At 69.3% G+C, this 49,535-nt stretch carries 45 protein-coding genes; 29 read left to right on the top strand and 16 right to left on the bottom strand.

Annotated features, from left to right (window positions below):
* Positions 1-272 precede the first annotated feature (272 nt).
* Positions 273-473 (top strand): hypothetical protein, encoded by a 201-nt coding sequence (locus M9979_RS12055; RefSeq protein ID WP_254289602.1) that lies wholly within the window; start codon positions 273-275, stop codon positions 471-473.
* Here M9979_RS12055 and M9979_RS12050 read toward each other — a convergent pair.
* The 3 genes from M9979_RS12050 to M9979_RS12040 are packed head-to-tail and all read right to left on the bottom strand — an operon-like array spanning position 470 to position 2,072.
* Entirely contained in the window at positions 470-1,111 is a 642-nt protein-coding gene (locus M9979_RS12050; RefSeq protein ID WP_254289601.1) for a heme exporter protein CcmB, read from the bottom strand. The two genes, M9979_RS12055 and M9979_RS12050, sit on opposite strands and share 4 nt — an antisense overlap.
* The gene (gene ccmA, locus M9979_RS12045; RefSeq protein ID WP_254289600.1) at positions 1,111-1,665 is read right to left on the bottom strand and encodes a heme ABC exporter ATP-binding protein CcmA; all 555 of its coding nucleotides are present in this window, start codon (positions 1,663-1,665) and stop codon (positions 1,111-1,113) included. Before ccmA ends, M9979_RS12050 begins: the two co-directional genes overlap by 1 nt.
* Positions 1,662-2,072, bottom strand: a complete 411-nt coding sequence (locus M9979_RS12040) for a metallopeptidase family protein (RefSeq protein ID WP_254289599.1) — start codon at positions 2,070-2,072, stop codon at positions 1,662-1,664. The genes ccmA and M9979_RS12040 overlap by 4 nt, the downstream gene beginning before the upstream one ends.
* A 44-nt stretch (positions 2,073-2,116) precedes the next feature.
* Here M9979_RS12040 and M9979_RS12035 point away from each other — a divergent pair, with 44 nt between their 5' ends.
* Positions 2,117-2,413: a 4a-hydroxytetrahydrobiopterin dehydratase gene (locus tag M9979_RS12035; RefSeq protein WP_254289598.1), complete on the top strand. Its 297-nt coding sequence runs from the start codon at positions 2,117-2,119 to the stop codon at positions 2,411-2,413.
* Positions 2,414-2,522: 109 nt separating this feature from the next.
* On the opposite strand, the gene M9979_RS12030 is transcribed toward M9979_RS12035, so the two are convergent.
* Positions 2,523-3,311 (bottom strand): SDR family oxidoreductase, encoded by a 789-nt coding sequence (locus M9979_RS12030; RefSeq protein ID WP_254289597.1) that lies wholly within the window; start codon positions 3,309-3,311, stop codon positions 2,523-2,525.
* Positions 3,312-3,371: 60 nt separating this feature from the next.
* Here M9979_RS12030 and M9979_RS12025 point away from each other — a divergent pair, with 60 nt between their 5' ends.
* Positions 3,372-4,136, top strand: a complete 765-nt coding sequence (locus M9979_RS12025; protein WP_254289596.1) for an ATP-binding cassette domain-containing protein — start codon at positions 3,372-3,374, stop codon at positions 4,134-4,136.
* Positions 4,133-5,671: an ABC transporter permease/substrate-binding protein gene (locus M9979_RS12020; protein WP_254289595.1), complete on the top strand. Its 1,539-nt coding sequence runs from the start codon at positions 4,133-4,135 to the stop codon at positions 5,669-5,671. The genes M9979_RS12025 and M9979_RS12020 overlap by 4 nt, the downstream gene beginning before the upstream one ends.
* A gap of 201 nt (positions 5,672-5,872) precedes the next feature.
* On the opposite strand, the gene M9979_RS12015 is transcribed toward M9979_RS12020, so the two are convergent.
* Both M9979_RS12015 and M9979_RS12010 read right to left on the bottom strand, forming a co-directional pair.
* Positions 5,873-8,515, bottom strand: coding sequence for a TonB-dependent receptor (locus M9979_RS12015; RefSeq protein WP_254289594.1), 2,643 nt, complete (start codon positions 8,513-8,515; stop codon positions 5,873-5,875).
* A gap of 109 nt (positions 8,516-8,624) precedes the next feature.
* Positions 8,625-9,074, bottom strand: a complete 450-nt coding sequence (locus M9979_RS12010) for a MarR family winged helix-turn-helix transcriptional regulator (protein ID WP_254289593.1) — start codon at positions 9,072-9,074, stop codon at positions 8,625-8,627.
* A gap of 83 nt (positions 9,075-9,157) precedes the next feature.
* Between M9979_RS12010 and hppD the strand changes: the two genes are divergently transcribed.
* From hppD to M9979_RS11985, 5 genes are all read left to right on the top strand, one after another.
* Positions 9,158-10,225, top strand: coding sequence for a 4-hydroxyphenylpyruvate dioxygenase (gene hppD, locus M9979_RS12005; protein WP_254289592.1), 1,068 nt, complete (start codon positions 9,158-9,160; stop codon positions 10,223-10,225).
* Between the two features lie 153 nt (positions 10,226-10,378).
* Positions 10,379-11,656: a homogentisate 1,2-dioxygenase gene (gene hmgA / locus M9979_RS12000; RefSeq protein WP_254289591.1), complete on the top strand. Its 1,278-nt coding sequence runs from the start codon at positions 10,379-10,381 to the stop codon at positions 11,654-11,656.
* Entirely contained in the window at positions 11,653-12,282 is a 630-nt protein-coding gene (gene maiA, locus M9979_RS11995) for a maleylacetoacetate isomerase (RefSeq protein ID WP_254289590.1), read from the top strand. Before hmgA ends, maiA begins: the two co-directional genes overlap by 4 nt.
* On the top strand, positions 12,279-12,635 hold the full coding sequence (locus M9979_RS11990) for a Rieske (2Fe-2S) protein (protein ID WP_254289589.1): 357 nt from the start codon (positions 12,279-12,281) through the stop codon (positions 12,633-12,635). Before maiA ends, M9979_RS11990 begins: the two co-directional genes overlap by 4 nt.
* A gap of 45 nt (positions 12,636-12,680) precedes the next feature.
* On the top strand, positions 12,681-13,646 hold the full coding sequence (locus M9979_RS11985) for an alpha/beta fold hydrolase (protein WP_254289588.1): 966 nt from the start codon (positions 12,681-12,683) through the stop codon (positions 13,644-13,646).
* On the opposite strand, the gene M9979_RS11980 is transcribed toward M9979_RS11985, so the two are convergent.
* On the bottom strand, positions 13,643-14,164 hold the full coding sequence (locus M9979_RS11980) for a gamma carbonic anhydrase family protein (RefSeq protein ID WP_254289587.1): 522 nt from the start codon (positions 14,162-14,164) through the stop codon (positions 13,643-13,645). The genes M9979_RS11985 and M9979_RS11980 overlap by 4 nt on opposite strands.
* Positions 14,165-14,343: 179 nt before the next feature.
* On the opposite strand from M9979_RS11980, the gene M9979_RS11975 reads away from it, so the two are divergent.
* From M9979_RS11975 to M9979_RS11910, 14 genes are all read left to right on the top strand, one after another.
* Positions 14,344-15,777 carry a methyl-accepting chemotaxis protein gene (locus M9979_RS11975; protein ID WP_254289586.1) on the top strand — a complete coding sequence of 478 codons (1,434 nt, stop codon included), beginning with the start codon at positions 14,344-14,346 and terminating at the stop codon, positions 15,775-15,777.
* Between the two features lie 310 nt (positions 15,778-16,087).
* The gene (locus M9979_RS11970; RefSeq protein WP_254289585.1) at positions 16,088-17,530 is read left to right on the top strand and encodes a methyl-accepting chemotaxis protein; all 1,443 of its coding nucleotides are present in this window, start codon (positions 16,088-16,090) and stop codon (positions 17,528-17,530) included.
* A gap of 34 nt (positions 17,531-17,564) precedes the next feature.
* Positions 17,565-17,846: an STAS domain-containing protein gene (locus M9979_RS11965; protein WP_254289584.1), complete on the top strand. Its 282-nt coding sequence runs from the start codon at positions 17,565-17,567 to the stop codon at positions 17,844-17,846.
* 11 nt (positions 17,847-17,857) lie between these two features.
* Complete coding sequence (locus tag M9979_RS11960; protein ID WP_254289605.1) at positions 17,858-20,029, top strand: chemotaxis protein CheA; 2,172 nt, start codon at positions 17,858-17,860, stop codon at positions 20,027-20,029.
* Positions 20,026-20,892 carry a CheR family methyltransferase gene (locus M9979_RS11955; RefSeq protein WP_254289583.1) on the top strand — a complete coding sequence of 289 codons (867 nt, stop codon included), beginning with the start codon at positions 20,026-20,028 and terminating at the stop codon, positions 20,890-20,892. Before M9979_RS11960 ends, M9979_RS11955 begins: the two co-directional genes overlap by 4 nt.
* Complete coding sequence (locus M9979_RS11950; RefSeq protein WP_254289582.1) at positions 20,889-21,905, top strand: protein-glutamate methylesterase/protein-glutamine glutaminase; 1,017 nt, start codon at positions 20,889-20,891, stop codon at positions 21,903-21,905. The genes M9979_RS11955 and M9979_RS11950 overlap by 4 nt, the downstream gene beginning before the upstream one ends.
* A gap of 5 nt (positions 21,906-21,910) precedes the next feature.
* Positions 21,911-22,480: a chemotaxis protein CheD gene (locus M9979_RS11945; RefSeq protein ID WP_422922024.1), complete on the top strand. Its 570-nt coding sequence runs from the start codon at positions 21,911-21,913 to the stop codon at positions 22,478-22,480.
* A gap of 47 nt (positions 22,481-22,527) precedes the next feature.
* A complete protein-coding gene (locus M9979_RS11940; protein ID WP_254289580.1) occupies positions 22,528-22,908 on the top strand; it encodes a response regulator in 381 nt (126 codons plus the stop codon).
* A 24-nt stretch (positions 22,909-22,932) separates the two neighbouring features.
* Positions 22,933-23,376 carry a chemotaxis protein CheW gene (locus M9979_RS11935; RefSeq protein ID WP_254289579.1) on the top strand — a complete coding sequence of 148 codons (444 nt, stop codon included), beginning with the start codon at positions 22,933-22,935 and terminating at the stop codon, positions 23,374-23,376.
* Between the two features lie 37 nt (positions 23,377-23,413).
* Positions 23,414-24,424: a chemotaxis protein CheB gene (locus M9979_RS11930; RefSeq protein WP_254289578.1), complete on the top strand. Its 1,011-nt coding sequence runs from the start codon at positions 23,414-23,416 to the stop codon at positions 24,422-24,424.
* Positions 24,421-24,780: a hypothetical protein gene (locus M9979_RS11925; RefSeq protein ID WP_254289577.1), complete on the top strand. Its 360-nt coding sequence runs from the start codon at positions 24,421-24,423 to the stop codon at positions 24,778-24,780. Before M9979_RS11930 ends, M9979_RS11925 begins: the two co-directional genes overlap by 4 nt.
* Before the next feature lie 53 nt (positions 24,781-24,833).
* A complete protein-coding gene (locus M9979_RS11920) occupies positions 24,834-25,307 on the top strand; it encodes a helix-turn-helix domain-containing protein (protein ID WP_254289576.1) in 474 nt (157 codons plus the stop codon).
* Between the two features lie 306 nt (positions 25,308-25,613).
* Positions 25,614-26,117 carry a hypothetical protein gene (locus M9979_RS11915; RefSeq protein WP_254289575.1) on the top strand — a complete coding sequence of 168 codons (504 nt, stop codon included), beginning with the start codon at positions 25,614-25,616 and terminating at the stop codon, positions 26,115-26,117.
* Positions 26,117-27,412, top strand: coding sequence for a M20/M25/M40 family metallo-hydrolase (locus tag M9979_RS11910; protein WP_254289574.1), 1,296 nt, complete (start codon positions 26,117-26,119; stop codon positions 27,410-27,412). The genes M9979_RS11915 and M9979_RS11910 overlap by 1 nt, the downstream gene beginning before the upstream one ends.
* A gap of 4 nt (positions 27,413-27,416) precedes the next feature.
* Here the strand turns inward: M9979_RS11910 and M9979_RS11905 are convergent, their stop codons facing one another.
* Genes M9979_RS11905 through M9979_RS11895 form a run of 3 tightly spaced genes read right to left on the bottom strand, consistent with a single transcriptional unit; the run spans position 27,417 to position 31,671 of the window.
* Positions 27,417-27,647 (bottom strand): hypothetical protein, encoded by a 231-nt coding sequence (locus M9979_RS11905; RefSeq protein ID WP_254289573.1) that lies wholly within the window; start codon positions 27,645-27,647, stop codon positions 27,417-27,419.
* Positions 27,648-27,685: 38 nt separating this feature from the next.
* The gene (locus M9979_RS11900) at positions 27,686-28,675 is read right to left on the bottom strand and encodes an alpha/beta hydrolase (RefSeq protein ID WP_254289572.1); all 990 of its coding nucleotides are present in this window, start codon (positions 28,673-28,675) and stop codon (positions 27,686-27,688) included.
* 8 nt (positions 28,676-28,683) lie between these two features.
* Positions 28,684-31,671 (bottom strand): TonB-dependent receptor, encoded by a 2,988-nt coding sequence (locus tag M9979_RS11895; RefSeq protein WP_254289604.1) that lies wholly within the window; start codon positions 31,669-31,671, stop codon positions 28,684-28,686.
* Positions 31,672-32,039: 368 nt separating this feature from the next.
* On the opposite strand from M9979_RS11895, the gene rarD reads away from it, so the two are divergent.
* Positions 32,040-32,924 (top strand): EamA family transporter RarD, encoded by an 885-nt coding sequence (gene rarD, locus M9979_RS11890; RefSeq protein WP_254289571.1) that lies wholly within the window; start codon positions 32,040-32,042, stop codon positions 32,922-32,924.
* Between the two features lie 104 nt (positions 32,925-33,028).
* On the opposite strand, the gene M9979_RS11885 is transcribed toward rarD, so the two are convergent.
* The 6 genes from M9979_RS11885 to M9979_RS11860 all read right to left on the bottom strand — a co-directional run bounded on the left by M9979_RS11885 (position 33,029) and on the right by M9979_RS11860 (position 40,181).
* Positions 33,029-34,555, bottom strand: a complete 1,527-nt coding sequence (locus tag M9979_RS11885; protein ID WP_254289570.1) for a carboxylesterase/lipase family protein — start codon at positions 34,553-34,555, stop codon at positions 33,029-33,031.
* Positions 34,542-35,552, bottom strand: coding sequence for a sugar kinase (locus M9979_RS11880; protein WP_254289569.1), 1,011 nt, complete (start codon positions 35,550-35,552; stop codon positions 34,542-34,544). Before M9979_RS11880 ends, M9979_RS11885 begins: the two co-directional genes overlap by 14 nt.
* Before the next feature lie 131 nt (positions 35,553-35,683).
* Positions 35,684-36,436 (bottom strand): 2-dehydro-3-deoxy-D-gluconate 5-dehydrogenase KduD, encoded by a 753-nt coding sequence (gene kduD / locus M9979_RS11875; protein WP_254289568.1) that lies wholly within the window; start codon positions 36,434-36,436, stop codon positions 35,684-35,686.
* Between the two features lie 148 nt (positions 36,437-36,584).
* Positions 36,585-37,424, bottom strand: coding sequence for a 5-dehydro-4-deoxy-D-glucuronate isomerase (kduI, locus tag M9979_RS11870; RefSeq protein WP_254289567.1), 840 nt, complete (start codon positions 37,422-37,424; stop codon positions 36,585-36,587).
* Between the two features lie 8 nt (positions 37,425-37,432).
* Positions 37,433-38,905 (bottom strand): glucuronate isomerase, encoded by a 1,473-nt coding sequence (gene uxaC / locus M9979_RS11865; protein WP_254289566.1) that lies wholly within the window; start codon positions 38,903-38,905, stop codon positions 37,433-37,435.
* A gap of 247 nt (positions 38,906-39,152) precedes the next feature.
* On the bottom strand, positions 39,153-40,181 hold the full coding sequence (locus M9979_RS11860; RefSeq protein ID WP_254289565.1) for a LacI family DNA-binding transcriptional regulator: 1,029 nt from the start codon (positions 40,179-40,181) through the stop codon (positions 39,153-39,155).
* A 111-nt stretch (positions 40,182-40,292) separates the two neighbouring features.
* Here M9979_RS11860 and M9979_RS11855 point away from each other — a divergent pair, with 111 nt between their 5' ends.
* The 5 genes from M9979_RS11855 to M9979_RS11835 all read left to right on the top strand — a co-directional run bounded on the left by M9979_RS11855 (position 40,293) and on the right by M9979_RS11835 (position 49,281).
* Positions 40,293-41,762, top strand: a complete 1,470-nt coding sequence (locus tag M9979_RS11855) for a UxaA family hydrolase (protein ID WP_254289564.1) — start codon at positions 40,293-40,295, stop codon at positions 41,760-41,762.
* Positions 41,759-43,195 carry a mannitol dehydrogenase family protein gene (locus tag M9979_RS11850; RefSeq protein WP_254289563.1) on the top strand — a complete coding sequence of 479 codons (1,437 nt, stop codon included), beginning with the start codon at positions 41,759-41,761 and terminating at the stop codon, positions 43,193-43,195. Before M9979_RS11855 ends, M9979_RS11850 begins: the two co-directional genes overlap by 4 nt.
* Positions 43,196-43,276: 81 nt before the next feature.
* Positions 43,277-44,068, top strand: coding sequence for a 2-keto-4-pentenoate hydratase (locus M9979_RS11845; protein ID WP_254289562.1), 792 nt, complete (start codon positions 43,277-43,279; stop codon positions 44,066-44,068).
* Positions 44,069-44,096: 28 nt separating this feature from the next.
* Positions 44,097-45,404, top strand: a complete 1,308-nt coding sequence (locus M9979_RS11840) for an MFS transporter (protein ID WP_254289561.1) — start codon at positions 44,097-44,099, stop codon at positions 45,402-45,404.
* A gap of 112 nt (positions 45,405-45,516) precedes the next feature.
* Entirely contained in the window at positions 45,517-49,281 is a 3,765-nt protein-coding gene (locus M9979_RS11835) for a LamG-like jellyroll fold domain-containing protein (RefSeq protein WP_254289560.1), read from the top strand.
* Positions 49,282-49,535: the final 254 nt, after the last annotated feature.

The following is a 49,535-nucleotide window of genomic DNA, read 5'->3' as shown; positions in this document are numbered from 1 at the left end:
GGAACCGGACGAACCCGATCCGACAGCCGGCCGCCGGGGTGGGGGTGGCCACCCCCACCCCGGCTCCGCATCCTACGCGGCAAACCAACTCTACGTCATTCCACTAAGACGAGGGCGAACGGACGGGTTGAGGCGAAACAAACACCTCACCGCGCCCCACAACCACCCCACCGCCCATGACGCACCGCAGCAAGAAAACGTTACGGAACGCTCGTCGTGCAGAAGACTTATCGTGGCTACATGCTGGCGACCAGCGCACAGGAGGCACAGCGATGCAGCGAAACGACGATCTCGCCAAGACCAATACCGACGATACCCAGCCCAATCCCCTGTGGGGAAGACTAGCGCTGCTGATGTTCGGCCTGACGGTGCTCGCGTTCCTGACCGCGATCGATCGTCCCGAATGGTTTCGCCTGAAACCGGCGACGGGAACTGCCGCGGCGATGGTCTATGCTTCGGATCACCGCTCCTAATCCATCCCGACCCGGATCGCCGCCGCGGCGATCCATGGCGCACCCGCGGTCAGCAACAGGCTGACCGCGGCGAGCAGCTTCACCGCCCCCGCCCCTCCGTCGAGCGATCCCGCGCCGAAGATGAGCAGCGGGATCGCCAGCGGCAGCATCACCAGTCCTGCCACCGCCCCGCCACCGCGCAAGCCGGCGACCAGCGCAGCGGTCGCGACGGCCAGCGCGGCGAGTCCCGGCGTCCCGATCAGCAGGCCCCATTCGACCCGCGCCAGCGTCGCCGCCGACAGGTCGAACAGGCCGCCCGCGACCACCGCCGCCAGCATCAGCGGCGGCGCGAACCCCAGCCAGTGCGCGACGATCTTGGCGAAGGCGACCAGCGCCAGCGGCGTGCCCCGCACGGCATATTGATCGATCACCCCCGCCTCGACATCCGGCCCGACCAGCCGCTCGACCGGCAGCAGCGCCGCGAGCAGCGCCGCCGCCCAGATCACCCCGCCGCCGATCCGCGCCAGCAGCGCCGCATCCGGCCCGGCCGCGAACGGGAACAGGCAGGCGACGAGCAGGAAGAAGGCGACCGGCCACCACGCCCCGCCCCCCGACCACGCCCGACGCAGGTCGCGCGCGACGATCGCCCCGAACCGCATCACCCGAGCCTCACGGGCTGCGCACCCGGCAGCGCGACCGTCGTATGCGTCGCCACGACCGCGATCCCACCCGCGCCCCGATGCGCGGCGATCAGCCTTTCGAGCAGCGCCACGCCATCGTCGTCGAGCCCGTTCGCCGGCTCGTCGAGCAGCCAGATCGCCGCGTTACTGCCGACGACACGCGCCAGCCCGGCGCGGCGCCGCTGCCCGGTCGACAGCACCCGCACCGGCACCTCGGCCAGATGCGCCAGCCCCAGCGCCGCGAGTGCCGTCGCCGTCCGATCGCCGATCCAGTAACCGAGCGCATGGCGGAGCGACCATTCCGGGTCGAGCGCATGCGCCTCCCCCAGCAACGCCACCGCGCCCTCGCGCGTCACCTCACCCGCCGCCGGCCGCAGGAGCCCCGCGGCGATCCGCACCAGGCTCGACTTGCCGACGCCGTTGGGGCCGGTGACCAGCGCCGCCTCGCCCGGCGCCAGCGCAAAGCCCAGTCCCTCGAACAACACCCGCCCGCCCCGCAGGCAGGCGACGTCGTCGAACGCGAGCCGCGTCAATCGACCACCGCGTCTTCCAGCGCGTGCATGTCGTCGTCGGACAGGCCGAAATGATGGCCGATCTCATGGATGGTGACGTGGCGGACGAGGTCGTCGAGCCGCACCCCCGTCTCGACCCATTCGGCGAGGATCGCCTGCCGGTACAGATGGATGCGGTCGGGCAGCGCCCCCGATTCCATCGACGATTTCTCGCCCAACGGACGGCCATGGTACAGCCCGGTCAGGTCGAGCGGATGCTCCAGCCCCAGCGCGGCGAGCGTCTCGTCGTCCGCCTCCTCCTCGACCAGCAGCAGCACGTCGCCCAGATGCGCCGCGAACGCCGCGGGCAGCCGCGCGATCGTGTCGCGCGCGATTCCCTCGATCGCGTCGGCGTCGGGCGCCGGTCCGAAAGCATCTTGCCCGCTCATCGTCCCCGCCATACGCCGTCCTCCCGCCATCGGACAAGGAACCCATGATGATCGAGGCCCTCAGCGAAGCCGAACGCGCCGATGCGCTCGATGGCCTGCCCGAATGGGATTACGACGAGGCGCGCGACGCGATCACCCGCAGCCTCGCCTTCGCCGACTTCGTCGAGGCGTTCGGCTTCATGACGCAGGTCGCGCTGATGGCGGAACGGGCCAACCACCACCCCGAATGGAAGAACGTCTACAACCGCGTCGAAATCCTGCTGACCACGCACGACGCCGGCGGCCTGTCGCACCGCGACATCGAGATGGCCGAGGCGATCGACGCGATCGTGGATGAGTAGGGGCCAGGTCGCCCTCACCCTTCGCCGCCTTCGGCGTCTTTTCCCTCTCCCGATGGGAGAGGGAGGGAGCAGCGAAGGCGCGGAAGGGTGAGGGTGAGAGTAGGCCCGGTTACCGCAACGACCGCCGCATCCGCTTGCGCAGCGCCCCCGGCATCCAGCGCGCGGCGAAGCGCAGCCTTTCGGCGGTCTTGCCGACATAGGTATGCACCGCATCGCCGTGCACCGCCTTCCACGCTGCCTCGGCGACCTTGTCGACCGGCGTCAGCTCCAGCCCCGCACCGGTCACCGATTCGCGGATCGTGCGATTGGTGCCCCCCGCGACGCCGTCGAGCAGCGGCGTCTCGATGAAGCTCGGCAGCAGGCAGCGCACCTTGATCCCCTGCGCATGCCACTCGCCATCGAGCGCCTCGCTCAGGCCCCGCACCGCGAACTTGGTCGCCGAATAGGTGGCGAGGCCGGACGAGCCATAGATGCCCGAAGCCGAAGACGTGTTGAGCAGCACCGACCCCGGCGTCTTCGCCAGATAGGCATGGCCGATCCGCGCGCCGTTGAGCACGCCGGTGAAGTTGATCGCCACCGTCCGGTCGATCGCGTCGAAATCCGCCTCGGCGATCGGCCCGCCGGTGCCGATCCCGGCATTGTTGAACAGGACGTCCAGCCGCCCGCCGCTGGCGCGGGTGAAGGCGTCGAGGTTCGCGGTCCACGCCTCACGGTCGCGCACGTCCATTACATAGGTTTCGGCCATCCCGGCGGGGAGCAGCGCGGCCGTCTCCGCCAGCCCCGCGGCATTGACGTCGGCGATCCCGACCCGCCAGCCGCGGCTGCCGAACAGTTTGGCCACTGCGCGGCCGATGCCCGACCCGCCGCCGGTGATGAAGATCGCACGCGTCTCGGTCATACACTCTCCTCTCGTCCTTCGCATGGACTTTGCATCGGGCATCCCGCATCGTCGCCGCCGATGCCAGCAGAATCGCTCCGCTTCGATGCCGTCACCAAGCGGTTCGGCGACACGCTGGCGGTCGATACCGTCAGCCTCGCCATCGCGAAGGGCAGCTTCGTCGCGCTGGTCGGCGCATCGGGATCGGGCAAGTCGACGCTCCTCCAGACGATCAACCGCCTGATCGAGCCCAGCGAAGGCCGCGTGCTGCTCGACGGCGCAGACGTCGCCACCGGCCCCGCGCCTGCGCTCAGGCGGCGGATCGGCTATGTCTTCCAGGGCATCGGCCTGTTCCCGCACATGACCGTCGCCGAGAACATCGCCATCGGCCCGCGCATCGCCGGCGCGCCCGTGGCAGACGTCGACGCACTACTCGACCTCGTCGCGCTGCCCCGCGACGTCGCGACGCGGATGCCCGACGCACTGTCGGGCGGGCAGCGCCAGCGCGTCGCGATCGCCCGCGCGCTGGCGCCGGGCGCGAAGCTGCTGCTGCTCGACGAGGCGTTCGGCGCGCTCGATCCGGTGACGCGCGATACGCTCGGCGGCGAGATCCGCGCGCTGCACGACCGGCTCGGCCTCACCACGATCCTCGTCACCCACGACATGGCGGAGGCGCTGCTGCTCGCCGACCGCGTGCTGGTGATGCAGGCGGGGCGGATCGTCGCCGATGCGACCCCCGGCGAGCTGCTGAACGGCGGCGGCGGCGAGGCGGCACAGGCGCTGGTCGCGGTCCCACGGCATCAGGCCGAGCGGCTGCGCGAGATCGCCCGGGAACGAGCGGCGTGAACGCCTTCCTCGACGCGCTCGGTCGGGTGCCGCCGTTGCTCGCGCAGCACGTCCTGCTGTCGGCGGCGGCGCTGGCGCTCGGCATCGCGATCAGCCTGCCGCTGGCGATCCTCGCCGCACGCCGACGCCGCGCCGGCAGCGTCGTGCTCGGCTTCGCCAGCCTCGTCCAGACCATCCCCAGCCTCGCGCTGCTCGCGCTTTTCTACCCGCTGTTGCTGTGGCTGTCGGCGCTGGTCGGCGGCGGTATCCCGGCGCTGGGCTTCCTGCCCTCGCTGATCGCGCTGACGCTCTACGCGCTGCTGCCGATCATCCGCAACGGCGTCGCCGGCCTCACCGGCATCGACCCCGCGGTGCGGCAGGCGGCGAAGGCGGTCGGCATGACGCCCGCACAGACGCTGCGGCTGGTCGAGGCGCCGCTCGTCGCGCCGGTGCTGATCGCCGGCATCCGCACCGCCGCGGTGTGGACGATCGGCGCGGCGACGCTGTCGACCACGGTCGGCCAGCCGAGCCTCGGCGACATGATCTTCGCTGGGCTCCAGACGCAGAACTGGACGCTGGTGCTCGCAGGCTGCTTCGCCGCGGCGGGCCTCGCGCTGGCGACCGACGCGCTGATCGGCCTCGTCGAACGCGGCATCGCGCACCGCCGCCGGCCGCTGTGGCTCGGCGCCTGCATCGCCCTCGCCGCCGGCCTGCTGCTCGCCACCGCACCGCTCTGGCATCGCGGCGGCGGCGCCAGGGTGGTGACGATCGGCGCCAAGAACTTTTCCGAACAGTACATCCTCGCCCGGTTGATCGGCGACCGGCTGAGCCACGCCGGCTATACCGTCCGCTATCGCGACGGGCTGGGTTCGGCGGTGATCTACGGCGCGCTGTCGGGCGGCGACGTCGACGTCTATGTCGAATATGCCGGCACGCTGTGGACCGGCCCGATGCGGCGCAAGGACGTCCCCGATCCCAAGGCGATGGTCGCCGCGATCGGCCGCTGGACGCGCGACACCAGCGGCGTCCGCCTGATCGGCCCGCTCGGCTTCGAGAACGCCTATGCCTTCGCGATGCGCGGGGACGATGCGCAGCGGCGCGGCATCGCCAGCCTGTCCGACCTCGTCGGCGCGGCGCCGGGGCTGAAGCTCGGCAGCGACCTCGAATTCCTCGAACGCCCCGAATGGGCGGCGGTGCGGCGCGCCTATCCGCTGCGCTTCGCCGCGACGACACCCTACGCCCCCACCTTCATGTACCGCGCGCTGGCGAGCGGCGAGGCGGACGTCATCTCCGCTTTCTCCTCCGATGGCCGCATCGCCGCGGATCGGCTGACGGTGCTGACCGACCCCAGGCATGCCATCCCGAGCTACGACGCGCTGCTGCTCGTCGCCCCGGCGCGCGCGAAGGACGCCACCTTCGCCGCCGCCCTCACGCCGCTCGTCGGCCGCATCCCGGTCGCGGCGATGCGCGAGGCGAATTATCAGGTCGATCGCGATTCGGGGAAGCGAACGCCCGAACAGGCGGCCGACTGGCTCGCACGGCGGCTGGGACTTTAGGATCCACGCGAAGGCGCGACGAGAAGAAGATTGGTTCACGCGGAGACGCGGAGGTGTCGCGCCCTGCGCGAAGCGCCCGCTCTACCAATGAGACGAGGAAGAAGGCCGCTGACGCGGCAAATCTTCTTCTTTTTCTCCGCGCCTCCGCGCCTCCGCGCGAACCAATCTTCTTCTTTCTTCTCTCCGCGCCTTCGCGTGATCCTAAAAGAACAGCTTCCGCACGCTCAGCCGCACCGTCCGGCCCAGCGGATCGTTGTAATCCGGCTGATAGCTGATCGGCGTCACCCCCGCCCCGTCGGTGACGCGCTGGCGGCCGTTGAAGAGGTTGTCGATCGAGAAGGTCACGCGCATGCCGCGCACCCAGGGGTGCGCCTTCAGCAAGCCCAGCTGCTGCCCCAGATCGCCGAACAGCCGCAGATTGGCGGTCGCAAGGCCGGAGAAGCGCAGCGTCTGCGGGTTGGCCGCAGTACCGCCGTTGACCCGCGTCCCGGTCGCATATTCGCCCGACAGCCGCACGCCGATGCCGTTGTTCGAATAGCCCGCCTGCGCCTCGAACTCGTGTCGCGGCTGGCCGCCGGTCGCCCCGATCGCATCGCCGCGTAGCAGGTCGAGCAGCGGCCCGCCATCGGCCACCGTCACCCGCTCGGTCAGATGCCAGGTGTGGTAGAGCGCGAACTGGATGCGCCCGCCACCCGCACCGCCGCGGCCACCACCGCCGCCGAACCCGCCGCCGCCGAAGCCACGCCCGCCGCCCGGGCCACCGCCCGGCCCACCGAAGCCACGACCGCCACCATCGCCGCCACCCGGCGGCGGCGGAGCGGCGCCATCGGCGGGCGGCGGCGGTGCGCCGTCACCTGCTGGCCGCTCGCCCCCAGGACGGCCCTCACCAGCCGGCCGCCGCTCGCCGCCCGGCCGGCCGTTTGCCCCCGGAAAGCGCAGCCCCGCGAACGGATTGGGCCCGGTGCCGGCGCGGAACGCCTCGATCTGCTTCTGGATCTTGGACTTGATCGGACGCGAGAAATTGATCCCCCAGCGAATCTCCTCGCTCTCGCGGCGCGCGAAATTGATCGACCGCGTATCGAGCCGGGTCAGGTTGCCCGCCGCATCGCGGGTGAAGCGCGTCGGGAACGCCGCCTCGATCGCCGCGGTCGGCGACGGAAAGCCCTGGATCGGGTTGCGCGTATCCTGCTTGGTATAATTGACCTGCAGCGTCAGGTCCCTGGCGCTCCACGGCTTGAGGTTCAGCCCCAGCCGCGTCACCCGCCGGTCGCTCGATCGCAGCGCAGGGTTGCCGCCACTGACCGTGGTCACCGTCACCGTCTGGCCCTGCACGTAGTCGAACACGCGCACGTTGGGCGTCACCAATGTCGGATTGCCGAGCTGCGCCGCGGTCGGCGCGACGTCCTGCTGGTTGATCGACCCGATCACGCGCACGCCATCGACCGGTCCCCAGTTGAGGCCATAGCCATAAGCGGTCAGCGTGCCGAAATCCGACAGCTGGTTGAGCGCGAAATTGCCGTTGACCGACAGCTGGCCGAGGAACGGCAGCACGCCGCGGCTGCGGCTGGCGATCGGCAGGTCGATATTGGCCCGCCCGCTCGCCGAATCGCGCGACACGTCGCCGCGGGTGACGAGGCCGCCGCGCAGCGATTCGCTCGAGAAGTCGCTGGTCGAGGCGCCGACGCGGATCGCGGTGGTGACGTCGCCCGCGGGCAGCGCGAACAGCGGCCCGTTGGCCAGCGCCTCCAGCTCGCCGGTGTCGGAGACCGAATGGCCGCGGTTGCTGCCGCGTCCCGCCACGGTATCGCCGATCGTGCGCGTATCGGCGCGATCGTAATTGCCGGTGACCGTCCACAGCCAGCGCGGGCTCAACCGGCCGTTGAGGCTGGTGCCGAGGTGCCCGGTGACGCCGTTGCTGCGCTGGGTCAGCGGATCGAGCGACAGTGGCACGTTCGCCGCATCGAGCGGCAGGCCGAAGCGCCCGACGCTCTGCGTCGCGGTCAGCTCGCCGTTGATCGTCGTGCTGACGTCGCCGAGTGGACGCGCATAGATGACGTTGGTGCCGAAACTGCGCGAGAACGGCTGCTGCGGCAGCGTGCGATAGGGCCGCTGGTCGAACCCGGTCGCCCCGCCTTCGGTCGTGGCGAGCGCGATGTCGCGCTCCGATTCGGTCAGCGCCGAACTTTGCTGGTATTTGCTGTGGATGTTGAGCCGCGATCCGTTGCGGATGGTGAGCAGGTCGAGATCGCCCTGCGGCGTGTTGCGCCCGCCCTCGGTCGCGGCGCGATCGGCCAGCTCCACCGTCGTCGCGCGAAAACGGCGGCGCAGCACGAAATTCACCACCTTCTGGTCGGCGGTATAGCCGTATTTCAGCGCGACCTCTTCGGGCAGGATATCGACGCGCAGGATTGCCTCGGTCGGGATGTCGCGGATTTCCTGGAACCCTGCGATCCGCTTGCCGTCGAGCAGCACCACCGGCGCGCCGCCGGCACCGCTGCGTGTCTGGGGGGCGAGCTCGGTGAGCAGGTCCGACACGCTGCTGACGCCATAGCTGCGCACGTCGGCGGGGCCGAGCACCTGTTCGGCGGGAATGTCGCCGACCACCGATCCGGGCGGGCGACGGCCCTGCACGACGATGTCGCCTTCCTCGCCGCCCTCTTCGGCATCCTGCGCCGCCGGTGCCGCCGGGGTCTGTTTCACCTGTTGCGCAACCGCCACGGATGGTGTGACCACCGGTGCCGCCGCGACCGGCGCCGTTGTCGGCGCCACCGGCGCGGGCGCCTGCTGCGCCACCGCCATCGCCGGCCAGCTCGCCGCCATCATCATCGCCACCGCAGCACGCATACCCGAATCTTTCCCGTGAACCTGTGCCGCCGCGCTTAGGCGGCAAATGTCGCATAAATGTGCCGGGGTGTGGCTTTCGGACGGCTGTGGCCTTTCGGCCACGCGCGGCTCAGCGTGCTAGGTCGAGCGTCACGGCTTCGATCCGGCGCAGCATGGCGGTGAAGCGCGCCACCTCGTCGGGTTCGAAATGCGAGAAGATGCGCGCCTCGAGGTCGAGCGCCTTGGGCGCCACCGCGGCGTAAAGGTCCTGCCCCGCGTCGGTCAGTTCGAGCAGGTGCGAGCGCTTGTCCCCGGGATTGCCGCGCCGCGCCAGCAGCCCGCGATCGACCAGCGCGATCGCCGCGCGGCTGACCGTCACCTTGTCCATCAGCGTCCGCGCGCCGATCGCCTGCTGGCTGATCGTGCCGGCTTCCGCGATCACCGCGATCAGCCGCCATTCGGGGATGGTGAGACCGAACAGCGCCTCATACGCCCGCGCGATCGAATCGCTGACCAGGTTCGACGTCACCGACAGCCGGTAGGGCAGGAAATCATCGAGAACGAGAGCACGCGCAGTCATCGCATTGTGGTATCAGTTGACACCGGTTTGGCAATGACGCAGGAATTTTGGTAACGAATGATACCATCGCGGAGCCGCCACGCATGACCGACCATATCGACGTCAACCCGATGGGCCTCGACGGGTTCGAATTCTGCGAATTCACCTCGCCCGATCCGGACGCGCTCGCCGCGCAGTTCGAGGCGCTGGGCTTCGTCCCCGCCGCGACGCACCCGACGAAGAAGCTGACGCGCTACAAGCAGGGTCGCATCAACCTGCTGCTCAACCGCGAGGCTACCGGCCACGCCGCCGACTTCCGTGAGCTCCACGGCCCCTCGGCCAGTGCGATGGCGTTCCGGGTGCAGGACGCGACGGCCGCCTATGACGCGGCGATCGCACGCGGCGCCAAGCCGGCGCCCGCCGGTGCGGCGCTCGACGGCGTGCCTGCGCTGGAGGGGATCGGCGGCTCGATCCTCTATCTGGTCGATCGCCACGGATCGGCGGGCAGCCTCTACGACGACTGGGACCAGGTCCCCGGTGCGGCGCAAGCGGAGGCCGCCAACAGCGTGGGGCTCGACCTGCTCGACCACCTCACGCACAACGTCCGCCGCGGCCAGATGCGCACCTGGTCGGCCTTCTACGGCCAGATCTTCGGCTTCGAGGAGCAGAAGTATTTCGACATCAAGGGCAAGGCGACCGGCCTGTTCAGCCAGGCGATGATCGCCCCCGACCGCGCGATCCGCATCCCGCTGAACGAGAGCCAGGATGACAAGAGCCAGATCGAGGAATTCATCCGCGACTATAACGGCGAAGGCATCCAGCACCTCGCGCTGACCACCGACGACATCTACACCACCGTCGAGAAACTCCGTACCCGCGGCGTCAAGCTGCAGGACACGATCGAGACATACTACGAACTCGTCGACAAACGCGTGCCGGGCCATGGCGAGGACCTCGAACGGCTGCGCCGGAACCGCATCCTGATCGACGGCAACGTCGGCGAAGAGGGCCTGCTGCTCCAGATCTTCACCGAGACGATGGTCGGTCCGATCTTCTTCGAGATCATCCAGCGCAAGGGCAACGAAGGCTTCGGCAACGGCAATTTCCAGGCGCTGTATGAATCGATCGAACTCGATCAAATCCGTCGCGGTGTGATTACCGTCGACGCGTAAATTCCCTCTCCCTTTGGGAGAGGGAGGGAGCGGCGTAGCCGCGGAAGGGTGAGGGCGACCAACGCCAGCGTTCCGCACTCACCCTCACCCCGCGCTCGCTACGCGAGCTTGCCCCTCTCCCGATGGGAGAGGGGGTAAGGAGAGGACGCAACCATGACCGCCTACATCCCCGGCTTCGGCAACCACGTCTCGACCGAGGCGGTCCCCGGCGCGCTCCCCATCGGCCGCAATTCGCCGCAGCGTCCGCCGTTCGGCCTCTACGCCGAACAGCTCAGCGGCACCGCCTTCACCGCGCCGCGCCACGAGAACCGCCGCTCGTGGCTCTACCGCATGCGCCCGACCGCCGAGCATCCGCCCTATACCCGCTACGACGGCGCGCGACGCTTTGCCCCCGGCACCAGCGACGCGCCGCTCGCGCCCAACCGCCTGCGCTGGGACCCGATCCCCGACGCACCGGCCGGCACCGACCTGATCGACGGCATGACGACGATGCTCGCCAACCGCGATCCCGCCGACCTCGAAGGCGTCGCGCTCCACGTCTATGCCGCCAGCGCCGACATGACGAACCGCGTCTTCACCGACGCCGACGGTGAACTGCTGTTCGTGCCGCAGGCGGGACGGCTGGAGCTGCTGACCGAACTCGGCCGCATCGAGGTCGCCCCCGGCCAGATCGCGCTGATCCCGCGCGGCGTGCGCTTCCGCGCGCTGCTCCCCGACGGCGCCGCCAGGGGCTATGTCTGCGAGAACCACGGCAGCCTGTTCCGCCTTCCTGACCTGGGCCCGATCGGCGCCAACGGCCTCGCCAACCCGCGCGATTTCGAGACGCCCGTCGCGTGGTTCGAGGACCGCGACGACAAGACCGAAGTGATCCAGAAGTTCATGGGGTCGCTGTGGACGACGACGCTCGACCACAGCCCGCTCGACGTCGTCGCGTGGCACGGCAACCTCGCGCCGTGGCGCTACGACCTCGCGCGCTTCAACACGATCAACACGGTCAGCTTCGACCATCCCGATCCGTCGATCTTCACGCTGCTGACCAGCCCCAGCGATGTGCCCGGCCGCGCCAATGCCGATTTCGTCATCTTCCCACCGCGCTGGATGGTGGCGGAGGGCACGTTCCGCCCGCCCTGGTTCCATCGCAACATCATGTCGGAGGCGATGGGCCTCATCACCGGCGCCTATGACGCCAAGGCGGAAGGGTTCGCGCCGGGTGGCATCTCGCTGCACAATCTGATGGCCGGCCACGGCCCCGACCTCGCCAGCTGGCAGGGCGCGTCGGCCGCCGACCTCAAGCCGCACAAGATCGAAGGCACGATGGCGTTCATGCTGGAAAGCTGCTGGCCCTACAAGCCGACGTCCTATGCGCTGGAGCATAGCCAGCTCGACTACGACGCGGTCTGGGCCGATTTCCCCAAGGCGCGCCTCCTGTGATCCTGCACGGCTATTGGCGCTCGGGCGCCGCCTATCGCGTCCGCATCGCGCTGGCGCTGAAGGGGCTGGCGTACGAGCAGGTCAACCACGACCTGCGCACCGGTGCGCATACCGACCCCGCTTATGCGACGCTCAACCCGCAGCGGCTGGTGCCCGCGCTGGAGGTCGACGGGCTGATCCTGACGCAGAGCGCCGCGATCCTCGAATGGCTCGACGAGCGCTTCCCCGATCCGCCGCTGCTCCCCGTCGATGCCGACGGCCGCGCGATCGTGCGCGGCATGGTCGCGACGATCGCCACCGACGTCCACCCGCTCCACAATTTGCGCACGCTGAAGGCGCTGCGCCGGGATTTCGGCGCGTCGGAGGATCAGGTGAACGCCTGGATGACGCACTGGATGACCGAAGGCTTCGCCGCGCTGGAAACGCTGATCGCGCGCCACGGCGACGGCTTCGCCTATGGCGCGACGCCGACGCTCGCCGATTGCATCACCGTCCCCGCGCTCTATTCGGCCGAGCGGTTCGGGGTGGACGTCGCTCCCTACCCCCACCTCGTGGCCAGCGCAGCCCGCACCGCCGCGCTGGCCGAGGCCGCGCATCCCAGCCGCCAGCCCGACGCAGACGCGTGAGCGACCGTGTTACCGCCACCCCCGCCGGTGTCGCGCTGGCGCCGCTGACCGACATCCCCGACGGCACCGCGCGCAATTTCGTCCTGCAACTGCGTGCCGGCCGTTTCCACGGCTTCGTCGTCCGCCGCGGCGAGGCGGTGTTCGGCTATGTCGATCGCTGTCCGCATGCCGGCGTGCCGCTCGCGCAGAAACTGGACGATTACCTCACCCCGGCGGGCGACCTGATCGTCTGCGACTGGCACGGCGCGCTGTTCACGATCGACAAGGGGCTGTGCGTCGGCGGCCCCTGCGTCGGCCAGCGGCTGGGGGCATGGCCGGTCACCGTCCGGAACGGCATCGTCACGACCGCCTGATCCATGCTATGCACGGGCCTTTCGCGAACGGAAGGATCCGATCCCATGCAGAGCGGCACACGCTGGACCTTCGGCACGCTGATCGGCGCCACCGCGCTTACCGCGGCGGGCGGGCTCGGCCTGTCCTTCTATTCCGACCGGATCGCGCGCGAGGCGGAGCGGCTGGTGCCGCAGGACGGCCGCCATATCCAGGTCGACGGCGCGCGGCTGCACTATGTCGATCGCGGCACCGGCCCGGCAATCGTCATGGTCCACGGCCTTGGCGGCCAGCTGCGCAACTTCAGCTATGCGATGCTCGACCTGCTGGCCGGGGATCACCGCGTGATCCTCGTCGATCGCCCCGGCTCGGGCTATTCGACCGCGGACGACGATCGCGAACCCGGCATCGTCGAACAGGGCGCGATTCTGGGCCGCTTCATCGAGGCGGTCGGCGTCGAGCGCCCGCTGCTCGTCGGCCATTCGCTCGGCGGCGCGGTGGCGCTGGCGCTCGCGCTCGACCGGCCTGACCTCATCCGCGGCCTCGCGCTGATCTCGCCGCTGACGCAGGCGCAGGACGAGGTGCCGGAGAATTTCCGCGCGCTCGCCGCGATCCCGCCGTCGCTGCGCCGGCTGATGGCGCAGACGCTCGGCGCGCCGCTGACCCGCCTCACCGGCGAGCGCAACCTGCAACTGGTGTTCGCGCCCGAGGCGCCGCCCGCCGATTTCGCGACCCGCGGCGGCGGCGCGCTGACCCAGCGGCCGAGCGCGATCGCCGCGGCGGCCGCAGACCTCGCCTCCGCCGGGCAGGACATGGCGGCGCTCGCCGCGCGCTACCCCGACCTCGCCGTGCCGATCGCGATCCTCTACGGCCGCGAGGATGCGGTGCTCGACCCGATGCTGCACGGCCATCGCACCGCCGGTGAAATCCCCGGCGCGCGGATCGAGGTGATCGAGGGCGGCCACATGATCCCGATCACGGCGCCTGACGCCACCGCCCGCTTCGTCGCCGACGCCTCGGCACGCATGACCTAGAGCGGCGTCAGCGCGCGCGCATAGCGCGCCGCATTGGCGACATAGGTCGCCGCCGACAGCCGCAGCCCGGCGATCTCCACCTCGGTCAGCGGCCGCAGCACCCGCGCCGGGCTGCCGACGATCAGCGATCCGTCCGGAAAGCACTTGCCCTCGGTCACCAGCGCGTTCGCGCCGACGATGCAATTCGCCCCGATCACGCAGCGGTTGAGCAACGTCGCCCCCATCCCGATCAGGCTGTGATCGCCGACGGTCGCGCCATGGACGATCGCGTGATGCCCGATCGTCACGCCGCGCCCGATCGTCGTCGGCACGCCCGGATCGGCATGGATCATTGCCCCGTCCTGGATATTGCTCTCCGCACCGACCCGGATCGGATCGTTGTCGCCGCGCAGCACCGCGCCGAACCACACCGACGCGCGTTCGCCGAGCGAGACGCGGCCGATGACGTGCGCGCCGGGCGCGACATAGACGTCCGCCGCGATATCGGGCGTCGCATCCCCCAAGTGATAGCAGGTCAACGGTTTTTCCCTTCATACCTCGGGTCGACCCGGCCAGCCAATGTCCGCAACGGACATAGTTTACCGGGTCTTCACCCTTTTCAGGTCATAGCGGTTGCAAGATGTCCGGCAAACGACGTGATCCCCACCAAAATGGATCGGTTCGGCATGACGGCTCGCCACCAAGAAGGGACCCCGTCATGCTTACCTGGTTTGAAAAGACCGCACCGATTCGTACGAAGTTCAAGGCGTTGCTCGGCGTTCACGCCATCCTCGCGACGTCGGGCGTCGCGACCACCTACTTCGCCGCGCGCGCGACGCCCGCCCAAGCGACAATCTACATCGCCGTCGCCGGAGGCGTGTTCGTCCTCACCCTCGTGACGGTGCTGGTCAGCGGCCGGATGATCTCCAATCCGTACGTCAACACCGTGCTCCGCATGGAGGGCCTCGCCGCCGGCGACCTGCACAGCCCGATCGCCTATACCGACTATCGCGACTGCGTCGGCCGGATGACGCGCGCGATGCAGGTGTTCAAGGAGAATGCCGAAAGCGTCCAGACATCGGCGCAGGCGCAGGAGGTCGTCGTCAACGCGCTGGGCGAAGGCCTGAACCGCCTCGCCGCGAGCGACCTCAGCTATCGCATCGACCAGAGCTTCCCCGCCGATTACGAGCGGCTGCGCATCGACTATAACCGTGCGCTCGACGCCGTCGCCGACACGATGAGCGCGGTGACCGAAGCGACCAACGGCATCAACAGCGGCGCGACCGACATCCGCCAGGCATCGGACGACCTGTCGCAGCGCACCGAGCAGCAGGCTGCGAGCCTCGAGGAAACCGCCGCGGCGATGGACGAGATCACCTCGACCGTCCGCCAGACCGCCGCGGGCGCGGTGCGCGCCAACAGCGTCGTCGAGGAAGCGCGCGTCGAGGCCGAACAGTCGGGCACGGTCGTCGCCCGCGCGGTCGATGCGATGAGCGGCATCGAACGCGCCTCGAACGAGATTTCGGAGATCATCTCGGTCATCGACGGCATCGCCTTCCAGACCAACCTGCTGGCGCTCAACGCCGGCGTCGAGGCGGCGCGTGCCGGCGACGCGGGCAAGGGTTTCGCGGTCGTCGCCTCCGAAGTGCGCGCGCTGGCGCAGCGATCGGCGGAGGCCGCCAAGGACGTCAAGACCCGCATCAACGCCTCGTCCGAACAGGTCGAAGCCGGCGTCGAACTGGTCAGCGAGACGGGCCAGGCGCTGAGCCGCATCATCACCCGCTTCGGCGAGATCAGCACGCTGGTCGGCCAGATCGCGGTCGCCGCCGAACAGCAGGCGACCGGCCTGCAGCAGGTCAACACCGCGGTCAGCGAGATGGACGGCGTGACGCAACAGAACGCCGCGATGGTCGAGGAAGCGACCGCCGCCGCACGCAGCCTGTCGGCCGAATCGGACGAGCTCGCCCGCCACGTCGCGCGCTTCAAGATCAACGAGGGCGACATCGCGGCCAAGGCGCCGGCCCCTGCCGTCCACCAGCTGCAGAGCCGCGCCGCCGACGCGGGCCGCCGCATCGCCCGCGCCACGCGCCGCTCCGCCGGTGGCGGCAATGCCGCGGTCGCCGTCGCGTCGGACGACTGGTCAGAATTCTGATCCCGCGCTCCCCCCACGCGATTCGGCCGCAAGCCGGATCCGTGTGGGGGAACCCCGTTCCTCCAGCCAGGAAAGGCGTAGACCCGTGTTCCGATACAACGACATTGACGATCAATATCGTTCGCGCGGGCTCGTCCGCCCCCCTGTTCTCTCAACGCGCAACCGCCATTCGCGCCGCCGCACGAACCTTCGCAACCGACTGAAAACACCCGTTCCGGTTGCTCAACGGCTCGTTAAGCACGAGCGGCAATTTTCGGCGTCCATGGACCGCGCGGGGTTTTTCCGCGGGTCGTCGACGGGGATATTGCCGATGTTGAGCTGGTTCGAGAAGCGGGCACCGATCCGCACCAAATTCCGCGCGCTGGGGACGATCCAGGCGCTGCTGGGCAGCGTGGCGGTGGCGATCACCGCCGGCGCCGCGACCGGCATGATCCACACCGGCGTCGGTTTCGACATCGGCATGTCCGCGCTGACCGTCGCCACGATGGTGGCGACGACGCTGCTCGCCGGCCGCATCATCTGCAAACCCTATGTCGAGACCGTGGTGCGGATGGAGGCGCTCGCCGCCGGCGATCTCGCCTCGCCGATCGCGCATACCGAGAACCGCGACTGCGTCGGCCGGATGACCACCGCGATGGCGATCTTCCGCCGCAACATGGCAGAGGCGAACATCGCCGAGGCGCAGCGCGCGATGGCCGCCGCGCTCGCCGAGGGGCTGGGCGAACTCGCGCAGGGCAATCTCACCTTCCGCATCACCGCGGTCTTCCCCGACGATTTCGAATCGCTGCGCAGCGATTTCAACGGCGCGATGGACGCGATGATGGCGGCGGTCGCCGCGGTCAACCAGGCCGCGGCCGGCATCAACACCGGCTCGACCGACATCCTGCAGGCGTCCGACGATCTGTCGCAGCGCACCGAGCAGCAGGCCGCGAGCCTCGAAGAGACCGCTGCGGCGATGGACGAGATCACCTCGACCGTCCGCCAGACCGCGGCGAGCGCCAACCGCGCCAGCGACGTCGTCGCCGAGGCGCGCGGCGAGGCCGAGCAATCGGGCGTCGTCGTCGCCCGCGCGGTCGACGCGATGGGCGGCATCGAACGCGCCTCGAACGAAATCTCCGAAATCATCTCGGTCATCGACGGCATCGCCTTCCAGACCAATCTGCTGGCGCTCAACGCCGGTGTCGAGGCCGCCCGCGCCGGTGACGCAGGCAAGGGCTTCGCGGTCGTCGCGTCCGAAGTGCGCGCATTGGCGCAGCGTTCCGCCGAGGCGGCCAAGGACGTCAAGCTGCGCATCACCGCCTCGTCGCGACAGGTCGATGCCGGCGTCGAGCTGGTCAGCGAGACCGGCAAGGCGCTGCAGCGCCTGACCGGCCGCTTCGGCGAGATCAGCGCGCTCGTCAGCCAGATCGCGGTCGCCGCCGAACAGCAGGCGACCGGCCTGCAACAGGTCAACACCGCGGTCGGCGAGATGGACGGCGTGACGCAGCAGAATGCCGCGATGGTCGAGCAAGCGACCGCTGCCGCGCGCGCGCTGGCCGCAGAGGCGGGCGAACTCGCCGGCCAGGTTTCCCGCTTCCGCACCGACCGCCGGTCACCCGCGGGCGCGCCGGCCCCCGCCGCCGCCAATCCCGTCCACCGCCTGCAACAGCGCGCCGCCGACACCGGACGCCGCATCGCCGCCGAAGCCCGCGCGCCGCTGCGCCGCGGCGGTGCGGCGGTCGCGGTCGCATCCGACGACTGGTCGGAATTCTGACGCGCGTATCGGACATCTGAGGAACACACGCCCCATGCACCACCCGCTTCCCGCTACGCTCGACACCTCGGCCGCCGGCCCGCTGCGCCATGCGCTGCTCGCCCGCGTCGAGCGCGGCGAGCCGCTGCACCTCGACGGCGCGGACGTCGTCCGCGCGGGGCAGGCGTGTCTGCAGGTGCTGGCCAGCGCCCGTGCCACCGCGGCGGACCGCGGGCTCGCCTTTCGCATCGACCATCCCAGCGATGCGCTGGCGCGGATGATGACGCTTGCCCGGCTCGACGCCGCGCTCGACCCCGTCCGCGCTGCCGGCGCCTGAAAGGACCGATGATGAACCTCGACGAGATCCAGCAGATCTTCTTTCAGGAATGCGACGAAGGCCTCGCTACGATGGAGGCGAATTTCGCCTCGGTGCGCCAGGGCGGGCATGATTCGGAGACGATCAACACGATCTTCCGCTCGGTCCATTCGATCAAGGGCGGCGCCGGTGCGTTCGGCCACGAACGGTTGCAGGCGTTCACCCACGAATATGAAACGCTGCTCGACCTCGTCCGCAACGGCACGCTGACGCTCGATTCCGACCTGCTCGGCACGATCGTCGGCGCGTTCGACATGCTGTCCGACCATGTCGCCGCGGCGCGCGACGGCGGCGATGCGCCCGCCGACGGCGCGATGCTCGCCCGGCTGGTCGCGGCATCGACCCCGAGCGCGCCGGCACCGGTAGCGGCGGTGATCGCCGATGCGCCGGCCGCCGCCGCGCCCGCGGGCGATGGCTTCGATGATTTCGACGACCTGTTCGCGCTGTGCGAAGCCCCCGCCCCCGCTGCCGACGGCCATAGCGGCGACTGGCAGGTGACCTTCGTCCCCGGCGCCGATGCGCTGGAGAATGGCGGCGATCCGCTGCTGCTGGTCCGTGAACTGACGATGCTGGACGGCGAGGTGCTCGCCGCCGACGTCTCGCGGCTGCCGCTGCTCGACGACCTGCATCCCGAACGCTCGTACCTCGGCTGGACCGCCATCGTGCCGGGCGCCGTCGCGGAAGACGACATTCGCGGCATCTTCGAATTCATGGGCGATTGCGACCTGACGATCGCCCGCATCGGCATGCCGCCGGTTGCGCCGCTCGCCGACAACGACGACGACGACGATACGTTGCTCGTCGATCTCAGCGAAGAGACGCCGCCCGTCGTCGTCCCGGCTCCGGTCGCACCGACCGCCGACGCGCCTGCAGCACCCGCGGCGCCCGCCGCACCGGTGGCGACCATCCTGCCCGCCGACCCCGCCACGCCGCGCACCGTTGCGCCGCCGCCCGCGCAGACGATCCGCGTCGACCTCGACAAGCTCGATCGCCTCGTCAACCTCGTCGGCGAACTGGTCATCACCCAGGCGATGCTGGCGCAGCGTCTGTCCGAACATGGCGCCGGCGGGATCAGCGAGCTGACCGACCTCGACCACCTGACGCGCGAGCTGCAGGAATCGACGATGGCGATCCGCGCGCAGCCGATGAAGACCGTGTTCAGCCGCGTGCCGCGCATCATCCGCGAACTGGAGGTCGAAACCGGCAAGCGCGTCCGCCTCGACATCGTCGGCGAGATGACGGAGGTCGACAAGACCGTCGTCGAACGCATCGGCGAGCCGCTGACCCATCTGATCCGCAACGCGGTCGATCACGGCCTCGAAACCACCGCCGAGCGGCTCAAGGCCGGCAAGCCCGAAGAGGGCGTCGTCACGCTGTCGGCGGCGCATCATTCCGGCCGCATCGTCATCACCGTCAAGGACGACGGCCGCGGCATCGATAGGAAGCGCGTCCGCGCCAAGGCGGTCGAGCGCGGCATCATCGCGCACGACGCGGTGCTGAGCGACGAGGAGGTCGACAATCTGATCTTCGCGCCCGGCTTCTCGACCGCGGCGACCGTGTCCAACATCTCGGGTCGCGGCGTCGGCATGGATGTGGTGCGCAAGAACGTCCAGGCGCTGGGCGGCCGCATCGGCATCACCTCGAACTTCGGCTCGGGCTCCAGCTTCGCTCTGTCGCTGCCGCTGACGCTGGCGGTGCTCGACGGCATGATCGTCACCGTCGGCGACCAGACCTTCGTCATTCCGCTCGGCCATATCGTCGAGAGCCTGCGTCCCGAAGAGGACGGGGTGAAGATCCTCGGCCCTACCGCCTCGCTGCTCGACGTGCGCGGCTCGTACGTGCCGGTGCACCGCGTCGCCGAACAACTGGGTATCCAGGGCGCGCAGACCGACCCGGCGCAGGCGGTGCTGATCGTCGTCGAATCCGACACGGGGCAGGCGGTGCTGATGGTCGATTCGATCCAGGACCAGCGGCAGGTCGTCGTGAAGAGCCTCGAGGCGAATTACGAGGCGATCCCCGGCCTCGCCGGCGCCACCATCCTCGGCGACGGGCGCGTCGCGCTGATCCTCGACGTCGATGCGCTGATCTCGCGCTGGCGCCGCGATCCGCGCCTCGGGCTCACCCCGCTGGGTCTCGCCGCATGAGCGCCGCGCTCCGTCCGGTCGCCGCGGGCCGCCCGACCGAATTCCGCTTCGACGCCGCCGATCATCAGGCGATCAGCGCGTTCGTCTATGACGAGGCGGGGATCCTGATGCCGCCGAACAAGATGCAGCTGGTCTATGGCCGGCTCGCACCGCGGGTGCGCGCGTGCGGGCTGACCAACTTCGCCGACTATATCCGCCGCATCGAACAGGACGCGGCGGAGCGGACGCAGGCGATCGACGCGCTGACCACCAACCACACCAGCTTCTTTCGCGAATCGCATCACTTCGACCATTTCATGGAGCACGCCTGGCCGGCGCTCGACCAGCGGCTCGCCACCCGCGGCAAGGTGCGGATCTGGTCGGCGGCCTGTTCCAGCGGCGAGGAACCCTATTCGCTGCTCATGGCGATCTTCGGCAAGGAACGCGGCAACGGCCAGCGCTTGGCGCGCACTGATTTGCGCGTACTGGCGACCGACCTGTCGACCGAGATCCTCGCCGCCGCCGCCACCGGGCGCTACACCACCGACACCGCCTCGGGCGTGCCGCAGTCGCTGCGCTCGGTCTGGATGAAGTCCGCGGGCAACCAGGCGGAGGTGCATCCGCTGATCCGCGAGCGCGTCGCGTTCCGCAAGCTCAACCTGCTCGAATCCTGGCCGATGAAGGGCACGTTCGACGCGATCTTCTGCCGCAACGTCATGATCTATTTCGACGAACCCACCAAGGAACGGCTGCAGACCCGGCTCGCCGACTGCCTCGCGCCCGGCGGCTTCCTGTATATCGGCCATTCCGAACGGCTGTCCGCCTCGGTCGCGCCGCGCTTTACCTGCGTCGGCCGCACCACCTTCCGGAAGGTGGCGGCATGACCGTCCGTACCCTCGTTGTCGACGACTCCCCGACGATGCGCGCGATGGTCGCGCACAGCCTCTCGCAGGACGCGGAGATCGAAGTCGTCGGCACCGCCGACGGCCCGCACAGCGCGCGCGAGATGATAAAATCGCTCAATCCCGACGTCATCACGCTCGATATCGAAATGCCGGGGATGAACGGCTTGGATTTCCTCGAAAAGATCATGCGCCTCCGGCCCATGCCGGTGGTGATGCTGTCGACGCTGACCGGGCGCGGCGCGGAGGCGACGATCCGCGCGCTCGAACTGGGGGCGTTCGATTGTTATGAAAAGCCCAAGCAGGCGTTCGGCGGCGGCCTCGGCGAAGGCCTCACCCGCCTGGTCAAGGCCGCCGCCAAGAGCCGCGTCCGCCCGCGCGTCACGCCCGTCGCGCCGCGCGTACCCGCCGATTACGTGCCGCGCGCCGATGCGATGATCGCGATCGGATCGTCGACCGGCGGCGTCGAGACGCTGATCGAGCTGCTCGGCGGCTTTCCCGCCAATTGCCCGCCGACGGTGATCGTCCAGCATATGCCCGAAAGCTACGTGCCGACCTTCGCCGCGCGGCTCGACCGGCTGTCGGCACCGACCGTCAGCGTCGCGCGCACCGGCGCACCGCTGGAACCGGGCCACATCTATGTCGCGCCGGGCGGTTCGCACCATTGCGAGATCACCGGCGGCACGCTGCGCCGATGCCGGCTGGTCGCCGACGAGAAGATGAGCGGCCACCGCCCCTCGGTCGATCGCCTGTTCCTGTCGGTGGCGCGCTGGGCGGGCGCGTCCGCGGTCGGCGCGATCCTGACCGGCATGGGCGCCGACGGCGCGCGCGGCCTCAAAACCATGAAAGATGCGGGAGCGATGACGATCGGACAGGATGAGGACAGCTGCGTGGTCTACGGCATGCCCGCCGCGGCCTATCAGATGGGCGCGGTCACCGCGCAGCTGCCGCTGTCGCGGATCGCCGCCCGCCTGCTCGCCGAGTGCCGCGCATGAGTGCGCTGACCCACACCGGCCTGCCCCGCCCCGCCGACGGCCTGCGCCGCGTCACGATCATGCAGGGCGAGACCAAGGTCTCGGACGATGCCGGCATCATCCTGACGACGGTGCTCGGCAGCTGCATCTCGGCGTGCCTGTTCGATCCGGTCGCCAAGGTCGGCGGCCTCAACCACTTCCTGCTCGCCGAGCCGGGTAGCGGCGAGACCGACGTCCGCTCGCTGCAACGCTACGGCGTCTATGCGATGGAGGTGCTCATCAACGCGATGATGGCGATGGGGGCAACGCGCACCAACCTGAAGGCGCGCATCTATGGCGGTGCGAGCCTGCGCGACGGCTTCCGCGACATCGGCGCGACCAACGCGCTGTTCGCGCGCCGCTTCCTGCGCGACGAGCGCATCGCGCTGGTCGGCGAAGACGTCGGCGGCAACGGCGCGCGTCGCGTCGAGTTCCGCCCGACGCTGGGCCTCGCCCGCTGTCGCATCGCCAACGATCGCCCGGTCGAACGGCCGCGCATCGCGCCCGCCCCCGCACCCGTCGCCGCGGCGACGGTCGGCGACGTCGAATTCTTCTGATGACCTCCAGTCTCTCCAACGCCAATCTCCCCAACGAAGGAAACCCCGTGTCCAGCACGATCATGACCGTGGACGATTCCCCCAGCATGCGGATGCTGCTGAAAGCGGCCTTGTCCGATCTCGGCTACAAGGTCCTCGAGGCCGAAGACGGGGTCGAGGCGCTCGAACGTCTGGGCGGCGCCTGTTCCGCGGGCAACGGCCCGGACCTGCTCATCACCGACATCAACATGCCGCGCCTCGACGGGTTCGGCCTGATCGAAAAGGTGCGCGAACAGGACCGGCACCGCAACCTGCCGATCCTGGTGCTGACCACCGAAAGCTCCGACGAGAAGAAGCAGCGCGCGCGTTCCGCCGGCGCAACCGGCTGGATCGTCAAGCCGTTCCACCCCGACAAACTGGCCGCGGCGATCCGCCGCGTCCTCCACTAAGTCCTCGCTACAGGAACCCCATCCATGTCCCGTCAGCTCATCACCTTCCAGATCGGCGAACAGGTCCTCGGCGTCGACATCATGGCGATCCGCGAGATCCGCGCCTGGTCGCCCGCCACCCCGCTGCCCAACGTGCCGCCGCACGTCCGCGGCGTCGTCAACCTGCGCGGCGTCGTGCTGCCGGTGCTCGACCTCAGCCATCGCCTGGGCTGGGGGCTGACCGACCCGTCGTCGCGCCACGTCATCATCGTCGTGCGGATCGGCGACCAGCTGCAGGGCCTGATCGTCGATGCGGTCAACGACATCGTCACCGTGCCCGACGACGGCATGCAGCCGCTGCCCGATATCGGCGAGACGCCGGCCGCCAATTTCCTGGAAGGGCTGGCGACGATCGACCAGCGCCTGATCCTGGTCCTGGCGCTCGACCGGCTGGTCGATACGTCGGTCGTACTACCCGACGTCGCCTGAGCCCTTCGTTCCTCTCGTTTCCTAAGGATGCCTGGCCATGGCCGCCCCGGTTAAAGTTCTCGTCGTCGATGATTCGCTCACCATGCGCGCGCTGCTGTCGGGCGCGCTGGAACGGATTCCCGGCGTCACCGTCGTCGGTTCCGCCGATGGTGCGGACGAGGCGCGCAGCATGCGCGAGACGCTCCATCCCGATGTCATGACGCTCGACGTCGAGATGCCGGGGATGAGCGGCCTCGAATATCTGGCGGAGATGATGGAAAAGCGGCCGATGCCGGTCATCATGTTCTCGACCCGCACCGAAGCCGGCGCGGAAGCCTCGATCGAGGCGCTGCGGCTGGGCGCGATCGACTGTTTCCCCAAGCCCAAGGTCGCGGTCGCGGCGGAGTTCGACAAGATCCTCGCCAAGCTCGGCAAGCGGATCAAGGCCGCCAAGGGCGCGCCGGTGAAGGGCGCCTCGACGGCCAAAGTCGTCGCCGCACCGCCGCTCGACTGGAACGGCCGCATCGTCGCGATCGGCGGCGAGGCCGCGGCGACGCAGACGCTGTTCGACCTGTTCGGCGGCTTCCCTGCCAATTGCCCGCCGACCGTCGTCGTCCAGCACCTGGGCGCCGGCCTCGCCGGCACGATGATCGACAGGATGGCGGCCGAGATCGCGCCCCGGATCGTGCTCGCCGAGGATGGCATGACCCTCGAACAGGGGACGATCTATCTCGCGCCGCCGGGCGACACGCATGTCGTCGTCGATGCATGGCCGAACGGCAAGCTGCGCATGCTGCCGCGCGATCCGGTGGCGGGCGAGCGGCCGTCGATCTCGATCCTGTTCGCCTCGATCGCCAAGGCGGCGGGGGCGGAGGCGGTCGGCCTGCTGCTCGGCGCCGATGGCGAGGACGGCGACGCCGGGGTGCGCGCGCTGCAGGCCGGCAACAGCTATTGCATCGTGCCGGCCGAGAACCGCGCCGAGGGCTTCCTGCTGTCGCGGCGCATCGCCACCCAGCCGGTGCCCGCCGACCAGCTGGCGCGCACCATCCTGAAACTGTGCAACAAATGATCGCGCTGCCCATCGACACGCAACACGCCCTGCCATTCGCGCCCGGACTGGAGCCCGCGCTGGCGCATGCGCTGGCGGACGAGCTGGTCGGGATCACCGGCCTGCTCGCCGATCTCGCCTTCGACCTTGCCGGCAACCCCGATACGCTGCGCCACCACATGCACAGCCTGCAGGAGATCGACCGGATCACCCAGGCGCAGCTCGCCGTCGCCGATCTGTTGCGGTCGGCGGCGCCGGTCGAACAGCGGCTGGCGGCGGTGACGCTGGAGAATCTGGGCGCCAGCCTGCGCGTCGCGGTCGACCGCTATCGGCGCGAAGGCGTGCCGCTCGAACCCGGCGACGACGACGCGGCTTGATTTCGGATCGTCTGCGGTTATGCCTGACCCGGAAGACGGGGACGACGATCACGATGGACACCGCAATGCGCGAACCCGGTGCTACTGCCGACGAAGACACCGGTGGCACCGCATTCGCCCGAACCGGCGGATCGCTGGCGATCACCGGGCGCCGGGTCTCGGATCGCACGCTCAGCGACCTTGCCTGCAGCATCGTCGCCGCCCGTCGCAAGCTGGGCGATCATTTCGACGCGACGCTGTTCGCCAATCCCGGGCTCGACATCCTGATGTTCCTGTTCGCCGAGGGACTGGACGGCGCGACGGTGACCACCAATGCCTGTTGCGCCGCGGCGGGCGTGCCGCGCACCACGGCGCTGCGCTGGATCAAGCTGCTGCAGGACCGCGGGTTGATCGAGGGCAGCGACGACGTCAGCGACCGGCGGGTGACGATGCTGGGTCTGAGCCCCCCGGCGCGCGATACGATCCGTGCGTGGCTGACCGAGATCGTGGCGCTGCCGCTGACCCGTCCCGACGCCTTGCTTCGCTGATCCCGCAACCCAGCACCTCGATCGCCTGGGCGACGTGGATCGCCGGCAGCACCGCCTCTTCCGCATCCAGGATGCGCACCGCTTCGGTCAAAAGCGCGCAGACATGCTCGCGTGCGTCGGACGTCATTCGTGCTCTCCCGCCGATATTGGCCGACGTGAAAGCTGACGATCGATCCGCTTCGCGTCCATTATGGATGGAATACTGGACTATATTTGTCCTACCATCAACAGCCGACATGCGAGGCCGCCGCGCGTGACAGCGGTGCGCGCTCTGCTATCGTCAGCATCGCTATCACGGGAGCTTTCATGCCGATCACCGCCCTTTGGACGCTCGCCCTCGCGGTCGCGACGCCGGCTCAGGCGCAGCCTGATTGCCGCAGCGGAGCGACGCCCCTGCCCGCCGAACTCGCCGGCTGGACGGCGATGACGCCGCTCGTCGCGGGCGCGGGGGCGAAGGCGGCAGCGCCGCTGACGATCGGCCGCGGCGCGCGCGCGACGCTGGCCGCCACCCCGACGCTCCGTTACCTGCGCGCGCCCGAAAAGCCTGCCGCGGCGGGCAGTTTCGGCGGCCTGTTCGCGGTCGATGTCGCCCGCGCCGGCCGCTACCGCGTCGCGCTCGGCGAGGGCGCGTGGATCGACGTGCTGCATGGCGATCATACGTTGCCATCGGTCGCGCACGCGCATGGGCCGGCCTGTTCGCCGATCCGCAAGATGGTCGATTTCGATCTCGCCCCCGGCCGCTACGTCATCCAGATCGCCGGTGCGAAGGCGGCGACGCTGCCGCTGATGATCGCGGCGGCGGCACGCTGATGCTCGCGCTCGCGTTGCTCCTCCTCGCCGCGCCCGCCGCCGACCCGGCGCCGCAACTGTCGGCGGCCGAGATGCGGATGGCGGCGACGGTCGATCGCGAATACGAACGCTCGGTCGCATTGCTCCAGCGGCTGGTCGACCAGAACAGCGGCACGACGAACCTGCCCGGTGTCGCGAAGGTGGGCGAGATGATGGCCGCGGAATTGCGCGACCTGGGCTTCACGGTGACGTGGAAGCCGCTGCCGCAGACGGAGCGCGCCGGCCATCTGATCGCGGTCCATGCCGGCCGGCCCGGCACCAGGCGCTTGCTGCTGATCGGCCATCTCGACACCGTGTTCGAGGCCGATTCCCCCTTCCAGCGCTTCGTCCGCAAGAGCGAGGAGGCGAGCGGCCCCGGCGCCGGCGACGACAAGGGCGGCATGGTGGTCATGCTCGCCGCGCTGCGCGCGATGCGCGACGCCGGCACGCTCGATCGCACCAATATCGAGATCGTGCTGACCGGCGACGAGGAGGATTCGGGCGAACCCGTCGCCCTCGCCCGCGCCGACCTGATCGCCGCGGGCAAGCGCGCCGACGTCGCGCTCGATTTCGAGGGGCTGGCGGTCGAGGATGGTCGCGACATGGGGTCGATCGCACGGCGTTCGGCCAACGACTGGACGCTGACCGTCACCGGCAAGAGCGGCCACAGCTCGCGCATCTTCAGCCCGGCGTTCGGCGACGGCGCGATCAACGAGGCGGCGCGCATCCTCGCGGCGTTCCGCACCGAATTGCCCGAACCCGACCTGACCTTCAACACCGGGGTCCTGGCCGGCGGTGCCACCGCGGCGATCGATCCCAGCGGCGCCAAGGCGAGTGCGCAGGGCAAGAGCAACATCATCCCTGCCCAGGCGATCGCCAGCGGCGATTTCCGCACGCTGAGCGAAGAACAGACGCGCCGCGTGCGGGGCAAGATGGAGGCGATCGTCGCGCGCCATCTGCCCGGCACCGACGCGCGCATCGCGTTCAAGCCGGGTTATCCGGCGATGGCGCCGACCGCGGGCAACCGCGCGCTGCTCGACCGGCTGAATGCCGTCAACCGCGACCTCGGCCTCGCGGAAATGCCGCCGCTCGATCCGCTGAAGCGCGGCGCCGGCGACATTTCCTGGGTGGCGGCCGATGTCGATGGCCTCGTCGGCCTCGGCACCGCGAGCCGTGGCGACCATACGCCCGACGAGGTGGTCGATCTGTCCACGATCCGCCGTCAGGGCAAGCGCGCGGCGATCCTGATGTCGCGGCTGGGCGTGGAACGCCGCTGAGGAGTCAGGCGGCGCGCACGATCGGGTGGGTGATGCGCAATTCGTCGGCGATCCGTTCGACGGTGTCGTTCTCACCCGCCGATCCGGTCGGCGTCACCGACCAGTTGCAATGCGGGTGCGTCGCGACGGCATAGACCTTCACCTCGCCGAGGACGAGCCGCCAGCGTCGCCGGTTGCCCCCCGCCTGCCGGACGAGGGTGGACAGGAACAGGTCTTGGAGCGCGGCGCTGGTCATGCCGCCCGCCCTAGACGGGCGGAGCGACGCGGAAAAGCTCAAGCCCAGCCATGGCTTTGCGCCCAGGCGACGAACAGCGACGGCCATGCCGCCACCGGCTTGCCCGCCGCGCGGCGCAGGCCGAAGCCGTGGCCGCCGATCGCGAACAGATGCGTCTCGACCGGCACGCCCGCCGCCTTCAGCGCGGCGCGAAACTGCAGCGTATTGTCGACCGGCACGGTCGCGTCGTCCTCGGCATGGACCAGGAAACAGGGCGGCGTACCGGGGCCGACGTTGCGCGCCGGACTGTGCGCCGCCTCCAGCGCGGGCGAGGCGTTCCTGCCGAGCAGCAGCTCGCGCGATCCGGGATGCGCCAGCGGCAGCGTCATCGACTGGACCGCATAGATCGGCGCGGCGAGATCGGGGCGTGCGCTCAGCCGGTCGGCGGCATCGACCGGCGCATAGGTCGGCGCCGCGAACCGCGTCGCAAGGTCGCCGCAGACATGCCCGCCGGCCGAAAAGCCCATCGCCGCGACGCGATCCGGCCGGATACGGTAATCGGCGGCGCGCGCGCGGATCAGCCGCATCGCCCGCTGCGCATCGGACAAGGCGATATCGGGTCCCGCCGCCCAGCCGTCGCCGGGCAGGCGATAGAAGAGTACGAACACCGTCCAGCCGCGCTTCGCCAGCCAGCGGGCGACCTCATACCCCTCCTTGTCGACGACGATCCGCGCATAGCCGCCGCCCGGCGTCACCAGCAGCGCGGCGCCGTTGGGCACCGCCGGGCGGAATACGGCCAGCCGCGGCCGGACGACGCCGCGCACCGCGCGATCGGGGACCTGCGGATCGGTGCCGCGCGCGTCGACGATCTCGACCGGCGGCACCGCTGGCATGCCGGGCGCCTGCCCCGGCCACAGATCGATCGTCTCCACCGGATCGGCCGGCACGCCTGCCGCCCCGGCGACGCGCGGCGCCGGCGTCTGCGCGGCCAGCCGTGCCGCCACGCCGGCGGCGAGGGCGCCAAGCAGCGCGTGGCGGCGATCGATCATGCCCGTCCTCACATCTTGATACGCGCGCCGGCCAGGAAGGTGCGGCCGAAGTGGTTGTACTCGTAATTCCGGTTGGCATCGATATCGGTGTAGCGATCGCGATACTGGTCGGTCAGGTTGGTCCCCTCCAGCGACACCTCGATATTCGGCGTCAGCTTGTAGCGCAGCGAGGCATCGACGTTGATCGTCGAATTATAGCCTTCGAACACGTTGCCGGTGCCGCTGTTGGCATCGATATACGGCCCGCGATAGCTGATCGACCCGCGTGCCGAGAACTTCTGATCCTCGTAATAGAGCGTCCCGTTATACTGGCGCTTGGACAGGCCGAACAGCGTCGCGTTGCGCGTCGCATTGACCAGCGGCCCGAACGAACAGGCCGCCGCTGCGGTCGCCCCGGCGACGCAGGCCGAGGTCGCCGGACCCTGCACGGTATAACTGGCACTCGAATCGACGAAGGTCGCGTTGGCGAGCACGCCGAAGTTCTTGAGGAAGCCGGGCAGGAACTTGAACGTCGCCTGCAGCGCGATCTCCGCCCCCTTCAGCGAGGCGCCGGTGCCGTTCACCGTCGTGGTGATCGTCCAGATCGGCTGGCTGAGCTGCGCCGGATTGAGCGCGGCGGGCGACGACGCCGACAGCACCGACACCGGCAGCCCGGTCGAGGTGAAGGTCGCGTTGGTGATCGACTGCGACACGGGGAAGCTCTCGACGTTCTTCTTGAACAAGGCGACCGACAGGATCGACTGGGGCGCGAAATACCATTCCGCCGCCAGGTCGTACGCCGAGGCGCGGAACGGATCGAGCTGCGGATTGCCGAACGACACGCGATAGTTGAAGCCGTCCGCGGACCCACCCGGCGTCAGATTGCCGAGCGTCGGCCGCGTCATCACCTTCGCCGCCGACGCGCGCAGGATCACCTTCTCGGTCGGGAACAACGCGATGTTCACCGCGGGCAGCCAGTCGTCATAGTCGCGCTTGACGGACACGACCGCGCCCGAGTTGATCCCGGTCGACCCTTGCGCGGTATGCGCGTAGCGCACGCCGGCGTTGAGCGCGTAGCGCAGGCCGGCGAGATCGCCCTTGGCATCGACCTGGAAATAGCCGCCGGTCACCTCTTCGCTGACGCTGCGGTTGTCGCCGACGACCAGCGTCGGCGTACGGCTGTACAGCTTGGTATAGGCGGTCGCTGCGTCGAGGTTGGGGACCAGCCACTGGTTGGTCGTCCCCGATGGCTGGCCCGCGTTGCCGAGCGTGAACAGCTGGCTCAACGCCGGCGTCACCTGATAGCCATAGATGGCGTTCGCGCCGAACGCGCTGGTCGGCGAACAGGTGATGATGCCGAGCACCAGGTCGGTGCCGCCGTTGCCGCACACCGCGGTATCGCGCTGGAACGACACGCTGTCGAAATCGAAGCGGCGGTACATGCCGCCCAGCTTCAGCGTGTAGCCATCGGCGACGTCCCATTCGGTGCGCAGCTGCGCGGTGCGGAACTTGTTGGTGACGGTCGACGGCCGGTCGCGGATTTCCGCCAGCTGGAAATTGGCGGGATCGGTCACGCTGGTGCCGAAGCTCAGCAGCGGCGTACGGCTGTTCGTATAGTCGAACTTATAACCCTGCGCATCGCGATCGTCGAAGACGACCGTCGTCTCGACCGGAATATCGGCGGTCGATTTGGAGAAACCGCCCAATACCGTGAAGCGGAACTTGTCCGTCACATCCTGATCCCAGCTGCCGCCCAATTGGTAGAATTCGGTCTTCGACTGGCGCAGATAATGTTCGGTGCGGACCCAGGCGTCGTTGAGCGTGCCCGAGACGAGGTTCTTGTTGGCGTCGTAGGTCGGGTTGACGAGGTCGATCGAGCGTTCGTTGGAGCGCAGCAGCACCTCCGCCCATTTCTCCTCGCGCTTCTCGGTGAAGCGCGAATAGAGGCCGTCGATCGACACCTTCGTGGCGTCGGACGGCGCCCATTGCACGCTGCCGGTGATGCCCAGGCGCTCGCGGCCGTGGAACACCTCGCCGTAGCGCGGGATGCGCGGGTGGAAGGCGAGCGCCGCGGTGTCGCATGCCGTGCTCGGGCGATAGAAGCCGCCGGCGTTGGCGACCGGGGTCGTGCCCGTGTTGCTGTTGTAGAAGCACGGCGTGCCGTTGACCGAATCGAACCGCGCCTGCGCCCAGCGCACCGTGTTGTTGCCGAGTTCGAGATTGTCGGTCTTCTGATACGCCGCCGACACCGCGACGCCGAACGTGCCGTCGGGCGACTTGTACGACAGCAGCCCGGCGATCCGCGGCCGCGTGTTCTTGCTGAGGTCGTTGTAGCTCGCCTGCGCCGACAGCACGCCGGTGAAGCCCGACTTGCCGCCCAGCGGATTGCCGGTGTTGAGATCGACGACCGCACCGAGCGAGCCTTCGTCGAGGCTCGCCTCCGCGGTTTTGTGGACGACGATCGAGTTGAAGAGTTCGGAGGCGAAGACGTTGAAGTCGAACGCGCGGTCGCGGTTCGACGAGGCGCCATCGGTCGAGGTCGCGACCGTCTCCAGCCCGTTGACGCGGACGCGGGTGAATTGCGCGCCCAATCCGCGGACGGTGATCGCGCGGCCCTCGCCGGCGTCGCGCTGGATCGAGATGCCCGGAATGCGCTGCAGCGATTCGGCGAGGTTCTGGTCGGGGAACTTGGCGATGTCTTCCGCGACGATCGCATCGACCGACGACACCGATTCGCGCTTCACGTTGAGCGCGGCGTCGAGGCTGCGGCGGAAGCCGGTGACGACGATGTCGGCGCCGCTGTCGGTGCCATCGGGCGCGGTCGCCTGCGGCTGCACGTCGGCGCCGGCGTCGGCCTCGCCACCGGCGGGCACCACCGCGGTCTGCGCCGGCGCGGGATCGACGTGCGGCGGGCTGCCGGGCTGGTTCGGTGTCGCGGGGATCGTCGCGGCCTGTGCGAACGCCGCGGCGGGCAGCAGCAGGCCCAGCGCCAGCGCCGCGGTCGAGACGCCGGCCATCCGGCTCAGGCGCGCCGGCGCCGAACGGGCGGGTGCAAGGGTCGAACGTCCGGTCATCACAATCACTCCCCAATCGGCCTGTCGGCCATCGTCCTGCGGTGACACCGGTCACCCCGGCATCGTCGACCTGTGATGGGGAGAGCGACGCCGCGACGGCGTGCCAGCCTCGTCATCCTCCCCGTGACGGCCATCCGTTGATGGTCGCGTCCCCGGCCCCGTCCTTCGCGACGGTAACCGGTGTCACAAGCATGCTGCGGCAAACCGGCGATGTCAACATGCTGGCGCCGGCGAGCGGTGAAACACGATCGGGGTGATGCGCGAAGGAGAGCGGCGTTGCACCATCGCGCATCACCCGCCACAGCGCCGCCATGACCGATACGCAGACCCGCACCGGATTATTCTACGGTATCGGCGCCTACACGCTGTGGGGGTTGCTGCCGCTGTACCTGCACCTGCTGAACGCGGTGCCGACGGCGCAGGTGCTGTCGCATCGCGTACTGTGGTCGCTGCTGCTGCTCGGCGCCATCGTGCTCGCCGGCCGGCGGCTGCGCCCGTTGCTCGCCGCCGCGCGGGGGCGGACGCTGCTGATGCTGGCCGGCAGCGCCGCGCTGATCGCGGTCAACTGGTTCGTGTACATCTGGTCGGTCGGCCACGCGCATCTGGTCGAGGCGAGCCTCGGCTATTTCATCAATCCGCTGGTCAACGTCGCGCTCGGCACGCTGCTGCTCGGCGAACGACTGGACCGGATGCAGGCGGCGGCGATCGCGCTGGCCGGCGTGGGCGTGGCGATCCTTGCCGCCAGCGGCGGCGGCACGATCTGGATCTCGCTCGCGCTGGCGCTCAGCTTCGGCTTCTACGGCCTCATCCGCAAGGTCGCGGCGATCGACGCGCTCGGCGGGCTGACGGTGGAGACGGCGATTCTCACGCCGCTGGCGCTCGCCGTGCTGCTGCTGGCGGCGGGTGACGGCACGGCGGCATTCGGCCATGGCGGCCGGATCGACTGGCTGCTGATCCTCGCCGGCCCGGTCACCGCCGCGCCGCTGCTGATGTTCGCCGCCGGCGCACGGCGGCTGCGCTACACGACGATGGGGCTGCTCCAGTTCATCGCGCCGACATTGCAGTTCCTCGAGGCGGTGCTGCTGTATCGCGAGCCGATCCGGGCCGCACAGCTGGCGACGTTCGGGCTGATCTGGGCCGGGTGTGCGCTCTATGCGTGGAGCAGCCTCACGGCGGCGCGGCGGGTTACTGCTTGAAGCCCCTCCCCTTCAGGGGAGGGGTTGGGGTGGGGCAGCGTCTCACCGAGACCAGCGCCTGAGACTCCTCCACCCCAACCCCTCCTTCCGAAGAGGAGGGGCTTTCAGGTCCCCGGCTGGATATACGGCACGCGCGCGAACAGTTCGCGTTGCCAGCGGCGCGGATCGTTTTCTACCCGACTGTTCACGTCGAAGATCATCGTCGCGCGTCGATCCAGCGTATAGGCCGGCCAGCCGGGATCGCCGGTGGTGGCGAAGGCGACGAACCGGTCCTGCATCGCCCGGCTCGCGGCACGCGCATCGGCACCGGTGCCCGTTTCCGATCCCCTGGCGCCGAGCGTCCCGAACACCAGCGGGATGTCCATCGTGTGGAAGGCGCCGCGCCGCGGATCGACGCGCGAGGCGAAATCGACCTGATAGACGAAGCCGGGCGCGCCGGCGTTCGCCCGCGCCTCCGCCTCGATCACCTGTCCGCGCCAGCTGCGCCCTGCGGTGGTCGCGCCGTAGAAGACGTCGAGCGGGCTCCAGTCGGGGAATTGCGCGCGATATTGCGCGACGACCCATTCGGGCAGGATGTCGACCTTCAGATCGGGCGCCATCCGCTCCGCGACATTGTCCCAGCTCAGCCCGCGCAGCTTGGGCGAATCGGGCGGGATGAACGCGCGCGTTTCGTCATGGACGTTGCCGAGCATCATCGGGACGGTCAGCCCCTGCGGGTTGGCGTCGGGCCAGAACGGGTGGCGCGTCAGCCAGCGCATGTCGAGCACCGGCCCGAAATAGACGCCGCCGCCGAGGATCGGATCGACCGCGTCGAGCGCCGCGACCAGCTTTCCCGTGGGCAATGTCGCGACGTCGCCGCTGCCGAGCCGCGCGAGGAACGCCTTCGCCCGCGCGGTCGCGTTGAGCGGGCCGGAGGCGGTCACCTGCTGCCCGCTCATCGTCGCGGCGCGGTGGAACAGCCCCTTGGCCGCGGGCATGCCCATCATCGTCGCGATCTTGGCGCCACCGCCGGACTGGCCGAAGACCATGACGCGGCCGGGATCGCCGCCGAAGCTGGCGATATTCGCGCGCACCCATTGCAGCGCGCAGATCAGGTCGAGCTGCCCGGCATTGCCGCTGTCGGGAAAGCGCGGGTCGAGCCGCGCGAGATAGAGGTAGCCGAAGGCGTTGAGCCGATGGTTGACCGTCACCACCACCACGTCGCCCCGCGCGGCGAGCGCCTGTCCGTCGTTCAGCGGATCGGTGACGCTGCCGTTCGCATAGGCCCCGCCGTGGATGTAGAGCATGACCGGCTTGTTCGCGCCCGCCCGCGGCGCGGCGGTCCAGACGTTGAGGAACAGGCAATCCTCGTCCTGCGGCCCGTAATCGGCCTTTTGCGGGCAGACCGCGCCGAATGCCTGCGCGCGCACCGTCTGCCCCGGCTGCGCGACCGGCACCGGGGCGCGGAACCGTTCGGCACGGGCATAACGGATGCCACGGAAGGCGTGGACACCGTCGTCGAGCGTACCGACGAAATCGCCTGCCGGTGCGCGCACCCGTGCCGGCCCTTGCGCGCGCAGGCCCGCGGTCAACAGCGTCGCCGCGCCCGCGGCGAGCGCGGTGCGCCGGGTCAGCCGGTCAGCGCCGGACATCGAGTCCGCCGGCGAGATAGGCGTCGATATCCGCCTGCCGGAACAGCGCAGCATCGCCGGGCAGCGAGTGTTTAAGCGCGGTCAGCGCGAGGCCGGTCGCCGCCGCCGCCGCGATGTCGCCGCCGCTGCGCAAGCCATGGAGCACGCCGCTGGCGAAGGCGTCGCCGCCGCCGATCCGGTCGACGATGCCGGCGAGCACCACCTCCTCGGTCTGCGCATGGCCGTCGCGCGTGTCGATCCGCGCCGAGACGCGGTGCAGGTCGACGTTTTCGACATGGCGTGCGGTCGAGGCGATCGTCCGGAGCTTGGGGAAGGCGGCGAAGGCCGCTTCGGCGGCGTCGCGGCGGCGGTCCTCGCCGTCGTGGCCGGCGAAATCGCGGTCGAGCAGCAGCGCAATGTCGCGATGGTTGCCGAACAACAGCTCGGCGTGCTCGACCAGCTGCGTCAGCAGCGCGCGCGGATCGCTGTCCCATCGCTCCCACAATTTTGCGCGGTAATTGCCGTCGAACGAGATCGGGATGCCGCGTGCCGCCGCCGCCTGCACCGCGGCAATCGCGCTCTGCGCCGGCACCGGGCCGAGCGCGGGGGTGATCCCCGACAGGTGGAACCAGTCGACGCCGTCGAACAGCGCATCCCAATCCCACGCCTCGACCGGCGCCGCGGCGAAGCTCGATCCGGCGCGGTCGTAGATCACCTCGGTCGCGCGCATGCCCGCGCCCGAGGTGACGAAGTAAAGGCCCATGCGATCGCCGCCGAGCTGGATGCCACGCGTATCGACGCCGTGGCCGCGCAGGGTCGAGACGGCGGAGCGGCCGAGGTCGTTGTCGGGCACCATGCTGGCGAAGCCGACGTCATGGCCGAGCTTGGCGAGCGCGGTGACGACGTTCGCCTCGGCGCCCGCGACCCAGACATCGAACTTCGGCGTCTGCAGCAGCAGCTCGCGCCCCGGCGGCGACAGTCGCAGCATGATCTCGCCGAATGCGAGGAACCTGGCCATGTCTCTCTCCCAATCGTTCCGCACTCACCTCACCCTCACCCTTCGCCGGCTACGCCGGCTCTTCCCTCTCCCAATGGGAGAGGGAGGGAGGCGCGAAGCGCCGGAAGGGTGAGGGCGATGCCCTTATCGTATCACCGCGCCAGCCAGCCGCCGTCGACTGCCAGGATATGCCCCTGCACGTAATCCGCCGCCCGGCTGGCGAGGAACACGGCCGCGCCGCCGAGGTCTTCCGGGCTGCCCCATGCCGCCGCCGGAATGCGATCGAGGATCGCCTTGTTGCGCGCCTCGTCGGCCTGCAGCGCCGCGGTGTTGTTGGTGGCGATATAGCCCGGCGCGATCGCGTTGACGTTGATGCCCTTGCCCGCCCATTCGTTGGCGAGCAGCTTGGTCAGGCCGCCGATCCCGCTCTTCGACGCGGTATAGCTCGGCACGCGGATGCCGCCCTGGAAGGTCAGCATCGAGGCGATGTTGATGATCTTGCCGCCGCCATTAGCGATCATGTGCCGCCCCGCCGCCTGGCAGAGGAAGAACACCGATTTGAGGTTGGTATCGACGACCGCATCCCAATCTGCTTCGGTGAAATCGACCGCATCGGCGCGGCGGATGATCCCGGCATTGTTGACGAGGATGTCGAGGCGTCCGAGCTTCGCCACCGTCTCGTCGACGACGCGGCCCACCGGCTCGATCGAGGACAAATCGGCGGAGACGATCTCGGCGCGGCGGCCGCATGCGCGGATCTGCGCAACGGTGTCCTCAGCGGGGGTGCGACCGACGCAGGCGACGTCGGCACCGGCATCGGCGAGCGCGACGGCGATCGCCTGCCCGATGCCGGTGTTGGCGCCGGTGACGACGGCGACTTTGCCTGAGAGGTCGAAGGGGTTCATCTTTTTCTCCTCCCCTCCCTGAAAGGGAGGGGTTGGGGGTGGGCGTTGTCCGGGCGGTACGGTGACCCTGATCGCTCGCTCAGCCGTAGCGCGAGCACGCCACCCACCCCCCAGCCCCTCCCTCGAAAGGGAGGGGAGTTCAGAAAGGTTACGCCAGCTGGCAGATGTCGAGGACGTTCATGTCGGTATAGTCCTGGTTCTCGCCCGCCATCGCCCAGATGAAGGCATAGGCCTTGGTCCCCGACCCCATGTGGATCGACCAGGGCGGCGAGATCACCGATTCCTCGTTGCCGACGACGATATGGCGCATCGCATCGCCTTCGCCCATGAAGTGCATGACGCGGTCGTTGGGGCCGTCGAGTTCGAAGTAGAAATAGATTTCGCTGCGGCGTTCGTGGATGTGCGGGGGCATCGTGTTCCACACCGAGCCGGGCTTGAGGACGGTGAGGCCCATGACCAGCTGCGCGCTGTCGCAGACGCCGGGGATGACGAGCTGGAAGATCGTGCGCTCGTTCGATTCCTCGAGGCTGCCGCGCTCCAATGCATTGGCGTCGGCGATGCCGAGCTTGCGCGTTTCAAACGCCTTGTGCGCCGGGCAGGACGCCAGATAATAGCGCGCGCCGTCGCCGGAAAACTGGACGTCCTTGGCGCCCATCGTGACGTACAGGCAGTCCTTGTTGCCGAGCGTGAAGGTTTCGCCGTCGACCGTCACGGTGCCTTCGACGGTGCCGACGTTGACGATCGCGAGTTCGCGGCGCTCGAGGAAGGGGTGGCCCTTGGCCGACGCGGGCTCTTCCTGCGCGGGCAGCGCGACCGAACCGCTCTCGACGTGGACGCCGCCGATCACGAAGCGGTCGGCGTGCGTATAGTTGAGCACGCATTCATTGGCGCGAAACAAGTCCTGGATCAGGTAGCGGTCGCGCAGTTCGTCGTTGCTGACGCATTCCATCATGTCGGGATGCGTGGCGTAATAGGTGCGGTCGAACATGAAATCTCCTAAGCGGCGATATCGTTGCAAATGGTGGAACAGCTTCCCACACCTTTAGCATCGCTGGCGTCGATGCGATAGGCGCGACGGACGAGGCCGCTGGTCAATTCCTGCGCGAGTTCGGCCGCCTCCCAATCCTCCAGCCGGTGCTCGGCGACGAGGCGGGCGAGGAAGCCGCAGTCTATCCGTCGCGCGACGTCGTGGCGGGCGGGAATCGAGAGGAAGGCGCGGGTGTCGTCGTTGAAGCCGACGGTGTTGCAGAAGCCCGCAGTCTCCGTCGTCATCTCGCGGAAGCGGCGCATGCCCTCCGGCGAATCGTGGAACCACCAGCTTGGGCCGAGCTTGAGGCAGGGATAATGGCCGGCGAGCGGCGCGAGTTCGCGCGCATAGACGCTCTCGTCCAATGTGAAGAGGATGATCGACAGATCGGTCGAGGTGCCGAACCGGTCGAGCAGGGGTTTGAGCGCATGGACGTAATCGGTCCGCCCCGGAATGTCGGCGCCCTTGTCGCGGCCGTGGCTGGCGAACAGTCCCGCATTGTGGTTGCGCACCGATCCGGGGTGGATCTGCATCACCATCCCGTCCTCGACGCTCATCGCCGCCATCTCGGTCAGCATCTGCGCGCGGAACAGTTCGGCGTCGGCGGGGGTCCAGTCGTCGCCGGTGATCCGTGCGAACAGCGCCTCGCATTCCGCGGTCGACAGATTGGCGGTGGCCGCGGTCGGATGGCCGTGGTCGGTCGCGGTGGCGCCGGCGGCGCGGAAGTCGGCGCGGCGCTTGCGGTGCGCGGCGAGATAGCCTTGCCAGCTATAGACGTCCTCGCCGGTCAGCTCGGCGAAGCGGCGGAGCGCGCCGGCGAATTGCTCGTGCTCGACGTCGATGACGCCGTCGGGGCGATAGGTGGTGACGACGCGGCCTTGCCAGCCGCTTTCCCTGATGCGGGCGTGCGCGTCGAGGCTGTCGTGCGCGCCTTCGGTGGTGGCGAGGAAGTCGATACGGAAGCGGTCGAACAGCGCGCGCGGGCGGAAGGCGTCGGTCGCCAGCTTCTCGCCGATCGCGTCGAAATAGAGGTCGGCGGTGGCGGGTTCGAATGCTTGCCTCATGCCGAACACCTCGGCGAAGACATGGTCGAGCCACATGCGTGACGGCGTGCCGCGGAACAGATGGTAATGATCGGCCAGCACGCGCCATGCGGCGCGCGGGTCGGTCGCAGGAACGCCGTCGCGGCGCGGGATCGCCAGCGCGTCGAGATCGATGCCCTGGCTGTAGAGCATGCGGTACAGATAATGGTCGGGCGACAGCAGCAGCGTCGCTGCGTCCGTCCAGTTGGCGTTATCCGCGAACCAGGTCGGATCGGTATGGCCGTGCGGGCTGACGATCGGCAGGTCGGCGACCTCCGCATAGAGCGTCCGCGCGATGGCACGTGTCGTCGGATCGGCGGGGAACAGCCGGTCGGGGTGCAGTTTGAGGGCCCGGGTCATGGCAGTCTCCTCTCCGTCGCTTTGCGATCCAGGACTTGGTAACCGGTGTCAGCGTATGGCGCAACTACCAACCCTTCGTCACCCCGGACTTGGGTCCCATCAAAGTATTACTTTGATGGGGTCCCTTGTTCCGGGGTCCACCGGTATGCTGGGCGTGGACTTCGAGCCTCTAGCCGCTTGCCTCGCCGCGGAGTGGACCCCGGAACAAGTCCGGGGTGACGGGTCGAATGCGGTGAGGCATGGAGACTCACCCGCCCGGCGCGGCGACCGAAGCGCGGCGGATCAGCGTCGAGAGGAACAGCGAGGGTTCCTCGACGTCGGTATCGTCCTCTTCCTCGCCGGCGATCAGCTTGAGCGCCGCCGAGCGCGCCATCGAGGCGATCGGCCAGCGTACCGTGGTGAGCGGCGGCCAGACGTGCGCGGCGATCGGCGTGTCGTCGAAGCCGATGATCGACAGGTCGCGCGGGATGTCGAGCCCGCGCTGGCGGGCGGCGTGGATGACGCCCGCCGCCATTTCGTCGTTGCTCGAGAAGATCGCGGTCGGCCGTGGGATGACGTCGAGCAGGCGTTCGGCGGCGACCAGCCCCGAATCGAACGTGTAATTGCCGTCCGCGATCATGCTGCGCGGCAGGGCGATGCCGGCGGCGGCCAGCGCCTCCTCGAACCCCGCGCGGCGTTCGCGCGCCGAGCGGAAGCCGTGCGGCCCGCCGACGAAGCCGATCCGCCGATGCCCCTGTTCGATCAGATAGCCGGTCGCGCCGCGCACCGCCTCGCGATCGTTGGAGGCGACCATGTGCGCCGGATCGTCGAGCACCGCCGACCCCATGCGGACGTAGCGGCAACCGATGTCGGCGCACAGCTTCGCGACGCTGTCGTTCTCGCTGATCGGCGGCATCAGCAGCACGCCGAACAGGCGCTGGCGTTCGAGGAAATGGCGCAGATCCTCCAGCATCGTCGCCGATCCGCGATCGACCGGGCGCACCACCATCTCGAATTCGGTGTCGTGCAGCGCCTCCAGCATGCCCTGCTGGACGTTCATCACGGTCTGCGCATTGGGATTGTCGTGGACGAGGCCGATCAGGAAATTGCGGCGCAGCGCCAGCGCGCGCGCCTGCGGATTGGGGATATAGCCGAGATCGCCGATCACCTGTTCGACGCGCTTGCGCGTATCGTCGCCGAGCAATGGCGAGCGGTTGATGACGCGGCTCACCGTCTTCTTGGAAACGCCCGCGATCCGGGCCACGTCGTTGATCGTCGGCTGACCCGTCTTGCGCATGGGCGCGACGATAGCGAGGGTGCCGGCTCGCCGCCAGCCCGTCGCCGGGTTGCGCAGCGAAGGTCCCTGCGGCATGAAGATGACACCGGTATCCCGGATGAGAGAGGATCGATGGCCAAGGCGTTGACAATCGCCCCCGGCGATAGCGTGGCAACGCTGCTGGAAGATGCGCAGGCCGGTGATACGGTCGCGGGCGTCGTGCTGCGCAGCGCGGTGCCGCGCGGGCACAAGGTGGCGCTGGCCGGGATCCCCGCGCAGGCGCCGGTGGTCAAATACGGCTTCCCGATCGGCCATGCGCGCCGCGCCATCGCGTCCGGCGAGCATGTGCATAGCGACAACCTCGCCACCGCACTGGCGGGCACCGGCCATTACAGCTACGCGCCCAAGGCACCCACGACAGCACCGTCCCCCGCCTCGACCGCGACGTTCGAAGGCTATGTCCGCGCCGACGGGCGCGTGGGCACGCGCAACGAGATCTGGGTGCTGCCGACGGTCGGCTGCGTCGCGCGCACCGCCGAGCGGATTGCCAAACAGGCGGGCGCGCAGCTCGTCGGGCAGATCGACGGCGTCCATGCCTTCACGCATCCGCACGGCTGTTCGCAGCTCGGGCAGGACCTCGACGGCGTGCGCGCGATCCTCGCCAGCCTCGCCTGCCATCCCAATGCCGGCGGCGTGCTGCTGGTCGGGCTGGGCTGCGAGGAAAATCAGGTGCTCGAGCTGCTCGCCGCCATCCCGCCCGAACGCCATGCGGCGATCCGCTACCTCACCGCGCAGTTCAGCACCGACGAGGTCGAGGAAGGCGTCGCGCTGGTCGCCGAACTCGCCGCGCAGGCGACGGTGCCGCGGCAGACGGTGGGGCTCGACCGGCTGGTACTCGGGGTCAAATGCGGCGGGTCGGATGGCCTGTCGGGGCTCACCGCTAACCCGCTGGTCGGGCGGATCAGCGACCGCGTCGGCGAGGCGGGGGGCCGCGTCGTCTTCACCGAAATCCCCGAGATGTTCGGCGCCGAACAGATGCTGATGGACCGCGCCGCGGACGCACCCGTGTTCGATGCGATGGTCGGCGTCATCAACGGCTTCCGCCAGTATTTCATCGATCACGGCGAACCGATCAGCGAGAATCCCTCCCCCGGCAATGTCGCGGGCGGGATCACGACGCTGGAGGAAAAGTCGCTGGGCGCGGTGCAGAAGGCGGGGACCGGGCGGATCACCGACGTCATCGGCTATGGCGCGCGCGTGCGCAGCGACGGGCTGACGCTGCTGGAGGCGCCGGGCAACGATGCGGTGTCGTCGACCGCGCTGGCGGCGGCGGGCGCGACGGTGATCCTGTTCACCACCGGGCGCGGCACGCCTTTGGGCTTTCCGGTGCCGACGGTGAAGATCGCCTCCAATTCCGACCTCGCCGCGCGCAAGCCGGGTTGGATCGACTTCGATGCAGGCCAGGTGCTGACCGGCGGGTTCGAGGGTGCGGAGGCGGCGCTGCTCGCGCGAATCTGCGGAATCGCCTCGGGCGCAGCGACCGCGGCGGAGACCAATGACGAACGCGAGATCGCGATCTGGAAACGGGGTGTGACGCTGTGACCCGCCTGACCCGTGCGACGCTCGACCGCCTGCCCGCCGCGATTCCCAGCCCGCGCGGGCGACCCGAGCCGAGCGTCGGTATCGTCCACTTCGGCCCCGGCGCATTCCATCGCGCGCATCAGGCGGCCTATATCGACACCGTGTTGCAGCACGATCCGCGCTGGGGAATCGCCGCGGTATCGATGCGCAGCCGCGGCACGGTCGAGGCGCTGGAGGCGCAGGACGGCCTCTACACGCTGGCGATCCGCGATGCCGAGCCGGCGCTACGCGTGATCGGCGCGCATCGCCGCTTCCTCGCCCCCGATGCCGCGGCGAAGACGCATGCGCTGCTCGCCGATCCCGCGGTCGGCCTCGTCACGACGACGGTGACCGAGAAGGGCTATTGCCTGCGCGGCGACGGCACGCTCGACATGGATCATCCCGACGTGGTCCACGATCTGGCGGGTGCCGCGGTGCCGGCGAGCGTGATCGGCTGGATCGTGGCGGGGCTCGCCGCGCGCCGCGCCGCGGGGTTGCGGCCGTTCGTGCCGATGCCGTGCGACAATCTGGCGAGCAACGGCGCGAAGCTGCACGCGGCGCTGGTCGATTTCGCACGCGCCACCGATGCAGGCCTCGCAGACTGGATCGCGGGAGAGGTGCGCGTACCCTCGACGATGGTCGATTCGATCACCCCCGCCTCGGACGAGGCACTCTATGCGGCGGTCGCCGAGACGCTGGGGCTGGAGGACCGCGCCGCCGTGCAGCGCGAACGGTTCGCGCAATGGGTGATCGAGGATGTCGGCGTGCCATTGGGCCCCGATCTCGCCGGTGCGGGCGCGACGCTGACCGGCGACGTGGCGGGGTATGAGAAGGCGAAGCTGCGAATCCTCAACGGCGCGCATTCGACGCTCGCCTATCTCGGCCTGCTCCGCGGCCATGCCAGCGTCGCCGAGGCGATGGCGGATGCGGAGCTCGCCGGCTTCGTCGATGCGATGATCCGTACCGACATCATGCCGATGCTGCCCGCGGTGCCGGGGCTCGACCTCGACACCTATCGCACCGCGGTGCTCGAACGCTTCCGCAATCCGGGAATCGTCCACCGGCTCGACCAGATCGCGATCGATGGCTCGCAGAAGCTGCCCTACCGCCTGGGCGACACGCTCGCCGCCAATCGTGCGGCGGGACGCATGCCGGCGCATGTCGTCGCGGCGCTGGGCGGCTGGGTCGCCTTCCTGATCGCGCGGACGCGGGCGGGAATCGCCATCGCCGACCCCGCCGGCGACCGGCTCGCCGCCGCCGCGGACGGGGCCGATCCAGCGACGCTCGTCGCGCGGCTGGTCGAGGCGGGACTCGGCCTGCCGCCGCAGGTGGCGGGCGATCCGCCGCTGCTCGCCATGATCACCGCTGCAGCCTCTGCGGCGCATGAAAAGCGGTGGGATGCGCTGTTCGTCTGATCCGGGCGCTTGTCATTGACACCGGTTTCCCATACCCTTTCGCGCAAGATCAAAACAAGCGAGAGGGGGGCGTAAAGCCCGATGCCACAGACCGACACCGCATCCGTGCAGGATATCGCCCGCGCCTTCGTGACCGCGCGCCGCGACGGCCATGCGCTGCCCGATTATCCCGGCGCGATTCCCGCCGATCTCGCCACCGCCTATCGTGTGCAGGATGCCGCGCTGGCGTTCGCCACCGGCGAGGTCGTCGGCTGGAAGGTCGGACGGATCAACCCGCCGATCGACGGCATCGACCGGCTGAGCGGCCCGATCTTTGCCGCCACGGTATTCGACGCCACCGACGGCGACCTGCCGATGCCGATCTTCGCGGACGGCTTCGGCGCGGCGGAGGCCGAGTTCCTGATCCGCATCGGCACCGCGCCCGACCCCGCCAAGACCCGCTATACGATGGCCGAGGCGCGCGACCTGATCGACGCGGTCCATGTCGGGATCGAGATCGCGAGTTCCCCCTTTCCCGGCATCAACGCGCTGGGCGCGACGGTCACCATTTCCGACTTCGGCAACAACAACGGTCTGGTCGTCGGCGCGGCGATCCCCGACTGGCGCGACGTCGACCTCAATCAATGGCCGATCACGCTCGATATCAACGGGACGCGGATCGGTGCGGCGACCGCGGCGGCGATGCTCGACGGGCCAGTCGGTGCGGCGCGCTTCCTGTTCGACCATATGGCGGCGCGCGGCATCCAGTTGCAGCCCGGCCAGTGGATTTCCAGCGGCGCGGTGACCGGCGTCCATCCCGTTGCGGTCGGCGATCGCGTGGAGGCCAGCTTCGATGGCCGCTACACCGTCGGCTGCACGATCACGGCCCGCTAAGAGGCCGATTTTCCCAGGAGAGAGATTGATGGCGACGATCGAAGAGCGGCAGAGGAGCGAGGCGCAGATCGCCGCCGCCGCCTCTACCGTGGGCCGCTACCGCTGGGTGATCTGCGGGCTGCTGTTCGCGGCGACCGCGATCAACTATGTCGACCGGCAGATGATCGGGGTGCTGAAACCGACGATCTCAAAGGACCTCGGCTGGTCGGAAACGACCTATGCCGACGTGATCTTCTGGTTCCAGGCGGCCTATGCGATCGGCTATCTCAGCTTCGGCAAGATCGTCGACGTGGTCGGCGCGCGGATCGGCTATTCGATCGCCTTCCTGATCTGGACCGCGGGGCATATCCTGTGCGGCTTCGTCAACACCGCCTTCCAGTTCAGCCTCGCGCGCGCGCTGCTCGGCATCGGCGAGAGCGGCAATTTCCCCGCGGGGATCAAGGCGGTGACCGAATGGTTTCCCGCCAAGGAGCGCGCGCTGGCGACCGGCGTGTTCAACGCCGGCGCCAACATCGGCGCGGTGGTGACGCCGCTGGTGGTGCCGTGGATCGTCATCGACATGGGACTCGGCTGGCGGATGGCGTTCGTCATCACCGGGCTGTTCAGCTTCCTCTGGCTCGCCGCGTGGATCGTCATCTATCGCCGCCCGCGCGAGCAGTCGCGGCTGTCGGCGGAGGAACTCGCCTATATCGAGAGCGACCCCGCCGATCCGGTCAGGCCGATCCCGTGGCGCCAGCTGGTCCGCTATCGCGAGACCTGGGCGTTCGCGCTCGGCAAGTTCCTGATCGATCCGATCTGGTGGCTGTTCCTGTTCTGGACGCCCGATTTCCTCGCCAAGACCTACAACCTTGATCTCAAGAGCTTCGGGCCGCCGCTGATCGTCATCTACCTGATCTCCGACCTCGGTTCGGTGGCGGGCGGCTGGTCGTCGTCGCGGCTGATGAAGCGCGGACTGTCGGCGAACGTCGCGCGCAAGCTGACGATGCTGATCTGCGCGTTTTTGGTGATGCCGATCTTCTTCGCCCAATATGCCAGCAACGTCTGGCTGGCCGTCGCGATCGTCGGCCTCGCGACCGCGGCGCATCAGGCATTCTCGGCGAACCTCTACACCATCCCGTCGGACATGTTTCCGCGCGCGGCGGTGGGATCGGTGATCGGGATCGGCGGCACCGTCGGCGCGATCGGGGGGATGCTGATGGCCAAGTTCACCGGCTATATCCTCGAGACGACGGGCAGCTACACGCCGATCTTCGCGGTGGCGGGCTCGACCTATCTGATCGCGGTGATCGTCATCCACCTGCTCAGCCCGCGTCTCGCGCGGGTCGATGCGGGCTGAACCCTAATCACCCTCACCCTTCGCCGCCTGCGGCGGCTCTTCCCTCTCCCGCCGGGAGAGGGAGGGAGCGGCGAAGCCGCGGAAGGGTGAGGGTGACCGCCGGAGAGGCAGCATGAAACTCACCTCGCTCCTGGCGCTCGCGACCGCTCTCCTCGCCACTCCCGCGGCGGCGCAGGACGGGCTGCTGTTCCGTGTCTCCGCCGACAAGGACCTCACCGCCGACAAGGCGGGTGGCGATCCCGTCCCCAACTTCCGCAGCGCGGTGACCGTCACGCCGGACGGCGCGATCGGCGGCGCGGCGCGCTGGGCGGACGAGGGCTATGTCGCGTGGCAGGCGCCGGGCAACATGATCGCGCAGCGCGGCACGCTCGCCTTCTTCTGGCGCGCGCGCGAGGCGGTGACCGAAGCGCCGTTCGTCATCTTCCGTGCCGGCTTCGCCGATCATACCAGCTGGGACATGGCGTTCCTGCGCATCGACTGGAACGGCCACGGCTTCGACGCCTTCGTCACCGACGCCAACCTCTCCCGCCTGCGCGTCTCGTGGCGCATCCCGACCCCGCCGACGCCCGAACAATGGGAGCATATCGCCTTTGCGTGGGACGAGGGCGTCGGCGTACGCCTGTTCGTCGACGGCAGGGAAGTGGCGCAACTGGAGCAGAAGGCCGATCTCGATTCCGGCCTCGACCAGTTCGGCATGGCGGGGCGCGTCATCAGCCCGCATCAGGTGCAGAGCCGCTACAGCTTCATGCGCGGTAGCGACCTCGATGAAATCCGCGTCTACGATCACATGCTGACGCGGGAGGATGTCGCCGCACTCGCCGCGAAGCGCGAACCCGCCGCGCCTGCCCCGGCCGATACCGCCGCACAACGCGCCGCCTGGCTGCACCGCTACGGCTGGGACAAGAGCGCCCCGCCGGTGCTCGCCGATCCCGTGACGAGCGTCCGCCGCATCGAGTTCGCCGATGCGAAGGACCTGAAACAATGGATGTACAAGGGCGTCGATGGCATCGCCGAGACGACCTGGCCCGGCGTCTACAACCGGTCGAAACTGCCCGGCCGCGACGATTATTTCGAGCTGCCCGACTGGAACGTCTACGTCGAAGGCGGCAAGCGGTATGACCTGACCGTTCCCGAGGGCCAGCGCTTCAACCGGGTCGAGATCCGTGGTGCCGCCTATGGCACGCTCGGCTGGAACGGCACGACGGTCGCGACGCGGGCGAAGGGCGTGGTGCGCAGCGTCGATGCGGTGGCACCGCATACCGGCGGCGTGCTCAGCTTCACCAACGTGATGCAGGAGCAGCCGATCCAGGAATTCTGGGCCTATGACGTCGGCACCGCGCCCGAGCCGGCGGGCAGCTTCAAGCTCGCCTATACGATCGACGCCAGCGCCTCGCCCAGACTCGCGAGCCTCGCCCCGCTCAACGCCTATATCGCCGGCCGTTTTCCCGCCGACGAGCGCGCGACGGTGCTGACGATGCCGTCCGCGGGGATGAAGGTCGCGGTCGGCGCGGGCGCGGCGGGGGCGACCGCGGCGGTCGAACGGGCGCCGGGCAAGCCGATCGTCCATGTCCTGATCCCGGCGAGCTTCGGCGATGCCTATCCCGACAAGCCTCTGGCGCGCGCCTGGGATTATGGCTGGCAGAACATCCACGACGGACTCGACGGAATCGCGATCGACATTCCGGCGCTCAAGGCCCAGCCCGACGCGCGCGGCCTCATCGCGCTCAACATCCGCGTCGCCGATCCGATCTGGCCGGCGCGCGCGATGATCGATCTGTCGGTGTCGGTCCGCCCCGGCGAGGCGCGGACCTTGTGGCTGGACCTGCGCGACCGCATCCTGTCGAACGACGGCCTGTACCTGACGATCGCGTCCGCCGCGCCCGACTTCGACGCGCAGAGCCTGAACGGCGCGAAGCTCCGCCTCGTCTTCAAGCCGCGCGCCGAGGCGGTAGAGGAGCATGTCGCCGACCGCTTCAACCAGGTGCGCGACAATTGGGGCTTCCTCGTCGAGGAACATACCGCGTCGAAGCGCGAGGCGCTGTACCGGCGCGTCTTCGCCGATATCTCCGACCTGCTGCGCGTCGATCCCGATCACGTGCAGGGCCGCGCCTATTGGGCGGATATCAACTACCGGCCCGAGAACATGCCCACCGTGACGCTGCCGCCAATCCCCGCCGGCGTTCCCGCATGGGCAGCGCGCCAGCTCGACGACCTCAAGATCACGCGCGACTTCGTGACGTGGTGGATCGACCACCGGCAGGTGCCCTATGGCGATTTCGGAGGCGGCATCTCCGACGACACCGACCTGACCCAGCAATGGCCCGGCCTCGCGCTGATGGGCGTCGAGCCCGACAAGGTGAACGCCTCGCTGCGCGCGGTGTCGGATGCGGTCTATGCCAATGGCATGCGGGTGAACGGCCTCGGCTATATCACCACCGACGAACTGCATGCGTATGAGGAGGGGCTCAACTCGGACGCGCAGCGGCTCTACCTCAACTGGGGCGAGCCCAAGGCGATCGAGCGGATCATGGCGACGACGCGCGCGCTGCAGGGCGTGATCCTGAAGAACCCCGCCGGCCACATGCATTTCGCGACCAACTGGTACGGTGGGCGCAAGGCGTATCGCGGCGGCGCCTTCGCGTGGCAGAAACCGTACAGTTTCACCGTGCTGCACGGGCCGATCCTGCTCGGCCTGTACAACGGCAATGCCGCGGTACGCGAGATGGTGACCGGCGTGATCGACGGCTGGATGGCGCATGGCACGCAAGCGCCGGACGGAACGTGGCGCTATCCCAACGAAATCCAGTGGGACAGCGACGCGGTGCGCACCGGCGACGGCGGCGGCGTGTCGACGCCGTTGCAGGGCGCGTGGGCGGCGTGGCGCTTCACCGGCGATGCCAAATATCTCCGTCCGATCGCGGGACGGCTCGGCGCGTCGGGCAACGGCCTCGCCGAGTTCAACGAGAACGCCTTCGACCTGATGCCGGGCGGCAAAGCCCTGCGCGACCGGATCGCCAAGGCGGCGGGAAGCGATCCCTTCACGCGCTACGCCGCCTGGGCGACGACCGGCGACACCGCGATCCTCGCCGCGCTGCACGCCGACGCGTACGTCGACAAGGCACAGCACCAATATATGTACACCGAGGGCCATTGGTGGTCCGACCGCGTCGACCAGCCCAACGATATCCTCCAGCGCGAGCGGCTCGGCGGCATCGCGCTACGCCGCAACCAGACGTGGCCGGGCAATACGGTGAGCTGGCGGTTCGCGACGCCCGGCGCAGCGGAACAAGTCGCCATCCTGATGCCCGGCGCGACGCGTGATGCGTTCAAGGTGATCGCCTACAACACCAGCGATGTCGCCCAGCGCGCGACGATGACGGCGTGGAACGTCACCGCCGGCCAGTGGCGGGTGACGACAGGCACCAGCAGCGACGAGGGCAGGACGGTGACGGCCGGCACGCCCGCGACGGTCGCGTTCGAACGCAGCACCGGGACGGAGGTCGCCTTCGCCCCCCACACCACCACGGTGATCGAGGCGCGGTTGCTCACCCCGGCGACCCCCGTCGAATCGCGCCCCGACATCGGCATCGGCCGCGACGACGTCGTCGTGCAGGGGCGGCGCGTGAGCGTGACGGTGCATGGACTGGGGTCGGTCGCCTCGGGCGCCGGCACCGCGACGCTGGTGACGACGGATGGCCGCACGGTGGCGAGCGTCGCCATCCCACCGATCGACGCGCCGAACGACCTCCAACCGCGTACCGTCCGCGTACGGCTGACGGCGCCGGTCGACCCTGCCGGCCTGACGGTCCGCGTGGCACTGGCGGGAGATGCGGCGGAGGTGACGCGGCTCAACAACGCGGTGACAGTGGGGCGGTGACCCTGGGTTCCCCAGTCTTTGCGAGACGCGCAGCCCTCGCCCAAATCCGCCGTCACCCCGGACATGTTCCGGGGTCCACCGGGCCGCGAACCCGAGAGCGTCGGTGGTGCGGAACCGTGGATGCCGGAACACGTCCGGCATGACGGAGGAGATTGGGGAAGGCTCATGCCCGGCAGGCGAAAGGTTGTCGCGCGACACCGACGCGCTGCCGTCTGCCGGCCTTCGCAGGGGACGTCGGGCGGTGCTGGTTGGGC

Source organism: Sphingomonas liriopis (assembly GCF_024211255.1).
GTDB classification, from domain to species: domain Bacteria; phylum Pseudomonadota; class Alphaproteobacteria; order Sphingomonadales; family Sphingomonadaceae; genus Sphingomonas; species Sphingomonas liriopis.
This window is presented reverse-complemented; position numbering and strand designations above follow the sequence as displayed.

Bases quoted from the DNA above. Each gene is read 5' to 3' on its own strand.
- M9979_RS11925 (WP_254289577.1), top strand. From the start codon at position 24,421: ATGATCGCGCTGCCCATCGACACGCAACACGCCCTGCCATTCGCGCCC.
- kduI (WP_254289567.1), bottom strand. From the start codon at position 37,424: ATGTTCGACCGCACCTATTACGCCACGCATCCCGACATGATGGAATGC.
- M9979_RS11840 (WP_254289561.1), top strand. From the start codon at position 44,097: ATGGCGACGATCGAAGAGCGGCAGAGGAGCGAGGCGCAGATCGCCGCC.
- M9979_RS11845 (WP_254289562.1), top strand. From the start codon at position 43,277: ATGCCACAGACCGACACCGCATCCGTGCAGGATATCGCCCGCGCCTTC.
- M9979_RS11895 (WP_254289604.1), bottom strand. From the start codon at position 31,671: ATGGCCGGCGTCTCGACCGCGGCGCTGGCGCTGGGCCTGCTGCTGCCC.
- M9979_RS11880 (WP_254289569.1), bottom strand. From the start codon at position 35,552: ATGGCCAGGTTCCTCGCATTCGGCGAGATCATGCTGCGACTGTCGCCG.
- M9979_RS12035 (WP_254289598.1), top strand. From the start codon at position 2,117: ATGATGATCGAGGCCCTCAGCGAAGCCGAACGCGCCGATGCGCTCGAT.
- kduD (WP_254289568.1), bottom strand. From the start codon at position 36,436: ATGAACCCCTTCGACCTCTCAGGCAAAGTCGCCGTCGTCACCGGCGCC.
- M9979_RS11835 (WP_254289560.1), top strand. From the start codon at position 45,517: ATGAAACTCACCTCGCTCCTGGCGCTCGCGACCGCTCTCCTCGCCACT.
- M9979_RS11970 (WP_254289585.1), top strand. From the start codon at position 16,088: ATGTTGAGCTGGTTCGAGAAGCGGGCACCGATCCGCACCAAATTCCGC.
- M9979_RS11915 (WP_254289575.1), top strand. From the start codon at position 25,614: ATGCCGATCACCGCCCTTTGGACGCTCGCCCTCGCGGTCGCGACGCCG.
- M9979_RS11955 (WP_254289583.1), top strand. From the start codon at position 20,026: ATGAGCGCCGCGCTCCGTCCGGTCGCCGCGGGCCGCCCGACCGAATTC.
- rarD (WP_254289571.1), top strand. From the start codon at position 32,040: ATGACCGATACGCAGACCCGCACCGGATTATTCTACGGTATCGGCGCC.
- M9979_RS11855 (WP_254289564.1), top strand. From the start codon at position 40,293: ATGGCCAAGGCGTTGACAATCGCCCCCGGCGATAGCGTGGCAACGCTG.
- M9979_RS12015 (WP_254289594.1), bottom strand. From the start codon at position 8,515: ATGCGTGCTGCGGTGGCGATGATGATGGCGGCGAGCTGGCCGGCGATG.
- M9979_RS11860 (WP_254289565.1), bottom strand. From the start codon at position 40,181: ATGCGCAAGACGGGTCAGCCGACGATCAACGACGTGGCCCGGATCGCG.
- uxaC (WP_254289566.1), bottom strand. From the start codon at position 38,905: ATGACCCGGGCCCTCAAACTGCACCCCGACCGGCTGTTCCCCGCCGAT.
- M9979_RS11900 (WP_254289572.1), bottom strand. From the start codon at position 28,675: ATGATCGATCGCCGCCACGCGCTGCTTGGCGCCCTCGCCGCCGGCGTG.
- M9979_RS11885 (WP_254289570.1), bottom strand. From the start codon at position 34,555: ATGTCCGGCGCTGACCGGCTGACCCGGCGCACCGCGCTCGCCGCGGGC.
- M9979_RS12025 (WP_254289596.1), top strand. From the start codon at position 3,372: ATGCCAGCAGAATCGCTCCGCTTCGATGCCGTCACCAAGCGGTTCGGC.
- M9979_RS12055 (WP_254289602.1), top strand. From the start codon at position 273: ATGCAGCGAAACGACGATCTCGCCAAGACCAATACCGACGATACCCAG.
- hppD (WP_254289592.1), top strand. From the start codon at position 9,158: ATGACCGACCATATCGACGTCAACCCGATGGGCCTCGACGGGTTCGAA.
- M9979_RS11905 (WP_254289573.1), bottom strand. From the start codon at position 27,647: ATGACCAGCGCCGCGCTCCAAGACCTGTTCCTGTCCACCCTCGTCCGG.
- M9979_RS11975 (WP_254289586.1), top strand. From the start codon at position 14,344: ATGCTTACCTGGTTTGAAAAGACCGCACCGATTCGTACGAAGTTCAAG.
- M9979_RS12040 (WP_254289599.1), bottom strand. From the start codon at position 2,072: ATGAGCGGGCAAGATGCTTTCGGACCGGCGCCCGACGCCGACGCGATC.
- M9979_RS11920 (WP_254289576.1), top strand. From the start codon at position 24,834: ATGGACACCGCAATGCGCGAACCCGGTGCTACTGCCGACGAAGACACC.
- M9979_RS11960 (WP_254289605.1), top strand. From the start codon at position 17,858: ATGAACCTCGACGAGATCCAGCAGATCTTCTTTCAGGAATGCGACGAA.
- M9979_RS11965 (WP_254289584.1), top strand. From the start codon at position 17,565: ATGCACCACCCGCTTCCCGCTACGCTCGACACCTCGGCCGCCGGCCCG.
- M9979_RS12050 (WP_254289601.1), bottom strand. From the start codon at position 1,111: ATGCGGTTCGGGGCGATCGTCGCGCGCGACCTGCGTCGGGCGTGGTCG.
- M9979_RS11950 (WP_254289582.1), top strand. From the start codon at position 20,889: ATGACCGTCCGTACCCTCGTTGTCGACGACTCCCCGACGATGCGCGCG.
- M9979_RS11985 (WP_254289588.1), top strand. From the start codon at position 12,681: ATGCAGAGCGGCACACGCTGGACCTTCGGCACGCTGATCGGCGCCACC.
- M9979_RS12010 (WP_254289593.1), bottom strand. From the start codon at position 9,074: ATGACTGCGCGTGCTCTCGTTCTCGATGATTTCCTGCCCTACCGGCTG.
- M9979_RS11910 (WP_254289574.1), top strand. From the start codon at position 26,117: ATGCTCGCGCTCGCGTTGCTCCTCCTCGCCGCGCCCGCCGCCGACCCG.
- M9979_RS11930 (WP_254289578.1), top strand. From the start codon at position 23,414: ATGGCCGCCCCGGTTAAAGTTCTCGTCGTCGATGATTCGCTCACCATG.
- M9979_RS11935 (WP_254289579.1), top strand. From the start codon at position 22,933: ATGTCCCGTCAGCTCATCACCTTCCAGATCGGCGAACAGGTCCTCGGC.
- M9979_RS12030 (WP_254289597.1), bottom strand. From the start codon at position 3,311: ATGACCGAGACGCGTGCGATCTTCATCACCGGCGGCGGGTCGGGCATC.
- hmgA (WP_254289591.1), top strand. From the start codon at position 10,379: ATGACCGCCTACATCCCCGGCTTCGGCAACCACGTCTCGACCGAGGCG.